General features: G+C 30.9%; 48 protein-coding genes, 1 tRNA gene, 1 rRNA gene, 2 pseudogenes and 1 riboswitch (1 of these 53 running past the window's edge). Of the genes and pseudogenes, 16 read left to right on the top strand and 36 right to left on the bottom strand.

Features of this window, described 5'->3' with window-relative positions; all coding sequences use genetic code 11:
* The 5 genes and pseudogenes from ACREVU_RS14755 to ACREVU_RS14735 form a co-directional block, all read right to left on the bottom strand.
* Positions 1 to 195, bottom strand: the 5' portion of a protein-coding gene (locus tag ACREVU_RS14755) for a metal-sensing transcriptional repressor (protein WP_431552366.1). It extends 75 nt beyond the left edge of the window; the window shows 195 of its 270 coding nt (coding positions 1-195); its start codon is at positions 193 to 195; its stop codon lies off the left edge, out of view.
* 311 nt (positions 196 to 506) lie between these two features.
* Positions 507 to 2,248 (bottom strand): annotated as a pseudogene (locus ACREVU_RS14750) (ABC-F family ATP-binding cassette domain-containing protein).
* Between the two features lie 177 nt (positions 2,249 to 2,425).
* Positions 2,426 to 3,007 (bottom strand): DJ-1 family glyoxalase III, encoded by a 582-nt coding sequence (locus tag ACREVU_RS14745; protein WP_431552365.1) that lies wholly within the window; start codon positions 3,005 to 3,007, stop codon positions 2,426 to 2,428.
* A 78-nt stretch (positions 3,008 to 3,085) separates the two neighbouring features.
* Positions 3,086 to 3,685 carry a P-loop nucleotide/nucleoside kinase family protein gene (locus tag ACREVU_RS14740; protein ID WP_431552364.1) on the bottom strand — a complete coding sequence of 200 codons (600 nt, stop codon included), beginning with the start codon at positions 3,683 to 3,685 and terminating at the stop codon, positions 3,086 to 3,088.
* Positions 3,686 to 3,979: 294 nt separating this feature from the next.
* Positions 3,980 to 4,300: a hypothetical protein gene (locus ACREVU_RS14735; RefSeq protein WP_431552363.1), complete on the bottom strand. Its 321-nt coding sequence runs from the start codon at positions 4,298 to 4,300 to the stop codon at positions 3,980 to 3,982.
* A 406-nt stretch (positions 4,301 to 4,706) separates the two neighbouring features.
* On the opposite strand from ACREVU_RS14735, the gene ACREVU_RS14730 reads away from it, so the two are divergent.
* The 3 genes from ACREVU_RS14730 to ACREVU_RS14720 all read left to right on the top strand — a co-directional run bounded on the left by ACREVU_RS14730 (position 4,707) and on the right by ACREVU_RS14720 (position 7,163).
* A complete protein-coding gene (locus ACREVU_RS14730; RefSeq protein ID WP_431552362.1) occupies positions 4,707 to 5,879 on the top strand; it encodes a cation:proton antiporter in 1,173 nt (390 codons plus the stop codon).
* Between the two features lie 17 nt (positions 5,880 to 5,896).
* Entirely contained in the window at positions 5,897 to 6,247 is a 351-nt protein-coding gene (locus tag ACREVU_RS14725) for a P-II family nitrogen regulator (RefSeq protein WP_431552361.1), read from the top strand.
* 319 nt (positions 6,248 to 6,566) lie between these two features.
* Positions 6,567 to 7,163 (top strand): oleate hydratase, encoded by a 597-nt coding sequence (locus ACREVU_RS14720; protein WP_431552391.1) that lies wholly within the window; start codon positions 6,567 to 6,569, stop codon positions 7,161 to 7,163.
* Positions 7,164 to 7,232: 69 nt separating this feature from the next.
* On the opposite strand, the gene ACREVU_RS14715 is transcribed toward ACREVU_RS14720, so the two are convergent.
* The 6 genes from ACREVU_RS14715 to ACREVU_RS14690 all read right to left on the bottom strand — a co-directional run bounded on the left by ACREVU_RS14715 (position 7,233) and on the right by ACREVU_RS14690 (position 14,381).
* Positions 7,233 to 7,793, bottom strand: coding sequence for a TetR/AcrR family transcriptional regulator (locus tag ACREVU_RS14715; RefSeq protein ID WP_431552360.1), 561 nt, complete (start codon positions 7,791 to 7,793; stop codon positions 7,233 to 7,235).
* Positions 7,794 to 7,900: 107 nt separating this feature from the next.
* Entirely contained in the window at positions 7,901 to 9,259 is a 1,359-nt protein-coding gene (locus ACREVU_RS14710; protein WP_431552359.1) for a HAMP domain-containing sensor histidine kinase, read from the bottom strand.
* The gene (locus ACREVU_RS14705) at positions 9,243 to 9,935 is read right to left on the bottom strand and encodes a response regulator transcription factor (protein WP_431552358.1); all 693 of its coding nucleotides are present in this window, start codon (positions 9,933 to 9,935) and stop codon (positions 9,243 to 9,245) included. Before ACREVU_RS14705 ends, ACREVU_RS14710 begins: the two co-directional genes overlap by 17 nt.
* A gap of 31 nt (positions 9,936 to 9,966) precedes the next feature.
* Entirely contained in the window at positions 9,967 to 10,809 is an 843-nt protein-coding gene (locus ACREVU_RS14700; protein WP_431552357.1) for a CPBP family intramembrane glutamic endopeptidase, read from the bottom strand.
* A gap of 367 nt (positions 10,810 to 11,176) precedes the next feature.
* A complete protein-coding gene (locus ACREVU_RS14695) occupies positions 11,177 to 12,916 on the bottom strand; it encodes an ABC-F family ATP-binding cassette domain-containing protein (protein WP_431552356.1) in 1,740 nt (579 codons plus the stop codon).
* 232 nt (positions 12,917 to 13,148) lie between these two features.
* On the bottom strand, positions 13,149 to 14,381 hold the full coding sequence (locus ACREVU_RS14690; protein WP_431552355.1) for a lysozyme inhibitor LprI family protein: 1,233 nt from the start codon (positions 14,379 to 14,381) through the stop codon (positions 13,149 to 13,151).
* 463 nt (positions 14,382 to 14,844) lie between these two features.
* Between ACREVU_RS14690 and ACREVU_RS14685 the strand changes: the two genes are divergently transcribed.
* Both ACREVU_RS14685 and ACREVU_RS14680 read left to right on the top strand, forming a co-directional pair.
* Complete coding sequence (locus ACREVU_RS14685) at positions 14,845 to 16,167, top strand: YjiH family protein (protein ID WP_431552354.1); 1,323 nt, start codon at positions 14,845 to 14,847, stop codon at positions 16,165 to 16,167.
* A gap of 329 nt (positions 16,168 to 16,496) precedes the next feature.
* On the top strand, positions 16,497 to 17,102 hold the full coding sequence (locus ACREVU_RS14680) for a lactate utilization protein (protein WP_431552353.1): 606 nt from the start codon (positions 16,497 to 16,499) through the stop codon (positions 17,100 to 17,102).
* Positions 17,103 to 17,107: 5 nt separating this feature from the next.
* Here ACREVU_RS14680 and ACREVU_RS14675 read toward each other — a convergent pair whose 3' ends face one another.
* The 4 genes from ACREVU_RS14675 to ACREVU_RS14660 form a co-directional block, all read right to left on the bottom strand.
* Complete coding sequence (locus ACREVU_RS14675; protein ID WP_431552352.1) at positions 17,108 to 18,040, bottom strand: Rossmann-fold NAD(P)-binding domain-containing protein; 933 nt, start codon at positions 18,038 to 18,040, stop codon at positions 17,108 to 17,110.
* A 38-nt stretch (positions 18,041 to 18,078) separates the two neighbouring features.
* Positions 18,079 to 18,528 (bottom strand): MarR family winged helix-turn-helix transcriptional regulator, encoded by a 450-nt coding sequence (locus ACREVU_RS14670; protein WP_431552351.1) that lies wholly within the window; start codon positions 18,526 to 18,528, stop codon positions 18,079 to 18,081.
* A 309-nt stretch (positions 18,529 to 18,837) separates the two neighbouring features.
* Complete coding sequence (locus ACREVU_RS14665) at positions 18,838 to 20,235, bottom strand: MATE family efflux transporter (protein ID WP_431552350.1); 1,398 nt, start codon at positions 20,233 to 20,235, stop codon at positions 18,838 to 18,840.
* Between the two features lie 2 nt (positions 20,236 to 20,237).
* On the bottom strand, positions 20,238 to 20,666 hold the full coding sequence (locus ACREVU_RS14660; protein WP_431552349.1) for a MarR family winged helix-turn-helix transcriptional regulator: 429 nt from the start codon (positions 20,664 to 20,666) through the stop codon (positions 20,238 to 20,240).
* 286 nt (positions 20,667 to 20,952) lie between these two features.
* Here ACREVU_RS14660 and ACREVU_RS14655 point away from each other — a divergent pair, with 286 nt between their 5' ends.
* From ACREVU_RS14655 to ACREVU_RS14640, 4 genes are all read left to right on the top strand, one after another.
* Positions 20,953 to 21,645, top strand: a complete 693-nt coding sequence (locus tag ACREVU_RS14655) for a DUF975 family protein (RefSeq protein ID WP_431552348.1) — start codon at positions 20,953 to 20,955, stop codon at positions 21,643 to 21,645.
* Between the two features lie 192 nt (positions 21,646 to 21,837).
* A complete protein-coding gene (locus tag ACREVU_RS14650) occupies positions 21,838 to 22,773 on the top strand; it encodes a PfkB family carbohydrate kinase (RefSeq protein WP_431552347.1) in 936 nt (311 codons plus the stop codon).
* Between the two features lie 13 nt (positions 22,774 to 22,786).
* Complete coding sequence (locus ACREVU_RS14645) at positions 22,787 to 23,479, top strand: phosphoribosylanthranilate isomerase (protein ID WP_431552346.1); 693 nt, start codon at positions 22,787 to 22,789, stop codon at positions 23,477 to 23,479.
* 106 nt (positions 23,480 to 23,585) lie between these two features.
* Positions 23,586 to 24,752: an iron-containing alcohol dehydrogenase gene (locus tag ACREVU_RS14640; RefSeq protein WP_431552345.1), complete on the top strand. Its 1,167-nt coding sequence runs from the start codon at positions 23,586 to 23,588 to the stop codon at positions 24,750 to 24,752.
* Positions 24,753 to 25,028: 276 nt separating this feature from the next.
* Here the strand turns inward: ACREVU_RS14640 and ACREVU_RS14635 are convergent, their stop codons facing one another.
* Together ACREVU_RS14635 and ACREVU_RS14630 are read right to left on the bottom strand one after the other, a co-directional pair.
* On the bottom strand, positions 25,029 to 25,223 hold the full coding sequence (locus tag ACREVU_RS14635) for a hypothetical protein (RefSeq protein WP_431552344.1): 195 nt from the start codon (positions 25,221 to 25,223) through the stop codon (positions 25,029 to 25,031).
* Positions 25,224 to 25,750: 527 nt separating this feature from the next.
* Positions 25,751 to 26,866, bottom strand: coding sequence for a PfkB family carbohydrate kinase (locus ACREVU_RS14630; protein WP_431552343.1), 1,116 nt, complete (start codon positions 26,864 to 26,866; stop codon positions 25,751 to 25,753).
* 335 nt (positions 26,867 to 27,201) lie between these two features.
* On the opposite strand from ACREVU_RS14630, the gene ACREVU_RS14625 reads away from it, so the two are divergent.
* Both ACREVU_RS14625 and ACREVU_RS14620 read left to right on the top strand, forming a co-directional pair.
* A complete protein-coding gene (locus ACREVU_RS14625; RefSeq protein ID WP_431552342.1) occupies positions 27,202 to 29,850 on the top strand; it encodes a YfhO family protein in 2,649 nt (882 codons plus the stop codon).
* 2 nt (positions 29,851 to 29,852) lie between these two features.
* Entirely contained in the window at positions 29,853 to 30,803 is a 951-nt protein-coding gene (locus ACREVU_RS14620) for a glycosyltransferase family 2 protein (RefSeq protein WP_431552341.1), read from the top strand.
* A 121-nt stretch (positions 30,804 to 30,924) separates the two neighbouring features.
* Here ACREVU_RS14620 and ACREVU_RS14615 read toward each other — a convergent pair whose 3' ends face one another.
* Positions 30,925 to 31,341, bottom strand: coding sequence for a GtrA family protein (locus tag ACREVU_RS14615; protein WP_431552340.1), 417 nt, complete (start codon positions 31,339 to 31,341; stop codon positions 30,925 to 30,927).
* Between the two features lie 337 nt (positions 31,342 to 31,678).
* On the opposite strand from ACREVU_RS14615, the gene ACREVU_RS14610 reads away from it, so the two are divergent.
* Positions 31,679 to 32,476 (top strand): nitroreductase family protein, encoded by a 798-nt coding sequence (locus tag ACREVU_RS14610; RefSeq protein WP_431552339.1) that lies wholly within the window; start codon positions 31,679 to 31,681, stop codon positions 32,474 to 32,476.
* Positions 32,477 to 32,642: 166 nt separating this feature from the next.
* Here the strand turns inward: ACREVU_RS14610 and ACREVU_RS14605 are convergent.
* The 4 genes and pseudogenes from ACREVU_RS14605 to ACREVU_RS14590 form a co-directional block, all read right to left on the bottom strand.
* Positions 32,643 to 33,158: pseudogene (locus ACREVU_RS14605) on the bottom strand (oxidoreductase); the annotation flags it as partial.
* Positions 33,159 to 33,648: 490 nt separating this feature from the next.
* Positions 33,649 to 34,311, bottom strand: a complete 663-nt coding sequence (locus tag ACREVU_RS14600) for a hypothetical protein (RefSeq protein WP_431552338.1) — start codon at positions 34,309 to 34,311, stop codon at positions 33,649 to 33,651.
* Positions 34,312 to 34,467: 156 nt separating this feature from the next.
* Complete coding sequence (locus ACREVU_RS14595) at positions 34,468 to 35,181, bottom strand: anaerobic ribonucleoside-triphosphate reductase activating protein (protein ID WP_431552337.1); 714 nt, start codon at positions 35,179 to 35,181, stop codon at positions 34,468 to 34,470.
* A gap of 37 nt (positions 35,182 to 35,218) precedes the next feature.
* Positions 35,219 to 37,588, bottom strand: a complete 2,370-nt coding sequence (locus ACREVU_RS14590; protein ID WP_431552336.1) for a ribonucleoside triphosphate reductase — start codon at positions 37,586 to 37,588, stop codon at positions 35,219 to 35,221.
* A gap of 253 nt (positions 37,589 to 37,841) precedes the next feature.
* Positions 37,842 to 38,023, bottom strand: a riboswitch (cobalamin riboswitch).
* Positions 38,024 to 38,380: 357 nt separating this feature from the next.
* On the opposite strand from ACREVU_RS14590, the gene ACREVU_RS14585 reads away from it, so the two are divergent.
* Complete coding sequence (locus ACREVU_RS14585) at positions 38,381 to 40,747, top strand: hypothetical protein (protein WP_431552335.1); 2,367 nt, start codon at positions 38,381 to 38,383, stop codon at positions 40,745 to 40,747.
* 136 nt (positions 40,748 to 40,883) lie between these two features.
* Here the strand turns inward: ACREVU_RS14585 and ACREVU_RS14580 are convergent, their stop codons facing one another.
* The 3 genes from ACREVU_RS14580 to ACREVU_RS14570 form a co-directional block, all read right to left on the bottom strand.
* Complete coding sequence (locus tag ACREVU_RS14580; protein ID WP_431552334.1) at positions 40,884 to 41,825, bottom strand: tRNA dihydrouridine synthase; 942 nt, start codon at positions 41,823 to 41,825, stop codon at positions 40,884 to 40,886.
* A complete protein-coding gene (locus ACREVU_RS14575) occupies positions 41,825 to 41,995 on the bottom strand; it encodes a hypothetical protein (protein WP_431552333.1) in 171 nt (56 codons plus the stop codon). The genes ACREVU_RS14580 and ACREVU_RS14575 overlap by 1 nt, the downstream gene beginning before the upstream one ends.
* A 290-nt stretch (positions 41,996 to 42,285) precedes the next feature.
* Positions 42,286 to 43,362, bottom strand: a complete 1,077-nt coding sequence (locus ACREVU_RS14570; protein WP_431552332.1) for a C40 family peptidase — start codon at positions 43,360 to 43,362, stop codon at positions 42,286 to 42,288.
* 277 nt (positions 43,363 to 43,639) lie between these two features.
* Between ACREVU_RS14570 and ACREVU_RS14565 the strand changes: the two genes are divergently transcribed.
* Positions 43,640 to 43,768, top strand: coding sequence for a CPC_1213 family protein (locus ACREVU_RS14565; RefSeq protein WP_431552331.1), 129 nt, complete (start codon positions 43,640 to 43,642; stop codon positions 43,766 to 43,768).
* Between the two features lie 84 nt (positions 43,769 to 43,852).
* Positions 43,853 to 44,050 (top strand): cold shock domain-containing protein, encoded by a 198-nt coding sequence (locus ACREVU_RS14560; RefSeq protein WP_431552330.1) that lies wholly within the window; start codon positions 43,853 to 43,855, stop codon positions 44,048 to 44,050.
* A 42-nt stretch (positions 44,051 to 44,092) separates the two neighbouring features.
* Here the strand turns inward: ACREVU_RS14560 and ACREVU_RS14555 are convergent, their stop codons facing one another.
* The 7 genes from ACREVU_RS14555 to ACREVU_RS14525 form a co-directional block, all read right to left on the bottom strand.
* Positions 44,093 to 45,145, bottom strand: coding sequence for an AI-2E family transporter (locus ACREVU_RS14555; RefSeq protein ID WP_431552329.1), 1,053 nt, complete (start codon positions 45,143 to 45,145; stop codon positions 44,093 to 44,095).
* Positions 45,146 to 45,271: 126 nt separating this feature from the next.
* Positions 45,272 to 45,655 carry a DUF1523 family protein gene (locus ACREVU_RS14550; protein ID WP_431552328.1) on the bottom strand — a complete coding sequence of 128 codons (384 nt, stop codon included), beginning with the start codon at positions 45,653 to 45,655 and terminating at the stop codon, positions 45,272 to 45,274.
* Between the two features lie 161 nt (positions 45,656 to 45,816).
* Positions 45,817 to 47,592 (bottom strand): InlB B-repeat-containing protein, encoded by a 1,776-nt coding sequence (locus ACREVU_RS14545; protein ID WP_431552327.1) that lies wholly within the window; start codon positions 47,590 to 47,592, stop codon positions 45,817 to 45,819.
* 332 nt (positions 47,593 to 47,924) lie between these two features.
* Positions 47,925 to 49,277, bottom strand: a complete 1,353-nt coding sequence (locus ACREVU_RS14540) for a peptide MFS transporter (RefSeq protein WP_431552390.1) — start codon at positions 49,275 to 49,277, stop codon at positions 47,925 to 47,927.
* A 42-nt stretch (positions 49,278 to 49,319) separates the two neighbouring features.
* Positions 49,320 to 51,119 (bottom strand): aminopeptidase P family protein, encoded by a 1,800-nt coding sequence (locus tag ACREVU_RS14535; RefSeq protein ID WP_431552326.1) that lies wholly within the window; start codon positions 51,117 to 51,119, stop codon positions 49,320 to 49,322.
* A 42-nt stretch (positions 51,120 to 51,161) separates the two neighbouring features.
* Positions 51,162 to 51,326: a hypothetical protein gene (locus ACREVU_RS14530; protein ID WP_431552325.1), complete on the bottom strand. Its 165-nt coding sequence runs from the start codon at positions 51,324 to 51,326 to the stop codon at positions 51,162 to 51,164.
* 277 nt (positions 51,327 to 51,603) lie between these two features.
* Entirely contained in the window at positions 51,604 to 52,335 is a 732-nt protein-coding gene (locus ACREVU_RS14525; RefSeq protein WP_431552324.1) for an SIMPL domain-containing protein, read from the bottom strand.
* 320 nt (positions 52,336 to 52,655) lie between these two features.
* On the opposite strand from ACREVU_RS14525, the gene ACREVU_RS14520 reads away from it, so the two are divergent.
* The gene (locus ACREVU_RS14520) at positions 52,656 to 53,948 is read left to right on the top strand and encodes a sensor histidine kinase (protein WP_431552323.1); all 1,293 of its coding nucleotides are present in this window, start codon (positions 52,656 to 52,658) and stop codon (positions 53,946 to 53,948) included.
* 189 nt (positions 53,949 to 54,137) lie between these two features.
* Here the strand turns inward: ACREVU_RS14520 and ACREVU_RS14515 are convergent, their stop codons facing one another.
* The 4 genes from ACREVU_RS14515 to ACREVU_RS14500 form a co-directional block, all read right to left on the bottom strand.
* On the bottom strand, positions 54,138 to 55,445 hold the full coding sequence (locus ACREVU_RS14515) for an LlaJI family restriction endonuclease (RefSeq protein ID WP_431552322.1): 1,308 nt from the start codon (positions 55,443 to 55,445) through the stop codon (positions 54,138 to 54,140).
* A gap of 2 nt (positions 55,446 to 55,447) precedes the next feature.
* The gene (locus ACREVU_RS14510) at positions 55,448 to 57,241 is read right to left on the bottom strand and encodes an AAA family ATPase (protein WP_431552321.1); all 1,794 of its coding nucleotides are present in this window, start codon (positions 57,239 to 57,241) and stop codon (positions 55,448 to 55,450) included.
* A 146-nt stretch (positions 57,242 to 57,387) separates the two neighbouring features.
* Positions 57,388 to 57,504 (bottom strand): 5S ribosomal RNA (gene rrf / locus ACREVU_RS14505).
* A 40-nt stretch (positions 57,505 to 57,544) separates the two neighbouring features.
* Positions 57,545 to 57,619: transfer RNA gene (locus tag ACREVU_RS14500), tRNA-Asn, on the bottom strand.
* Positions 57,620 to 57,671: the final 52 nt, after the last annotated feature.

Raw genomic sequence — 57,671 nt, 5'->3', positions numbered from 1 at the left:
TGCGTCTTTTACGCAATGATTAAGATGCTGTTTTAAAATTAACATATTTGCTTTTTTAAGTAGAGATTGCACCGCAATTATTTGATTTGATACATCTATACAATACCGACCTTCGTCTATCATCTTTATTATCCCCTCAATTTGTCCTTTTGATGTTTTAAGGGATTGAATCGCTAGCTCTTGCTCTTTATTCAATTAAATTGCTCCTTTCTACATATCTCACAAAGAGAAATGTTTTAATCTAATTTTAGCCCACCCCCTATGGGGGGTGTTTAGCTTTCTTTAATTATATAATACCATATTTTTGTGATTAATATTCATCTAATTGTAAATAGCCGATATTTTTAAGATTAAAAAAACTTGGGGAATATTATTACCAAATAATTTAAATAAAATTAGAGAAAGCCTATCCCATAGATTTCTCTATGAAATAAGCTTTTTCTTAATTGCTGCTGCTACCAACCTTATATCTTACATTAATATATCCGGTATCTCATCCTATAATTTTAAAGTAACTTAATCAACTCTTCTAACTCCTGGGATAGATCTTTTGCAAGTGTTAAATCAGTATCTTTTAATGCCAATTCTATTTTTGTTTCAACTAATTTTTTCTTTTGTTCAATTTCTAAATAGTCTTTGTCAAAATGACTAGCATAAATCATCTTTCTAAATTTTCGCATACTCATTTTTCGAATTGTCTTATCCTCAATCATTAAAACAAAATCCATACAATTTACTATAGAGTAAAAATCATGAGAAATCATTAAAATTGCACCTTTATAGTTCTCTATGGCCTTTTCTAGTGCTATTTGTGAATAGGTGTCTAGGTGACTTGTGGGTTCATCAAGAAGCAGCATGTTTGCTTTACTAGCAGAAACTTTAGCCAATTGAAGTATGTTTTTTTCTCCACCAGACAAAGAACCTATCTTTTGATTAATATATTCTTCTTCAAACCCATAACCAGAAATATATTCTATAACCTCTTGATTAGTTTTAAACCCAGCATCTAAAAATTCTTCAAGTATGGTATTAGCCTCATTTAATGTTTTGCCTTGAAGTTGAGATAAATAAGCCACTTCAACATCTTTATTTATTTCAATAGAATCATTATTATTTTTAAAGATTTCTTGAAGTATTGTGGTTTTGCCAGTACCATTTGGGCCAACAATGGCCACTTTATCAGTAGATTTAATCTCAAAGTTAACATTTTCCAGTAGTGTATCATCAAAGCTAACACTGTAATCACTAACTTTTAAAACAATAGTTTCCACCATTTCATTCTCTGCAACTAGACTGATATCTGGCTGTTTAATGTCTACCAATGGCGTTTTAATTCTACTTTTTTCTAATCTTTCTTGAATTTTAACTCTAGCATTTAGAGATTTTCCTTTAGAAGATTGACCATATTCAGTTGCGAGAAATCTTAGTTTTTTTATTAATTTCTCGTTTCTCTCAAGTTCTACATTATCATCAATAGCTAGTTCTTGCAGCTCAATTTTAGTTTGAAGCAGTGAAAAGTTATAATCAATATAGTTTCCATCAAACTCTTGGATCTCCATGTTTTCAAGATGCAGGATTTTATTAAAACAATGATTCAATATATATCTGTTGTGCGTAATAATTAACATTGTTCCACTGAACGAATTAATTAGATTTTTAAGGGCATTAAGGTTTTCAAAGTCTAAAAACACATCTGGTTCATCCATAATCATTAAGTCTGGACTATTTAGCATTTCTTTAATTACTTGAATAAGCTTAAATTCGCCACCACTAAGTTCAGATATCATTAAATCTTTATACCTTATTAAGTCTGCAAGATTTAGGCTTTTATTAATACGGTTTTCGAAATAATCCCCATTAATCGCATTAAATGCGTCTAAAGCTTGTTGATATTTTTCTAGCAAAGCATCAATATCAGAAGATGTTTCCATTTCGCTGCAAATAGCTGTTATTTCATTTTGTAACTTAATAAATTTTTCCCCTATATATATTCGAAAACTGTAATTTCTTTTGTTTCGCCTTGTTGTGAAAATTGGCTTACATACCCAATTCTACAATTTGGCTCTATCTCAAGCTTACCATCAAACATATATTTTTCTGGATCCATAATTATATCTATTAATGTACTTTTTCCACTACCATTTGTTCCTATAAAAGCACAATGCTTACCATCTTCCAATGTAAATGAAATGTTATTATATAAATTCTTTTGCGGAAATGAGTAGGACAAGTTATCAACCTTAAACATATTATTACCTCTGTTTATCACTAAAAAAGAGCCTATAAAAATAAGCTCTTCAATATATTCTCTTGTAATTGTAATTTTAAACTTGATTTTTATGTAGTGATGACATTCTACTTAGTTTACCATATATAGCATAACACTTTTTACTACTAAGTTCAATCATTTCATATTAAAATTTTATCAGTATTTTATCTGCTCGAATTTGCTTTCTCTTACCATATCATAAAGCATCCCTTGCTTTAACAAACTACTATTTCCACCTAATGCATCTACTAACGTATATGCAAATGCTAGGGTTGAAGCTGGACCTCTGCTGGTAATCAAGTGATCATCTACCGCAACGACATCTTCTACATAATTTGCATCTTTAAGCAATGTGGTATATTCCACTCCAGGATATGATGTTATTTTGCGTCCCTTTATAATTCCTGCTTTTTCTAAAATAATAGGTGCTGCACAAATAGCTGCAACAAATTTTTCCGGTGCTTTATCAAAATATTTTACTAATTCAATGACCCTTTCATCATCTCTTAAATTTGTTGCACCAGGTAATCCACCAGGTAAAACAATCATATCGTATTCTTTTATTTCATCACTTATAATTTTATCCGCCTTTACCACAATACCATGCGAACCTTTTACCATTTCTTCATTGATACTTATAGAATCGCATTGAAATCCTGCCCTTCTTAAAATATCAACTACAAATAAGGCTTCACCCTCTTCAAATCCTTCTGCTAAAAAAACTGCAACTCTTCTCAATTTAACCCTTCCCTTCTTTTATCAATATAACCTCGATTTGGTTTATTTTTTTCTCTATCATCCCCTAATTTAGGAGATTTATTTTCTGCCAGAAGATTCTTCCAGTATATCAATTGTTTTTGTTAATGAATCCGCGAATTCTTCATCAGAAGAGTTTTTGAAGATAAGCAAATCATCTTTTACATAAGGATCATCTAAGGCAATAGGAATGTCAAAATTAATTCCTTCAATATATTCATTCCAATTCGCAAGTTTCCACGTATCCCTATCAGAATTCCTTTCAACCATTCTTTTTTGTGTTACATCTATTGAAGTTTCTACCCAGATAACCACCAAAGATGCGTTCTTATCTTTTAATACTGCTTTTAGCTTTTTGATATAGTTCAAATCTCTTATTTCTTTTGTAAATGGTGCATTGATTAGCACAATATCATCATAATTCAAAGCTTCCAGTGCAATTGCTACTATTGTTTCATATTCATAATCACGTATATTTTCATTGAAAAAATCTGAGCTTCTATTATATTCTTCTCCTGCCGCAACAAAAATCTGTTTAGATAATTTTATGAGTGTATCTTTATCGAGATACACAACATGACTTAATTCCTCGGCAAGTTTTTTTGCTATATAAGTTTTTCCACTTGCTGGTGGTGATGTCACTAAAATTAGTTTTTTCATAATAATCCTCCCTATCATATATTTTAAGTTTCCGCAAAAATAATCTACTTAAATCATATCCCAATTGCACTAATATTTCAAATAATATCTCAATTCAATCTCATAAAAACCCCCAGAAGACAGTGAGGTATAGCTGGATATTGTCCATCTTTATACTTTTCTAAGTATTTTATATACACTAGGTGGAATAAATTCAAAAAAAGTTTCATAAAATATGAAACTTTTTTTAACAAAGCACTATTCAATATATAAGAGAAGGACATTAGTACAGATTCGCCTCATAAAATATAAAAATCAAATTCTATCTATTCCTATTAGTTTTAAAGCAACTCTTAATTGTGCTTTTAAATCCTCATTGATATTATTATTTTTCTTAACCTCTATATAGATTTTTCTTATCTTATCACTTTGTGCTTGATTAAAAGTAATTTTAGGTAGTTTGTTAATATTTGAAATATAGTTATGGACCCCTTCATCCGTTAAGTTTTTTATAAGATTACTATTATATTTATCTATTAACTTATAATAATTTTTTTTGACCATATAAAACTTTGTCTTTAAATAAGTAAATATAGCTGTAAATGGCACCAATAATCTAATTATTATTTTCCACATATTATATATCCCCTTTTTATAAATAAAATTAAAACTCTTACTCAATTACCTAACTAACAAAGTTATGAACTATATCATTATCATTGGCTATTTCTATCAATAATTGTTACATTAATTTCATTTCATCTCAGGGTACAATTATGAAACAATCACAAGTTAATTATACCATTATGTACCATAGATTACTATTTTTTAGAGTGAGTGAATTATAAATAAGTATACATCTCTACTTGCGGTTGAAAATTTTATTGAAATAGTTAGCATTATTGCCTATGAATGGAATAAAATCATCTCATCTAAAATTATAGGGACAGGTCCTCATATTTCAGAATATATAGAGATTTACAATTCTATTAAAAAGTTATACAATTATGGGTATGCGTTATTACAAAAGAGGTGTATTAATATGAATGCTTTTATAAGTTTAGGTATAGCATTAATTGTTGGTATAATATTTGGAAAATTAATGAATAAATTCAAAATACCATCTGTTGCTGGATATATAATCGCAGGGTTAATTCTTGGAGTTTCGGGATTTAATATTGTTAACCCTGATATAATAAATAAGCTATCATTTATTAGTGATTTTGCATTGGCAATTATTGCTTTTAAAATCGGAAGTGAACTTGAAGTATCAGTTATTAAAAAACTAGGTAAGTCTATTTTCATAATAGCAACATGTGAAGCTCTAGGGGCTTTTTTCTTAGTTGCAATTGCAATGTATTTTTTAACACACAGTATACCAATTGCCTTAATACTTGGTGCAGTAGCATCTGCAACTGCTCCAGCTGCCACGGTAATGGTTTTAAAGGAATGTAAAGCTAAGGGGCCATTAACTAGCACACTACTTGGAGTAGTGGCCGTGGATGATGCAATTTGTCTTATGATATACTCTATCGCATCTTCCATAGCAAAGGTCTTTATAAAACATCAGCAAATCACAATTTTTAAGGTTCTTGTACATCCAATAGCAGAAATTCTATTATCACTTGGGTTAGGTTGTGTTTTAGGAATAGCTTTATGTTATTTACTTGCTAACTGTCGCAATAAAGAAGAGGATCTTGGCTTCGTAGTAGGAACATTATTATTATTAATCGGCATCTGCACAATATTTAATCTATCTTCCCTACTTGCCGCGATGACATTGGGTACAATAGTAGCTAATGTATCATCTTATAGCAGAAAAGCATTCTTTAATATAGATACATTTTCGCCACCTATTATTGCTGCTTTCTTTATATTAGCAGGTTGTAGATTAGATATTTCATTATTACCACATATAGGTGTAATCGGTGTTGCTTATTTCATTTTTAGGATGATTGGCAAAATCTCCGGTGCGTCGCTTGGTGCCTCATTATCAAAAGCACCTGAAACGGTTAAGAAATATCTAGGTTTTGGATTGCTTTCACAAGTGGGTGTTGCAATAGGTCTCGCTATCACAGTTAGTAAAGAATTTAGTGGTACTCCACTTGGTTCTACTGTAATAACAATACTTTTGGCTACCACAATTGTTACAGAGTTAGTTGGACCAATATTAACTAAAAATGCTATAATAAAAGCTAAGGAATCTAATATTTAATTAAGGAGAGATAACATATGTATGCAGTGTTTATTATATTAAGTGACATTGATAAATTAGATGATATTTCTAAGGTATTTTATGAGAATGGTTGTGGTGCTACAACTATAGATAGTCAAGGACTAGGCAGTGTGCTACTTGAAAGCAGCCTAGATATTCCAATTTTTGCAGGTATAAGAAGACTTGTTGAAGGAACTAAGCCTTTTAATAAAACCATAGTAAGCGTAATAGAAGGAGAACCCAAATTAAGAGGTGTTGTAGATACAATAAGCAAAGAATTTACAGATAAACCTGGAACTGGTGTTATGTTTGTAATGCCTATTTTAGAATGTTACGGAATTGAAAATGTAGAATATGAAAAGCATTAGAAAGTAACTAAACTACACAAAAATATCCGAAAACTAACAGAGATAATGTTTACAATGAAAATAGTGCCTGAGAAGGCACTATTTTTTTGACTTTCCACGGAGGTATCTATTTTATGTCTTAGTGTGAGTTCCCTTTGAAGATTAACTTTCACAAATCAAAGGCTATGTTGCAAATTTGCACAACCCACCATTTTTGATGATTTACTCTCTTTCATAAAAATTATATCATTATTATTATTATAGACAATCCAATACAAAATTCCTGTATTTTAAATAAAAAGACTTAGTACAGGATTTTCTATTAAACAAAAAAAATTAAATTAGCGGAATAATAACAGTTAAAGATTCAAGCTGGTTATTAAGTGTTACTGTTAATAGGCAACCTCAATTTATTAATCAACCTGATGATGTTATAGTTATATGGGCATATGCACTATTCCCTAACAATGAAGGTGATTTCATTAAAAAGAAAATGAGCGAATGTAATGGTAGAGAATTATTACAAGAGCTTTTATATCATTTAGGAATTAACGAAAAAGATATGCATGAATACATTGAAACATGTATTGTAATTCCTTCTATCATGCCTTATATCACAAGTCAATTTATGCCTCGTGTTAAAGGAGATAGACCACAAGTTGTACCTGCAGGTAGTACAAACCTTGCATTTTTAGGTCAATTTGCAGAAGTTAAAAATGATTGTGTGTTTACAGTTGAATATTCAGTTCGTTCTGCTATTATGGCTGTATATACTTTACTCCGACTTGAAAAAAATCCACCTGAAATATACCCTAGCCAATATGATGTACGTATTGTTGCTAAAGCAGCTAAAGCACTGTATAGTGGAAGATCATTACCTGCTGAAGGAATTATCAAAAAATTATTGAGCAATACAAGTTTAGAAGGCTTAATTTAAGTCTAATGAATAAAAAGCTATGAAATTTGAGTTTAAAAACTTAATTCATAGCTTTTATATCTATAAAAGCTATTGTGGTATTTCAAATTCTAATAGTGCTTTATGAGTATCTCCAATTATTATTTTATTAAGATTATCAACAATTTGCTCTGGATTTTCTTTCATATTTTTTCTTATCCATTCAAGCAATAAACCAACAAGCGCAACCTTATAAAAATTTACTACAAATTCCTTTTCTTTTGCAGACACTTCTTTTCCTAAGGTAATTTCATCTACAACATTTAAAACGAGGTTGTACACTGCACTATATAAGTGAGCTTCTAATTGTTCTCGACCAATAGAATTATAAGTATTTAAAACCATTTTTCGGTTTTCACTCAAATAATTGAATATTCTCAAAAACCCCTCTTGCCATGTCTTATAGGTTTTATTTTCTGCCATTACATTTGCAACTTCATTTTTAAAAATCCATTCTAAAAGTGCATAAATATCTTGAAAGTGATAATAAAATGTACGACGGTTTACTTTGCACACTTTAACAATATCATTAACAGTAATTTTAGCTAAAGGAGCAGTATTCATTTTACTTTTTAATGATTGCGCTAAAGCTTGTTTCGTTATATCTGACATACTTTTCACCCCCTATTTTGTTAAATATATAAATATTATATTTTGAATATAATATTTAGTCAACTTAGCATCGCGGCATTTTAAAATACAAAGCACTGTAGATGTCCTTATGCCTTTATAAATAATTTAAATATTAGCTCTTCCTTTTCCTTGTAACCTTTTATAGTTCCGCCATGAAGCTTTACAATATCCTTCACAATAGACAGACCTAGACCGCTACCCTCATCACTTCTGGATTGATCCCTTTTGTATAATCTTTCAAAAAAACTATCTACTTCTGCTTCAGAAATTGACTCTTTAGGAACATTACTCAAAGAAAAAGCTCCATAGTTTACATTATTAAGTTTTTCTCTAGAAATTTTAATTTTAACTATAGTATTCGCTTTAGAATACTTTAAAGAATTACTTAGAAGATTATTTACTGCCCTCGCAAGCAGATCGGAATCGCCATAAATGTAAACAGGTTCATTTGACAACTCCAATTCTAGTTTTAATGACTTTTCCTCAAATCCACTTTCTTCATCCTCAAATAGCTGTCTTGCTAATTCATTTAATTCTAAGTTTTCATTGTTTAGAACTATATCCTTTGAAGTAAGTTTTGAATATTGAAAAAAATCCTCCATCATAGTTGCAAGAAACAAACCTTTACGCTCTATGATGTTGATATATTTATTCATTTCTTCCTTAGAATCATATTTTTCTTTCTTAATCATATCAATATATCCAAGAATGGTTGTAAGCGGAGTTCGTATGTCATGAGAAATATTGGTGAGAAATTCGCTTCTTTTCTGATCTTCTTTATCTAATTCAGAGGCCATATAATTAATGTCTTCTGCAAGATCTCTTAATTCGTTTCTATATTTAATGGGGGCTCTGTGAGTCAAATCACCCTCTGTAATAATTGCCACAGAGGCTTTTATTTTAGAAATATATGATATTCTTCCCCCTATAAGCAGGAAGAAGCATATTAGAAACCCTATTAAGGCATAAACTAGCATACCAGTGTCATCTTGTCCATATCTTAGATAAACATAATATAAAAAGTATCCATCTTTCAAATAGTCACAACCAGAAATTTTAAAAACATTATTATCAGTTTTTGAATTAGAATATTCTTTTTTACCATCTATAATCTCATTCTTATCAATAACGAGTAAGCCTTTATTACTTCCGGCTACAACCGTACCTGTAGCATCCACTACATAAAAGCTGTAACCAAACTTAAAGCTATATTTTCTATCTAAAAGCTGCTGTAATTCAGGATGATTATTAAGGTTACTACTGTTAAGATCTTTCTCTACACCAGTAATACTTTCAGAATAGATATTATTTATTCTGTAGGTAGAATTTTCACTATATAAACCTATCCCTTGATTTTTAATCATTATAGCAGCAGTCAAGGAAATTACTAAAGAGATTAATGAAATTATAACCAATTCACCCTTAAGCTTAATAATCCTTCTCAACTTTATACCCCGCTCCCCAAATAGTTTTTATATATTTAGCTTCTTTAACTTTATCACCTAATTTTTCTCTTAAATTACGCATATGAACAATTACACTGTTATCATTTTCTAAAAAGGTTTCTTTCCATATCAATTGATACAGCACTTTAGTTGAATATACTCGTCCCTTATTTGATGCTAAGGTGCTCAGAATCTCAAATTCCTTTGGAGTTAATATAATTTCTTCTCCGCATATTTGTACTGTATGCTCTAAAAGATTGATTTCTAAATCCTTTACTTTTAATATGCTATTAACATCAGGGACATTAATAATAGCAGTCCTTTTTAATATTGCAAGAACTCTTAGAGATAATTCTGCAAAGTCAAAAGGCTTAACTACATAATCATCACACCCCTTGGTAAATCCCTTTATTTTGTCTATTTGCTCACTTTTAGCAGTTAAAAGAATTACAGGGGTATCACAAAACTCTCTTAGCTTGGCAAGCATTACATAACCATCCATTTGGGGCATCATAATATCTAATAATATCAATGAAAAGGGTTTATTTTTAGTAATTTCTAGGCCTTCTTCACCATCACAGGCATAATCAACTTCATAACCTTCTCTAGAAAAATAATTTCCAAGCATTTCTCTTATGTCTGAATCATCATCCACAATCAATATTTTATTCTGCATGCTAACACCTATCCCTAAGTTTTTTTCTTAATTATACCATTTTAAATTTCTCTTCACTATAAATAGATAAATCAGATGGTTTTACTTTTCTAAGTATAAAAAGTCCATAAATTAATATAGGTAACATTACTATAATAGATGCTATAGAATTAGGTATTGATATAGTAAAATAAGCTTTGTTAATACCTCCACCAACAGCAATTTCTCTAAGACTACCCAAAATATCAAATATAGCATGAAGAATAATTGCTGGATATATACTTTTATTTCTTAAAACACATGCTGCAAAAAACACTCCAATAAACGTAGCATAGGTAATTTGCGTAAGACTAGCAAGCAATGAAAAATGATGTAATATAAAATGAACTATATGAGTTGAACCAAATAATACACTTGATAAAATTACTGAAAGGTAACAGCCTTTTTTTGTACTTCCCCACTTGTGGAGCATTACACCTAAAACTACACCACGGCACAGTATCTCTTCAAACAATCCTGTAGATAAATAGGTTAATATAAAAAGTATAATTATAGTCGGTTTTGATTTATCTATAACAATACTGCCATCTATTAATCCTGCTCCATTAAGAAAAGAAAATATTATCATAGGCCATACAATCCATAAAGACTTACATTCTTTAAACCGTGTAAATCCTACACTAGTAAATAAATCAAATTGTTTCAAAATCATTATTAAAAATAGACTAGCGATTACTTGTTCAAGTATACCAGTTACATATTCACCAGCTTGAAATCCTAGAAAAGGTGAAAAAATTGGTCCGAGTGGTATAAATGTAAATGCTACAGAAGCAATAATTAGAATAGCTGAAAAAATCACGGGTTTCTCAAAGGCATAGATTTTTAGTTTGTTCATGTAGGTTTCTCCTTTTTGAATATTTTATTTGCAGATTTTAAGTGAATCATCTAAGTGACCTCCTATTTTAAAAATTGAATCTGCTATATCTATAATTATAAAATATAAAAAGTACGAAATTTATGTTTTAAAAATAAGTAAATTATAAAGATTACAATCTACCAACTCATGAATTTTTGCTTAGATTCGAACTGACTACTTAAAAGCTTATGCAATCTTTCTTTATCTTCTTTTAGATTTCACTTGAAAAAAATAGGCAATCCACAAAGGATTGCCCATCTTTTTAATAGTCATTGCTAGCAATTTAAGGTTCTATTGACTAAATAAAACCTAGTAGAAAGCTCTTGCTGCTTACTACTCACTAAATTTATAGTAACTTAATCAGCTCTTCTAACTCCTGCGATAAAACTTTTGCAAGCTCAATATCAGTATCTTTTAAAGCCAATTCTATTTTTGTTTCAACTAATTTTTTCTTTTGCTCAATTTCTAAATAGTCTCTGTCAAAATAACTAGCATAAATCATCTTTCTAAATTTTCGCATACTCATTTTTCTAATTGTCTTATCTTCAATGATTAATACAAAATCCATACAGTTTACTATAGAATAGAAATCATGAGAAATCATGAGAATCGCACCTTTATAGTTTTCTATGGCTTTTTCCAGTGCTATTTGTGAATATGTATCTAAATGACTTGTGGGTTCATCAAGAAGCAGCATGTTTGCTTTACTAGCAGAAACTTTAGCTAGTTGAAGTATATTTTTTTCTCCACCAGATAAAGACCCTATCTTTTGATTAATGTATTCTTCTTCAAAACCATAGCCAGAAATATATTCTCTAACCTCTTGATTAGTTTTAAAACCAGCATCTAAGAACTCTTCAAGTATAGTATTGGATTCATTTAGTGTTTTACCTTGAATTTGAGATAAATAAGCCACTTCAACATCTTCATTTATCTCAATGGAATCATTATTATTTTCAAAGATTTCTTGAAGTATTGTGGTTTTCCCGGTACCATTCAAACCCACAATGGCTACTTTATCAGTAGATTTAATTTCAAAGTTAACATTTTCTAGAAGCACATCATCAAAGGCAACACTGTAATCACTAACTTTTAAAGCAATGGTTTCCACAATTTCATTATCTGTAACTAAACTAATATTAGGCTCTATAATATCTACAAATGGCGCTTTAATTCTACTTTTTTCTAATCTTTCTTGAATTTTAACTCTAGCATTTAGAGATTTTCCTTTAGAAGGTTGATCAAGCTCAGTTGCTAGATATCTGAGTTTTTTTATTAACTTCTCGTTTCTCTCAAGTTCTTCATTATCAGTAATAGCTAGTTCTTGCAGTTCAATTTTAGTTTGGAGTAATAAAAAGTTATAATCAATATAGCTTCCATCAAACTCTTGGATCGACCTGTTTTCAAGGTGCAGAATTTTGTTAAAACAATGATTTAATAGATATCTGTTGTGCGTAATAATTAACATTGTTCCTTTGTGCGAATTAATTAAATCTTTGAGAGAATTAAGGTTTCCAAAGTCTAAAAACACATCAGGTTCATCCATAATCATTAAGTCTGGAGTATTTAGCATTTCCTTAATTACTTGAATAAGCTTGAATTCCCCACCACTAAGTTCAGATATCATTAGATCTTTATACTTGATTAAATCTGCAAGATTTAGGTTTTTATTAATATTGTTTTCAAAATCATCCCCATTAATTGCATCAAATGCGTCTAAAGTTTGTTGGTACTTTTCTAATAAAGATTCAATATCCGAAGATGTTTCCATTTCGCTGCAAATGGATGTTATTTCATTTTGTAGTTTAATAAATTTTTCCCCTATATATTCGAAAACTGTAATTTCTTTTAATTCTCCAAGTTGTGAGAATTGACTTACATACCCAATTCTACAATTTGAGTCCATGGCGAGCTTTCCATCGAACATATATTTTTCTGGATCCATAATTATGTCTATCAATGTACTTTTTCCGCTGCCATTTGTTCCTATAAAAGCACAATGCTCTCCATCTTCCAATGTAAATGAAATGTTATTATATAGATCCTTTTGCGGAAATGAGTAGGACAAGTTATCAACTTTTATCATATTATTACCTCTCTTTATCACTAAAAAAGAGCCTATAAAAATAAGCTCTTCAATATATTCTGTTATAAATTGCAATTTTATACTTGATTTTTATATAGTAAAAACATTCTACTGAGTTTACCATAGATATCATAACACTTTTTACGACTAAGTTCAATCATTTCATATTAAAGCTTCTCATGTCGCTACCCTATTTTATGTCCGTTCAGTCTGTTTTTAATCTACAATTTTATTACTTCATATATTTTTCTACTAATTCATAACATCTATTCTTTGTTGTATCTTGTAATGAGCTAGTATATATTAATGGTTCCATTGTTCCGCCTTTCACTTCTAATGATTCCTTTTTAGCTTTAGCATCTCTATTTGATATCCACTGAGTTTCTTCACTCTGCAGTTTCTTCATATCAGCAGATGATAGCTGTCCTTTTAATACATTATAGATTTCGTTAAGCGCTGCATCCCATTGTGTAAGCCTTTCACTTGCAGCCTCTCTCATATCTAATGTTGTACCAGCATCTTTCTCTTTTAAAGATTCTAGTGCTATTTCAATATTGTCTAGTTTAGTTTTATATTCCTGTTTCTTGCTTTCTTCCTTAACCTTTACTTTATCTTCTGTTTTAGTATTATTAATAAAATCTTTCCAAACTTCATTTTCTGGTTTTATATTATCCTTTATGTCACCATACTTTATTTTAAGTTCTGCATAGTCACCAGCAGCATGATTAATTGCTATACCAATGCCAAAATAATCTTTCGTAAAGTAACCACAATAGTTAAACGCATCTGAATTAAAATAGTTAATTAAATCTTTATTTGTAGACCAACTCAACTCCTCTCCAATCAGACTAATAGCTGTCTTGTCGTCTATTCCATCCAATGGCTCAGGTGTCCATACTCTAGATTTAACATTTTTAAGTTTTTCAGCAAAGTTATTGTCTAAATTAATAAGGTCTTTAAATTTAAGTATAGCTCCATTTTCAATATTTATGTTTGTTGCATAAATATTGTTATCAGGATGCATTGACGTCTTAATGTTGCTATAACCTTTGTATACTATACTTAGAAGCCTTGAGCTTTTCCACTTTATTTCATAGTTTGCATCTATAGTTAAATCTTCTCTTTCTACATTAAAGTACGTTAATATATCATTTTTTATTAAGTCATTAATTTGTTTTTGCTTATTAACATCACTTAAATTAGTTATTTGAGGATAATTTATTTTAACTTTCTTATTTTCATAGGTTTTAGTTATTATTTCAAAATTTAAAGCATTCGTTTTATCTGAATTATTTGCCGATTGTGAAACTTCTGCATTTTGATTTGTTATTTCTTGACTAGCCTGTTGCCCCTTATTACTTGCACCCTTTGACGTACTTGTATTATTAATCATTGTTTTTGAGTTACACCCACCAATAAAAATGCTCAAAGATATTAATGAGATTAATATTATTTTCTTATTCATTTAAGTGTCCTTCCTTTCCGCACTTTATAGTATTAATTATCTACACCTAATAGTTTAATACTTATTGGGTTATTAATATTTACAATTTAGTTACATATTATCACAAAATAGTTGCAGTAATTCTTTCTTATAATATAATTCTATCCAAAATATAATATTTTTTAATATTTCACATTCTTGAAAAATAGACGTTTAATTGACAATTTAGTATTAAGCTATAATTATATTAATTTACAGTGGATTGAAGGTAAATTTTTTTTTAGCTATTTTGTAAACGTTTATATGTGTATATTAGCAAAGTTTCAAGGAACTATTTTATAATAAAAACAAATTTTAGCTATTTTCAAAATAATTTGTTTGAAATTCTGGGGGTAAGAACGAAAATATTCCTCTGGAACTGAGATACATGGGTGCCTAAGAGTTCCCGAATTGACTATATATTTATAGAGGAGGAATAAAAATTATGAATAATACACATCCTGTAAAAGTACCCAACACCAACCTCAATGCTACATTTAAATTTTTATTTTATAGTATAATTGGAATATTCATGTTTTTTATTACAATAACAATAAATGGGAAAACGACTATCCCAATAGACCATTTAGTTACGGCACTAAAAGGATTATCTGCTAAAGGTGCTGGAATTTATGGGCTAATAGTTATTATTTTAGGTGGATTATATCCTTTCTACAAAAAAACATGGAACAAAGATAAGGTAACATTAGTATTTTCTTTACTTAAATTATCAGGTATCGCAATAGGATTCATGGCATTCTTTAACTTTGGGCCACGCTTTCTATTTGAAAAAGACATGATTCCATTCTTATTTAATTCGTTAGTTATCCCAGTAGGCTTAATTGTTCCTTTAGGTTCAGTATTTTTAGCATTTTTAGTTGGTTATGGACTTATGGAATTTATAGGTGTCTTAATGAAACCAATTATGAGCCCAGTATGGAAAACTCCCGGACGTTCTGCTGTTGATGCAGTTGCTTCTTTTGTGGGAAGTTATTCTATTGCATTGTTAATTACTAACAGGGTTTATAAAGAGGGAAAATATACAACAAAAGAAGCTGCAATTATTGCTACAGGATTTTCTACCGTATCTGCAACTTTTATGATTATAGTTGCAAAAACATTAGGAATAATGAATTTGTGGACTAAATATTTTTGGGTAACATTAATAATTACTTTTATCGTTACAGCCATTACTGTAAGACTAAGACCTTTAAGTCATAAATCTGATGAATACTATAATAATCAAAAGGGTAATCCTGAAATATCTAAGGGTGGAAATATATTTAAAAATGCATGGGAAGCAGGAATAGATGCTTCCAAAAATTCAGTATCAATAGGAAAAAATATTGTTGATAATCTAAAAGATGGATTTATTATGGCTATGGGAATATTACCATCAATAATGTCTGTAGGATTATTAGGATTAGTTCTTGCAAAATACACACCTGTGTTTAATATAATAGGATATGTTTTTTACCCAATAACTTTGCTGTTTAAATTACCACAACCATTGCTCGCATCAAAAGCATGTGCAGTAGGAATAGCTGAAATGTTTTTACCTGCATTGTTAGTTGTTGGTGCTCCTCTTGTAACAAAATTTGTAGTTGCGGTAGTATCAGTTTCAGGAATATTGTTTTTCTCTGCATCAATACCATGCATATTGTCAACTGATATACCAGTAAGTATACCTGAGATAATTATAATATGGTTTGAAAGGGTAGTACTTACATTAATAATAACTATACCTATTGCATATATAATATTATAAGTGAGTTACACTGACAATTTATCTAAAAAAAACAACCAAAAGTAAATATAAAAATAATAAAATATCATGAATGTATGCCACCTTACATTCATGATTTTTTATTATATTTATCCACTACATCATATCAACTCTCCCGGTGAAAGCATCTTCGAATATACCTACAACTATGAAGGTATGTTTACAAAATCGAAACAAAAATATAGTATAATACATATATAGCTAAAAGTTGAGTTTATTATTTTAAAAAAGAATCTTTAACAAAAATTATTATAAAGTAAAACATAAAAAGGATTTTAAATGAAAAATAGATTGGAGGATATAACAAAACTATGAATATTGAAAAAACAATTACCGCACTTAAGAAAAATAATTATGAGGTAAGCTTCTTTAAAACCGCCGAAGATGCGGCACTGTATTTAGACAGCAGTCTTAATGACACTTATATTGGATTTGGTGATTCTGATACTATGCTACATATGAACTTGTTTGATAGACTTGCCACGCATAACAAGGTTGTTGACCCTAAGCATTTGGTGGCAGGGAAAACATTCGGCGATACTGCAATAGAATGCCTGACTACAGATATTTTTCTGACGTCAGTCAATGCCCTATCAGAATCAGGAGAGTTTGTTAATATTGATGACACGGGTAATCGTGTAGCTGGATCACTGTTCGGTCATAAGAAGGTATATTTTGTTGTCGGCACAAATAAAATCTCGCAGTCACTTGAGGATGCCATTTGGCGTGCACGTAACATTGCTGCTCCTCATAATGCTATGAGATTAGGACTTAGAACCCCATGTGCAATAAAAGGAGATCATTGTTATAATTGTTCCAGTCCAGATCGTATCTGCAATGGCCTTGTAATTTACTATAAAAAGATGTATAACATGGATATGGAAGTCGTATTGATAGATGAAGAGCTTGGATTCTAATAAATTTATTCAACCAAGTCTTTAAATATATTGACATCTCTTTGGTAAACATTTTTACTGAAACTTTCACTTATTTTAAGACTTGCTTGTTTATAGAAAATAGATGGTGCATTACTTACTACATAATAATACACGTCTTCTTTATTATAGATGGGATTATTTAAAGTAGAAAAGATTGTACCTTCAATAGCTTTACCAGCATTTGCAGCAGCATCAATTATTAAGCAGTTTTTCTTTAAACCCTTTTGCTGCTCTAAAGATAGTATGTGCAGTCCAGTTTGATCTACCTCAATACCATTTATTATAATATCAAAGCTTTCGCGTTCTTCAATAAACTCATGCATAGTTTTTCTATAAAACATTCTTACATTATTATTAAATTTTGAAACAGCACAAAATGCTCCTTGAGAAACGTTCCCACAGCCTAGTACTGCTATATTTGTGCTATGATCTGGTATCATACCAAAGTTTAACAAAGCATGTAAAACAGAAGAATATCCAGCAATGAAGCTATTATCTTTGATAAAATTCGGTTTAATCCAATCGATTAATTTTATCTTATCTTTGTAATAAACTTGAGGATGAACATTGTCCAAATCTACAATTGTTAGATTTTTTAAATTAAATTGTGATTCCATAAAACCTTTGCCAGACCCGTTAGGATGAGTCCAACCAATAATCATTTGGTTTGGTCTAATATTTTTATAGTCATCTTCTTGAATACATTTAATTGAGAAAATTGCAGGACAATCAGAAAAAATTTCAGCACGCGTGGCTATTTTACACCCAACTTTTTCATATTCATAATCTTTTATATTTAGATTAAGTCCAAAGTTATGTTCAATCACAATGTCATTCTCAAAATCCTTTACATGCGTAGGTAATAATGCAACTCTTTTTTCATCAGGATAATTGGGGATAATAAAACCTAATTTCATACGTTAGCCCTCCTCGTATAATGTTCCAAAAACATATACTATTCTTCGATTTTTTCTACAATGATTTTCATATTGTTAAGTGTTTCTTTTAACAATGCCAGATCGTCTATATTAAATTTCTGCATGCTTTTATTAAAAGATATTTTCATAGCCTCTGTATGTTTTTCTAAACAAGTATGCCCTATTTCCGTTAGTTCTATATAGATTATCCGCCTGTCATTTTGATCTAATATCCTTTTCACCATATTAAATTCCACAAGTTTATTAACTAATACAGTTATATTCGGTTTTGACACATAAAGCATTTTACCTAAATCTGTCATGGTACAAGCACCTTCGGTTTTCAAGAAACGCATTAGATTTACGTGTGCCCTTGCTATTCCCTTATTTGTAATTGTATTGTCATTTATTACAAAAATTTTTTTTGTAAACATCGGAAAAACCGATATTAATTCATCAAAAATTTCATCAATATATTCATTCCCCATTCAATTCTCCATTCATTTAAATATATTTTTAATTTAGTTTGACTACAAAGTGAAATTATATAATAGTTACTCATTTAACTGTTATATAACATAACTATTATATAATATAACTATAAACACTATTTGTCAACTGCACTTAAATTATTATTACTTCAATAACTCTTGTACATGCAAAATCAAGGAAATGATTTCTGCCAAAAGCCACAAGGTCAAATGAGATAACTAATCATTTTCAATGTTAATATTAACTTAAAAGCAAGTAACCCCATATCAAATTGCTATAGGGTTACTTGTGTCAACATATAATAATTATATTTCCTCTAGCAAATCGTAGCTACTACCATCTTGTATTTCGTCCCCTAAATCTCGAATTTTTTCTCGATATACTCTGATTGCAAAGTACCCAGAAATTATTAGCGAAACTGTTTCTGATATTGGGAATGCCATCCATATTCCGGTTAATCCAATTAATTTACTTAGAAAAAATGCCAATGGTAATAAAATAATAATCTGTCTTGCAAAAGATATAACAAGGCTTACTTCTGCTTTACCAAGCGCTTGGAAAACCACGGAAAGAACTATTGCTACCCCAGAAAACATAAAACCTATACTGATAATTCTCAAACACTCAATCCCAATTGCCTCCATCTGTGATGTACTGCTAAATAGCATAAGCAGCTGCCTCGGAAATATTACAAATACAGTAGTACCAACCAGCATTATTGCACACGCAAATATGCAACCATACTTAACAGTTTCAAGTACCCTTTGCTTATTTTTTGCTCCATAATTATAGCCAATTATAGGCATAAGTCCTTGTGTCAATCCGAATACAGGCATATATATAAAAGATTGTAATTTAAAATATGCTCCAAATACTGCAACAGCAGTTCCAGAAAATCCTGCTAAAATCAAATTTATACCAGATACCATTACGGATCCCACCATTTGCATAAACATAGCAGGGATTCCAACTTTGAGTATTTCACCTGTGATATTTCTACTATAATGAAATTTCTTTAAATTTAGTTTTAGTCCATTTTTGTTTCTAAGTACAAGTTTAAGTGCATATAACATAGAACATATTTGACCAATAACCGTTGCTATTGCTGCCCCTCGCACATCCAATTTAGGAAAAAACAATAATCCGTAAATAAGAATTGGGTCTAAAACAATGTTGGTTATCGCACCTAATAACTGTATTCTCATAGAACTTAACATGTCACCTGTGGATCTTAAAATATTCATACACACTTCTGATATAATGCTCCCAAATGAGAACAGCATAATAATCCTAGTATACTGTGTTGCATATTTAATAACAACAGGGTCGTTAGTAAATAGCTTAGAAAACATTTGAGGTACAAATGTTGAACAAATCGCAAGCATAATCCACAATATAATACCTATTGCAAATCCGTGTTCCGCCGTATTTGTCGCAACATCTTTATTCTCCTCACCCAGTTTTCTTGACATAAATGAGTTAACCCCCACACCAAGTCCCACAAATATTGATACTATTATTAATTGTATTGGAAAAACTATGGATAAAGCTGTAAGTGCCTTCACTGATATTTTTGCTACAAACATACTGTCTACAACATTATATAGTGCTTGTACAATCATAGACAGCATTGCTGGCAACGACATCTTTATAATCAGCTTCTTTATATCCATATTACCTAGTTTATACATACTTTCTTTCATTGTTAATTCTCCTTTAATCTCGTTATATTATCTACCATTTTGGCTAGCATACTTCTTATTTTTTCTATATCATCATTTGAAATATTAGCAATGAGAATATCCTCCCATTCTTTTAGTATTTCTGTAATACTAGAAAATATATTTTTTGCTTTATCAGTTAAATATATGCCCTTTTCTCGTCTATCACTCTCGCAAACTACTCTATTAACATAATTATATTTTTCAAGATGGGTTATTATTTTTGTTATAGTAGCCTTATTAAATAAAAACAATTCATTTATTTGTGTTAGGTTAGCGCCATTGTCCTCCCATAAAAATAACAATACTTCCGCTTGAACTTTATTGAGATTGTATTTTTTTAGCTTAGCATCTACAAAATTTTTTTCATGTCTATATAATATTGAAATATTTTTTCCTATTATTTTACGCATATTTTCATCCTCCCATAATAGTTGCCCAAGAAACTATTATACATCACAATAGTTTCTTAGGCAACTATTAAGCAACAAATATTGCAAATATACAATATAATAGTTCCGTTTATGTGTTATTAATGCTTTTTTATGCTTCTAAACTTGTTTTATAGAACTTTATGGGCTAATATCTTGAATAAGAGATACATTTTTCTAAAATTCAAAAGTAATATACAAATAGAGTGATTGCTAATATTATTAGCTAATTATAAGCACTAAATGAAACAGAAGGAGGCATAAAAACATGGAGGTCGAAACACAATTAAATGGTCAACCAGATTACAGAAAACAAGCAAGAGAGCAACTAAAAGATAATAGAGGCAAGACTATATTATTTACACTGTCATACGGGATTATAGAAGCTATACTTTATGCAATAATACACTTTATATTTAAAGTTAACATGGATAATACTTTTAATATAATTTTAGTATTAACATCACCATTAGCACTAAGTTCAGCAATATTCTATGTTAAATTTAGTAAAAGCGAAAAAGTAAGATTGATGGATATACTTACCGGATTCAATAGACTTTTAGCAGCCTTAATAATTTATATAGTATTAAATATTCCAAGTATAATTCAGCAATTAATTTCATTTGTGGCGCCCAATACAGGAGCCAATAGTGGTGTAATTATTTCAATAGTTGTAGTTACTGTTTCAATTTTTATAGAATTAATCTATACAATGTCATATTATATTATAGCGGATGAGAAAAATATTGGAATAAAAGAAGCATTAATTAGAAGTAGAAAAATAATGTATGGCCATAAAATGGAATTTTTTCTTTTACAATTAAGTTTTATAGGATGGGGCTTTGTAGCATTACTTACAGTAGGTATTGGTTTATTATGGATAGTACCTTATATGGAGTTAACATATGCTAATTTCTTTTTAGATATTAAACAAAATTATAGTGAACAAACTTTAATATAAAGTATTTACATATTATTGTAGTTAATTTAGCGTTCGGTGTAAAAAGAATAGGCTATTAATAGTCTATTCTTTTTATGCTCCATAGTAATATAGGATACTTTATCATATAAACAAATGTTTATGCTGTAAATATTTGTTGTCTTTATAAAAAGATGATGCTATAATTCAAATACAAAGCAAGGTGGTGTCGAAATGGAAACGAAAGATTATGTAGTAGTGATAGGAGGTTTAAATCTTGATTTAGCAGGCCTCAGTGGAGATATATATAGAGAAAAAGATTCAAATATTGGAGATATTCAGATGACCGTTGGTGGAGTTGGACAAAACATTGCTCAAAATCTTACAAAGTTAGATGTACCTACCTATCTAGTTGGAGTATATGGTGATGATTATTTTGGTAAAATCCTTTCTGATGATTGTAAAAAGCATAATATCCAACTTGATTATGCAGAATGTGTTCCAAACACAAAAAGTTCAATTTATTTGTATGTGACTGATAATCAAGGAGATATGGTCACTGCTGTTAATGATATGAAGATTACAGAATATATGACACCCGATTTTTTTGAAAAACGCATGGATTTTATTAATGGAGCATCTATTTGTGTAATTGATGGAAATGTTCCAAAAGAATCTATTGAATGGCTACTAATTCATTGCAGTGTGCCTGTATTTGTAGATCCTGTTTCCGTTACAAAAGTTAACAGGTTTGAAAATGTATTAAACAAAATTGATACATTTAAACCAAATGAATTAGAAGCTGGCTTTCTGACGGGTGTTGATATTGTGGATGAGAAAACTGCCATGAAAGCTGCTAAGATTTTGAATCAAAAAGGTGTGAAAAATGTTTTTATCTCTATGGGATCAAAAGGAATCTTATGTTCAAGAGAGGGTGATGTTGACTCTGTTGCCATTTTACCTACTCACATTGTCAGTGTAAATGGAGCTGGTGATTGTAGCATGGCTACAATTATATGGGCACGTTTTAAGTATCTGGACAAACTAACACTTACTAAGATTGGACAACTAGCACAGGCAGCAGCAAGTTTAACCGTAGAAGTAGCACAGTCAGTTTCTCCATATTTTAATATCAAAAACTTAGAAGAACGAGCAAAAAAATATTTATAAGAGGTGCAAAGTGATGATAAAACAAATTTATTCTTTAGTGAATTATAATGAAAGTATAGCAACCATGGATGCGGGTGCAGATCATATCGGTTTGGTACCTATGCAAAGTGGTGGTGTTCCAGCACACCGTGTACCATTTGATGTTGTAGATCGTATATTTGATGAAGCTAAAAAAAGAGGAGTAAAATGTGTTGCCATTATGCTGAATAAAGATCCAGATGAAATGATTTTTATTTCAAAACGTGTAAAGCCAGATATTATGCATATTGCAGGAATGGATTTCACGGCAGATGTAGCATTTGCTAATAGGCTACATAAAGAATGCCCTGGAGTAGAGCTTATGCAGGCTGTTTTAGTAGATGGACCAGCAGCTGTAGGTAGAGCCCGTGAGTATGCAAAATTTTGCGACTACATTTTAACTGATTCAGGACTCGCTGCTGATACCGGTATTGGAGCAAGTGGACTTACTCATGATTGGAATATAGATGCTGAAATTATAAAATCCGTGAATATTCCTGTCATTATGGCTGGTGGACTTGGACCTGACAACGTAGAAGAATGTATTCGACAAGTAAGACCTTACGGAGTGGATTCCTTAACAAAAACCAGTTACAAATATGAGGATGGTATAATGGAAAAAGATATTTCAAAAGTAAAAGAATTCTGTGAAAAAGCAGATCAAGTATCAAGAGAATTAGGGCTATAAAACTGAAACACATTAGTATAAATTATATATCATGTTCTTATTTGTTCAGTAGCTTAATATAAGAAACTTTTATATCATAAATGTTAGAACCAAGGAGAGTAATATTATGGATTTTAAATTAGAACAAAAGGTAAAAGTTATTTTTTCTCGAGAACTTGGAAATACGATTGTAGAAATCTTAAAATTAGAAGAATATAAAAAACCTATGATAGCAATTGATGGATTCTTAGTCACTACACCCCCTATAAAAAACATTTTAGAAATTCTAAAAACTAATGGTTTTGAGTATTATATTTACGATAAAATTGTTTCAGATCCACCAACAGTTGTAATTGATCAGGGTGCAGAGCTATTTGCTAAAAATCAGTGTGACTGTGTTATTGGAATTGGAGGAGGCAGCTCAATCGATTCCGCAAGAGGTATCAATATTGTTCGTACTCTAGGCGGGAAAATCAGTGATTACGCATTAGGAAAAGAAATCACTGAGCTTTGTAAAGGATTGATTTCTGTACCTACTACTTCAGGAACTGGAAGTGAATTATCCAATGCATTAATAGTTACTGATCCAGACACACATGAAAAATTAGCCGTACTATCAAATAAAGCGGTAAGTGAATATGCTATCTTAGATCCTGAACTAACTATAACACTCCCTAAAAACATGACCGCCGCAACTGGTTTAGATACATTTTCTCATGCTGCAGAAGGTTATACCTCTAGGTTGTCCTCACCAATTACAGATGCAATTTGTGAAAAGATCATGTACTTAATTGTGAAATATCTTCCTAGTGCTGTAAAAAACGGTGATGACATAGAAGCAAGAGAGCGCATGATGGTTGCAGCCGCTTTAGGCGGATGGATGTTAAATAATGCAGGAACACATATTGGACATTCACAGGCTCATATCATTGGCTCACTTTATGGAATTCCACATGGAATGGCATGTGCTTATGCACTACCAGGAACACTTATGTATACAGCGCAAGCCAATTCGAAAAAAATCAAGGAAATTGGTTTGATTATGGGAGCAGAATTTTCTAAAGATCTTACTGATTTAGAAATAGGTAAAATTACTGCAGAAAGATTTAAATGGTTCAGAGATACAGTAGTCGTTATGGAACCTTTGACAAAATTTAATCTTTCAAAAGAAGATATTCTATCCAACGCACAAAAGGTAGTAGAAGAACGTTTTGCTAATAATTCACCCATGGAAATTAATCTTGATTTAGCAAAAAAGCTACTAGATATTTTTGGACAAGAATATAGTGGCTAGTCTTAATAATTTAACTTATACTCCGCACAATATATTACAAAAACCCTACATTTAATTTTAGGGTTTTTTTACTTGATTTTCATTAAAAACAGTATCTTTTAATATTTTTTAAATATATTTGTAGAAAATTCTTTAAGTTCTTCTGTTTCATAAGTTCCCACATTACTTTTGAAGTCGTGTCATAATTTATGTTTGTTACCTCTATTCCATAATTGACAAATGCTTGGGAACTTAGCTCACCAAATATTTTTCTTGGGCCAGCTTCATGAAATGCATCTAAAAATTTACCAAACCTATCATCATTTCAGCCATTATTCCATAAGAAATATCCGTCTTCCTTCCTAAACTTTTTTCTAAATTTAAGTTGAACACTTCTGGCAATTTGAGCTGTTCACAAAGCCCTACCATAAAATTCATTTTGCAATCATAGTACATTTCCATGTCAATTGATAATATATCATTCATATCCATAAGTTTACTCACCTTCAGAAAGTATTTTATGAATATATTCGACATAAATATTAAAATTCCTTGAATTTCATATATACACTTGAAAATTTGGAGATTGGTTTTAAAGTATAGAATATATTTGCATTACTTAGCAAATAGTACATAGCTCCAAAGTATATCGTCTTTAACAAAGCAGTGCTAAAAGTAACCTTGCCAGTCCAATACATATTTTGGACCGTAAGCAAAAATCAAACATAACTATAAAGATTTCTAAAAATAACACGAGATATGTATTAACATCCTATTACAATTCTTTTGTTGATACTACTGGGAAGACAACTCCACGAAGCATTGATAGATGATAATATGACAACTTATGGAGATCATATATTGGTAGTGAATTTAAAATGTTTATCTTGAATTTCTGGGGAGAGATTTAACGATGAAAATTGATATTACGCATACGCAGATTTTATACGTTAAGATATTTGTTACGAATAGCAAAACAAATTGTATTTACAATTTGTTCACGTCTGCCGGGGGGTCTTCTAATTTTTGAAAAAAAGTTGCTTTTTTTCAAAAAGGAATTCTTGTGATAATTTTGGGTTTACAGTTTCTTGCGTTTCCATGGTACTGATGGCAGCAGCATAGGCATATTTTAAAGCTTCTTCCCATTTCATATTATTCTGTAATCCCCAAATCAAAGCTCCAGTCAATGTTGCACTAGCACCGTTAGTATTTACAACAAATGAGTGATTAACTTTAAGGTGGTATTTATTGTTATAGTTTTTAAAAAACAGACCACTATTTATGGAAAAGACAATGATATTTTTTACACCTTTACTTAACATAAAATCAACAGACTGGTTAAAACTAGTATATTCTTCATTCAATTGTGATAACAATTGTGCCAATTCATTTTTGGTCGTTATTAAAATTTCAATCTTCTTTAAATTGTGAATAAGTCGATTATTTTTGTTTAATGATACAGTTTTGACTACTAATGGGGATGTAACCTTTTTACAAATATAATTAATCGTATCTTCTGGGAGGTTAGTATCGATAATACAATATTCAGAATTATTGATTCTGTCTAGATTTTTTTCAATAAAAGCAGGTGTCATATTATTATATATATTCATATCATCAATTCCAGTTATCCTTCTTCCATCAGCATCATTAATATATAAAAATGAGGAGGTTGCTTCTCCTTTAATTATTTCACAGTATTGAACATCCATATTATTTTCTTTTGCATCGTCTAAAAATTTTTTTCCATTTAAATCATCACCAAAAACAGAGATGAAATAATTTGGAATCTCCAGTTTTGTTAATGTGAGAGAAATATTGCGACCTGCTCCGCCCATCAGATGGACTATTTTTCCAGGATTGGAGTTATTACGTACTAATTCATCCTTCGGACTACCTGAAATATCAATATTGACTCCCCCTACTATCGTTACAAAACGTGATTCGCTTAAAACATATCCTTTTCCTTTAATATAACCTTTTTTTGTTAAATTATGAATGTGAGCGGCTACTCCAGAACGAGTAATACCAAGCATATCGGCAAGTTCATATTGTGAAATCATTGGCTGGTGCTTAATTATTTTTAGAATCTCCAATTCTCGGTCTGTCATATTATCCTCAATCCCTCCTTTCATTAGAATGCTACATTCATAAAACATGCTGTGTATCTTTGGTTGAACTATCCCTTATCTTACAGTATTAATTAAAAATATTATATCATAAAAACCATTCCTCTAACAAACACTTTTATGTTTACTTTTCCCCTTCTCAATCAAGTGAAATTTTGGTATAATAACCATAGTTTGTTTTATATTGTTATATCCATAAGTTAGACTTATTAGAATTACATTATTTGAGTTTCTTATTTATTAATTGACAATCTCTTATTTATTTTATATGAAATTATATAAAAACTAAATGTTCACATATACCATTTAATTTATATAGCTTAATAAAGGTGGGATCAATCTTGAAAAACAACATTAACATTATAAGAAAATTTAGTATATATATTAAAAGGCATTATGTAATCTTACTGGCATTTTTTCTGCCTGCCTTTATCCTGGAAATCGCCTATATAGCTGTTAGAATTTTTCCCTTTGGAAATTGGAGTTTATTAATATCAGACTTGTACCATCAATATGCTCCCTTTATCGCAATTTTGCATGACAAGCTTAGATCATCTGCAAGCCTTCTTTACTCCTGGTCAGGCGGCCTTGGGGTGAATTTCTTGCCGTTATTTGCCTATTATCTTGCCAGCCCAATAAATCTTATAACTATTTTATTCCCACCAGAGTATTTGACTGAAGTTGTACTTGTTTTGACACTTATAAAGGTAGGTCTTGCAGGGTCCTGTTTTGCATTTTACCTGAAGGCTGTTCATGGTGAACAAAATCTGATTACTGTAGGTTTCTCATTACTTTATGCGCTCTCCGGTTTTGTACTTGCCTTTTGCTGGAATATTATGTGGATGGATGCGATTTATCTTCTACCCCTCATTATGATTGGCCTAATAAACTTGATACGTCAGGGTAAAGGTATTTTTTTCTGCATTACTCTTACCATTGCTCTTTTGTCCAATTTTTATATGGCCTTTTTTATTTGCTTTTTCACCTTGCTCTATTACCCCGTTTGTCTCTTTAAATATCATGATTTTAAAAAAACATCTTTGCTAATAAAAAGGACATGTCAATTTGCAGGATTTTCGCTGCTGTCCGCTGGGTTATCAGCCATACTTCTGCTACCAACATTTTTTCAATTAAAATCCACCTCAGCAGCAGGTGATATATTCCCAAAGACACTGACGAACTATTTCGATTTATTTGATTTTATAACCAGACATTTTACAGCTGCATCTCCTTCTATTCGCGAAGGTGCACCCAATATGTATTGTGGAATTGTTGTTTTAATACTCATTCCAATCTATTTTTTAAGCAAAAGCATTCCGCTGAAGGAAAAATTATGGAATCTTGCTCTTCTTCTGGTTTTAACCCTAAGTTTCAATATTAATATATTGAATTTTATTTGGCATGGCTTTCATTACCCTAACCAGCTTCCATATCGATTTTCCTTTGTTTACATCTTTCTCGTATTATCCATGAGCTATGAAGCTTTTAGAAAACTAAAGGAATTTAATGGAAAACAAATAGGCAATATATGTTTATCTATTTTGGGTGTTATTCTTATCTCACAGAAATTTGATAATTTATCAATTGGATTTCACACCATATATATCAGTGCAACTTTTATTATTTTATATGCAGTGGCCCTTACCATTGATCGCTCGTGCAATATCAGACCATCCCTTAAAACTCTAATTATATTTCTTATACTTACTGCCGAGATAACCACTAATACCATTGCGACAATTATTAAAATTGATTCAACTGAAGGCTACTCAACTCGAAATAGCTATGCAAGCGGAACGGAAGTTTCCCAAATTCGTGATCAGCTTTCTGCTATTTCGCAGAAGGATAAAGACTTTTATCGTTTGGAGATACTGCCATCCCAAACCACCAATGATCCTGCTCTGTATAATTATCGAGGCCTATCGATTTTTTCTTCCACTATCTCCGCAAAACCTGTAAAAATGCTTGAGAATCTCGGGTACTCTAGCAACGGTATTAACAGTTACGACTACGAGGGCTCCACTGCAATACTGGATTCTCTTCTCGGCATTAAATATCTGATTTATCGAAACATGGCTATTGATGAAAAATTGTACAAACAGACTGCAACCACCGACAAATTAAAGATTTTTACAAACCCTTATGTTTTGCCGCTGGGCTTTCAGTCTACCATTGGGCTAAAAAACTTTGACAGTAGCTCAGGGCCTAATCCACTTGAAACTCAAAATCTTCTTATAGAAGCTATTTGTGGTGTACCTGATGTTCTAATCCCTATTGACCAAACGCAGGGAATTCAAAATAACCTTGAATATAGCGGCAATAGTTCACCCTATTATAGCTTTAAGCGAATTAATAAGGATAGTGATTCTAAAGCAAGTATTGATTTTGCAATAAATAAAGCCCAGCAAGTCTACCTATACTATAAGACACCCTCTAATATGAAAGGCAGTGGATTTGTTTCGACCAATGGCAAAAAAGTTGAATTTAATCCAAGACATTCCTCTATACTTAATCTTGGATTTTGCAAGCCTGGGTCTTCTGCAGAGCTTAAAATTAATTTTGATAAGTCAAGTGCTGAAACCGGACAATTTAAAGTATATGCCTACACTTTGAATATACCCGCATTTAAAAAGGCGATATCACTTATCCGCAAAAAATCAATGACAATTGAAAACTTTACTGATACCAGCATCTCCGGTCACGTGGATGCAATAAGTGACGGACTGATGGTAATGTCCATACCTTTTGATAAGGGGTGGCATGTCAAAGTGGATAACCAGGAGGTTAAAACACAGGCTGTGGATGATTGTTTATTGAGCTTTGATCTGCTAAAAGGCTCCCATAAGATTGAATTGTGGTTTTTTCCAGAAAAACTTTTCATGGGGCTTATGATTACCTTGGTATCCGTTCTAATACTACTCTTTGTTTTCATAAAAAAGTCAGACATCATGGTTCCCACTATTAAACATCTCAGAAAGGGGGTTAAATAACAATGGAAAAGTCATTTATCACAGTTGTCATTCCGGTATACAACGAAGAAAGCCAGATTTGTGAAAATATCAGTGTTATTAGGACGTATTTAGAAGAAACAGGTATGCAGTTTATGATTTTGCTTGTTGATGATGGCTCCACTGACGGCACATGGTCCAGACTTAAAATGCTTTCTGAGAAAACTCCATGTATTAAAGCATTGAGACTTAGCAGGAATTTTGGCAAAGAAGCAGCACTTTGTGCAGGACTAGAAGCTGCTGAGGGCGATTGCTGTATAATCATGGATGCTGACCTGCAGCACCCACCTACATTAATACCTGAGATGATAAGGTTATGGAAGTATGAGGGATATGATGTTGTGGAAGGTGTTAAGGCCTTACGTGGAAATGAGAGCATGATTAAAAAAGTAGGAGCTAATTTATTTTATCGTATACAAAGCAAGCTTTCCGGATTTAATATGCAGCAGGCTTCAGATTTCAAGCTATTGGATAAAAAAGTTATACTAGCATGGCATAGCATGAACGAAAGAGGTACCTTCTTTAGGGGAATGTCAGCTTGGGTTGGGTATAATCGAATAAGCATCCCCTTTAATGTAGGAATCAGGACAAAAGGAGTTTCAAAGTGGTCTGTTTTTAATCTGTGCGCACTTGCAGTTAAAGCCATTACCTCTTTTTCATCATTTCCACTTTATATAGTTACTTTTACGGGGGTGCTTTTTCTTATTGGCGCGTTGGTACTTGGAATCCAGACACTGTACATGAAGCTTATGGGTATGGCCTTGAGTGGCTTCACAACAGTTATTCTGCTACTCCTCATTATTGGAAGCTGCTTAATGATAAGTCTTGGAATTATAGGAACCTATATTGCCAGAATATATGAAGAAGTTAAATACAGGCCAAGATATATTGTTGCAGACGAAATTAAGAATAATGAGGATCTCCTAGTGAAGTAAAACCCATAGGATTCCGTAACAATGAGAACGCAAACTTGCATATAGAATAACCAAAGCAGAAGTTTAAATTTTATAAAAATGACACAAAAAAAAGGTTGTCCATTCAATAGGCAGCCTTAAATTATTTTTCTTTGAATGCAAAAAACCTCTGCCCTACATAGTTAAGCGAAGCGAACAGAACCATCCCAAAAACCATAGAAAACTGTTCAACTATACTCTTTGATAGTGAAATATTCGAAAGTATCCTTGTTACAATTGGTTTTGAGATACTATATGCCATTAAATAACAAACAGCAATATTCACGGTAAATCTTAGTGCTGTTTTTACATTAGATTCTCTATTTCTAAAAGTAAAATTTTTATTAAGAAAAAAGCTTAGTATACTTGCTAATATATATGATACGGCAGAAGACCCCCAATAACCAAAGCTAGATAAATTATACAGCAAAAACATTATTCCGGTCCCAAATATAGTATTTATTACTCCTACTAATAAGAATTTCAAAAACTTTATATCAAGCAATCCTTTTTTTCCCATAATCAAACTCCATCTTCTACATTATTTGAATAAAACATACACAGATACAAACAATCACATATAAGTTACAAATTGTTCACTGAAATTTTAATTGTATCACATATATTTGTGGACTTCCAATAATAGTCTTGTACAAGCTTACTTATGATACGGTAAATATTTTAGAAATAATATATTAATATGAATTCGGCTGTATAAGAAAAAGCTAATGGTGTTATTTTTGTTACTATGTGATAAAAAAGTGCGTACTTACAATTTAAATACACTGTGTTAAAATAACATATAGACACCAATAAGAAAGTTAGGAATAATAAATTTAAGCAAGGGGATTAAAAAAATGGATCTTATAACTGTAAATGAAGAAAAATGTATTAAATGCAAACAATGTATTAATGAATGTCCATCATTTGTTCTAAAAATGGGAAAAACGGTTCCAGAAGAAGTAGCAAATACCACTTGCATTGCCTGTGGGCATTGCGTTGCTATATGCCCTACTGGAGCTATAGATAATAAAAAAACACCGCTTTCAAATCAAGTAGCTGGAAAAGAGTTTCCTAAATTAAATGTAGATCAGGCAGAGCATTTCTTAAGGTCACGTCGTTCTATAAGAACTTATCAAGACAAGTCTGTATCAAGAGATAAGCTAACAAAATTAGTTGATATTGCAAGGCTAGCACCTACTGGAAGTAATAGTCAAGGTATATCATTTGTTGTAGTTGAGGACAAGCAATTAGTTAAAAATGCTGTTGAACTTATAATTGAAATGTTGGAAAAATCACCATTAAATGACGCATACAAAGGATTAATTAATGTTTACAGAGAAACTGGAGCTGACCCAATTTTGCGAGGTGCCCCAAACTTAATTATGACTACTGCAGACAAAGACTTTCCAATCGGAAGAGGTAATTCTATTTCTTCTTTGACTTATCTAGAATTATTTGCACCTTCGCTAGGGCTTGGAACTTGTTGGGCTGGATATTTTGAGTATTGTGCATCCCTTAAGGATTCACCACTGCTTAAATTATTTAATATTCCAGAAGGAAAAACCATAACAGCTGCTGTTATGGTTGGATATCCTAAGTATAACTATAAGAGGTTAGTCGATAGAAATCCATTAGAGGTCACTTATCTATAATATTATATATCTAACAGACAGTTTAAAATAACTGTCTATTAGATATTTTTTATGTTTTTTTACTAGAAAGTATAAACTCCCAGTTTTCACTATGACCTCAGACATCATAAGAAAAACTGGGAGTTTATGTTCAACTTTTCTAATTAAATACTTGTACTTATTAATACTATTTTTGTTTATTATCTCTCTCAAATATAACTTTTCCTGCACAAACCTTAGACTGATTAAACCACATGCATTTTGCACAGTTTAAGCATTTTCCAGTATCTTTGCCCTCTTTGGCATCATTTGCCCAATTAGGATTTATAAGAAATCCTTTAGCAATATCCACAATGTCTACATTTGTTTCATTTAATATATCTTCTGCAATTTCCGCGGAATTAATTCCGTTAACTGCAAATACTGGAATTGAAACTTCTTCTTTAATTTTTTGCGCTGCATAAACAGCATTGGAGTATTTATAATCTTCATTTACATGCATTTCCTGTTCGCTCATAAATCCATAAGAAATATCGAGGAAATCTACTCCATTTTTTTCTAATACTTTAGCATAATGTATTCCATCTTCTATTGTTGGTTCAAATCCTCCCAAACGGATTCCAACAATAAATTCTTTTGGTGTTACTTTTCTAATTCCAGCTATTATTTCTACAACAAATTTTTCGGGATTTTTACCATATTCATCAGTTCTTTTCTTTCAGACCATCTGGATATTCTACTGGAATTAAGCCAAAAGAGTCATTATTGTTTACTGACCAACAGTATTATTTTAAGTGCAATGTAGGATTAATACAAGTACGCACTTTTTTTATTATTAGTTTCATAAATAATACTATTGGAATTTGCAGTATTAAAATTAGAAATGAATTGGATTAATTAAACACAAAACAAAATTAGGGTTATTTTTAATAATAATTAATTTTATATTATTATTTTGGCCAGCAATTCTTTGGTATATGGGAACTCTGATTTGTGGAGTATAGAAATTCATAAATAAGTATTAGCCTGAATCAAATTGTTTGATTCAGGCTAATGCTATATTACTTTTCGTTTTTTCTTATTAGCTGTACATGGAAATTTAAAGATGCTAAATACTTTAAAATATTGACCTTATCTATAGTCTTTAAAATGGGGCTAATGGCAAGCAAATACTTCATATAAAATTTTCCGTATTATTTCCTACCTTTTTTGTACCATACTTTTAAACCTATAAGCAATCCAGCCCCAATTGTAGATGCAATGCCTGTATATATTGCAACTTTTCCTTTGACCGTTTTATTTTTTGGTGTTTTATTTTTGGTTACTTTAATTGTCTTATGATAATCTTCCATCAAGTTTTCATACTGTTTCTTGTTTATATTCCCCACACCTATACCCATAACCTTACAATTCATGCCTGCAAAATAATTGATTTTTTCTGATATGTAACAATTAAATGTATGTATTTTCTGTGGTGTTGAACTTCCATCATTCCATAATTCAACTCCAAATAATTCTTCATATATAAATTGATGTTGAAAAACAACTAAAGAATAATTACCTGGTTTTGAGTGATATATATTAATATACCCATCTTTTGCAATAAGATTATCAATATGCCCCTGGTATAAAACTAAAATGTTCTTAGATGAATTCTCATTCTTAATCTTATCAAATAATTCTCTACCATCAAATGAATAAAATAATTCAACTGTAGTTATATTATTCTTCACTAAAGCTAGCTTGATCATATCTATATATGAGTCAATGTATTGTATATCTTCTGGAAATTTGTTTTTGTAATCATTTATTGACTTTTGAGTTTTTTTATTAAACATACCATTGATAAATTCCATTTTTATACACCTCTCTTCTTCCCTGTAAGATTTGTTAATCTTATTAGTTTATCATATGTTTCCCTCTTTGTTTGCTTAACATAACATATATTTTTAATTTTTATTTCAACAAACATAAGTTGTCCATTAAATTCCCAACTTATTTGTTTTTGAGTGTTACTTGTTTCTAATTATTACATTTGATAAATATCCACCTAAAATATTCTTGATTTTATTTAATTCAGATTCATTAAACCCAGTCAAAACATCCTTTTTGTTATTTCTTTTGTATAAAATATCACCAGAATCTAAATAGTTTTGGATATAATACTTACTCTCTCCTTTTAACATTTTTCCAATGTTCTCAAAATTTCTTAAAGTGTGAATTCCTTTTACAACAGTAGTTCTAAATTCATAATCAACTTTATTTTCTTTAAGAAGATCAATAGATTTTTTTATATTATCTAATAACTCATGGTCTTTTACGCCACAAGCATCAAGATAATTTTCTATATCTGATTTTATATCCATGGCTACATAATCTATGAGTCTCTCATTTATCAATTCTTTTATAAGTTTTGGATTAGTTCCATTTGTATCAATCTTTACTTTTAAACTAGTAGAAGCTTTAATCTTTATTATAAAATCTTTCAAATCTTCGTATATGGTAGGTTCTCCTCCACTAATGCATACCCCTTCTAATATATTCACTCTTTTGTTTAAAAAGTTCAATATATCTTGCTGGAAGTAAACCTCTGTAGACTCATTTAATACTAATGAAGAATTGTGGCAATACGGACATCTAAAATTACATCCACTAACAAATAACATACAAGCTAAATGGTTTGGATAATCTAATAACGTGGTTTTATTTATTCCCGAAAAATTCATGTTTGCCTCCTACATATAACACTACAAATCACTAATATTATTGTTCTAAATATTTTATAATATTTGATGCATTAACATACTTTGAATAACCGTTTTCTGTTGGAATCATCAATGTTGGAGCTGACATTATTCTATTTTTTTTACAGAATTCTATATTTTCATCTGCATATATTTCATTGTATTTAATATTCAGTTCTTGCATAAGTTGTGTAACAGCCTTGCAATTTGGACAAGTTTTGGTGGTTAACAAAATTATAGTAGACTTTGATTCTTGTTTTTCTTCTGTGTTTTCAACTATTGCTTGTTTTTCTTTATCACAAGCTACTTCTTTTTTAGTATCATAAAGAACGTAAGTTTTTCTATTTTTATATTCCTGAGATTTTCCAACATTCCAATTTTTAATTGGACGATAATAACCAGTAATTCTACTATAAACTTCTGTTTCTTTTCCACAATGAGGACAAATAAATTGTTCTCCTAGTAAATAACCATGTTCTGCACATACAGAATAAGTTGGAGAAATTGTATAGTAAGGCAATTTATAATTTTCAGCAATTGCTTTTACAAGTTTAGCTGTTGATTTCCAATCTGGCAACTTTTCTCCAAGAAAAGCATGAAACACTGTTCCAGATGTATATAGCGGTTGAAATTTATCTTGGATGTCTAATGCATCAAATAAATCTTCCGTGTACTCTACAGGTAAATGTGATGAATTAGTATAGAAAGGATCATCTCCTTCTTCACCTGCAGTTTTGATATCTGGGAATCTGTCTTTATCATGTTTAGCAAATCTATAGGTAGTACCTTCAGCAGGTGTAGCTTCAAGATTATACAAATCACCATATTTTTCTTGATAATCTGACAATTTAACTCTCATGTAATTTAACACATCTTGTGTAAATTTTTGAGTTTTATCATCTGTTAAGTCTTTACCTAACCATGATGCATTTAGTCCAACCTCGTTCATACCAATTAATCCTATTGTTGAAAAATGGCTATCAAAATTACCAAGGTACCTTGCTGTGTATGGATACAACCCATCCTTTAACATCTTTGTTATAAATCTTCTCTTAATTTTAAGTGAACGAGCGGCTACATCCATTAAATGTTCTAATCTTTCATAAAATTCTTCAGGATTTTTTGACAGGTAAGATATTCTAGGCATATTGATTGTTACTACACCAACAGAACCAGTACTTTCTCCCGAGCCGAAGAATCCGCCAGACTTTTTACGTAGTTCTCTAAGGTCTAATCTCAAACGACAACACATTGACCTAACATCACTTGGCTCTATATCACTATTTACATAGTTCGAGAAATATGGTGTTCCATATTTTGCAGTCATTTCGAATAATAATATATTGTTTTCTGTATCTGACCAATCAAAATCCTTAGTAACTGAATATGTTGGAATTGGATATTGAAATCCACGTCCATTTGCATCTCCTTCAATCATAATTTGAATGAATGCTTTATTGAGCATATCCATTTCTTTTTTACAATCCTTGTATTTAAATGTTTGTTCTTTTCCACCAACAATGCAAGGTAATTCTGCTAAATCATTAGGGATTGTCCAATCAAGAGTAATATTAGAAAACGGAGCTTGAGTTCCCCATCTGCTAGGTGTATTTACCCCATAGATAAAGGATTGGATACATTGCTTAACTTCTTTATATGATAACCCGTCCTTTTTTACAAAAGGGGCTAAATACGTATCAAATGAAGAAAAGGCTTGTGCTCCTGCCCATTCATTTTGCATGATACCGAGAAAGTTTACCATTTGATTACAAAGTGTTGAAAGATGACTAGCTGGTGCAGAAGTAATTTTACCAGGAACACCGCCTAATCCTTCTTGTAATAATTGTTTAAGAGACCAACCTGCACAATAACCAGTTAACATTGATAAGTCATGAATATGCATGTCTCCCTCTTTATGAGCTTTGCCAATTTCTTCATCATAAACTTCTGATAACCAATAATTAGCAGTAATTGCACCTGAATTATTAAGTATAAGCCCTCCTACTGAATATGTTACAGTAGAATTTTCTTTGACTCTCCAGTCTTCTATATTAACATACTTATTAACTATACTCTTATAATCAATATTTGTTTTTCCGATATTCCTTGCCTTTTCTCTTTCTTTTCTATATAATATATATGCTTTTGCTACATCTGTATATCCGGAATCAATAAGGACTGCCTCTATGTAATCTTGAATTGTTTCAACTGATATTTCATCATCTTGTATATCTACACTAAACTTAGCAGTTGTTCTAAGTGCTAACTTTTCAAGAATATTTTCATCTGAATATTTATCGGTTGCTTTGAATGCCTTTAAAATAGCATTCTGTATTTTTTCCAAATTGAATTCCACTTTCTTCCCACTTCTTTTTGAAACTTTTAACATATTTTTTTGTCCCCTCTCAAATCTGTAGTTTTTACTATTAATGTATTATATATGGTTTTATATTCTAATATTTCATCTACATATTGTAATTAACATTTAAAACTGAAACGATTATATTATTACAACTAAATCTTTTAAAACAAAAAAGCCTTCTAACTAAAGCATTAAAAGGTAACAATCGAAAACGTATGTTAATCATATAAGATCAACAAATAAATTCCCATTATAATGGCCTCCCTATTACTCGTAGAGTTTTTAGCGCAAAATATAGGCAGGTCTTCTGACTCAAGAATCATTATTTAAATACGCCTTCCCCGTTTCCAAGTGGCATAATGTATCTAAATTCATCTATTACAGCTACGAGATAGTTCAGGATTTTAACCTGATTCCCTTTTAATTAATTGTATTAATTAAACCTATATTTTATTATTTGATTTTTTTACTCATATGTCTATTGTATAATACAGACAATATTATACCACAAGATTAATACTGTAGCTAGGATAACTTAGCCCCAAATACAAGCTTTTGCTTCTTTCCCAATTAGGCACGGCATACTAAATTCTTTATTGTATAGTCTTTTATTTCGCCTATATCCAATTTACGGTAATAATAGTATAGTTAAATAAATACATGCTTTATAAAATCGTGTTTTGGCATTAGTAGTATAAAGTATAACTAGAATTAATCGATAATCTATATATATATAGTTTTGAAGAAAAATTCATTAAAATGTTTTGAAACAAAGCATATGATAGTTAAATTAATAAAAGAGTGAGGGAGATAGGATTAATGAAGAAGTTATCATCAAAAGCACTAAGTATAATAATAGTATTATCAATGATTTTACCATCAACAAATACAGTTTTTGCAAAGGGGTTAATTATCAATAGGATAACTCCTGTTAACAATGCGGCAGGTACATCTGACACAGTAACAATATCAAGTTTAGCGGTAGGAGATATAGTTAAAGTATATGCTGATGCAACCAGTGAAGCAGCCATAGGGTCAGTAACAGCAACATCGATAACAAGGTCAATAGTAGTGTCAGGAAAAAGAATATCGGGAACAGAAACATCAGCAACCGTAAGTATTCCACAACTTGGGGTAGACGCAGGAAATATATATGTGTCAGTAACAAGCAAGGGCCTAATTGAAAGTGATAGAGTTAAAGTGTCATATGATGCAGAAGCGCCAACTATAATATCACCAATTATGAAGGGAACTACTGTAAATAATTCAGTTGGAACACCAGATACAGTAACAGTTAAAGGTTTAGCATTAGGAGATATAATTAAAGTATACCAATCGGCAACAGCAGATGGAGCATCAGGGATAGGCTCATCCATAGGAACAGCAACAGCTGTAGCAGACAAAGTAAATGGTATAAGAGCAATAGCAACTATTCCACAACTTGGGGCCGCAGGAGGGAATATATATGTATCTGTTACAAGTAAGGGTTTGCTTGAAAGTGATAAATTAATAAAAGTACAATATTTCGCAGAACAAAGGTCAAGTACACCATTCGTATCTAATATAACAACAAATAATAATGCAATGGGGACATCAGATACAGTAACAGTTACAAATTTAATAGTAGGAGATATAGTTAAATTATACTCAGATGCAACATCAAATGGAAAATACTCAGTAGGAGAAGCCATAGGAACGGCAACAGCAACTGCGGGAACAGCAACAGTAAGTATTCCACAACTTGGGGTAGGAGCAGGAAATATATATGTGTCAGTAACAAGCAAAGGTTTGATTGAAAGTACTATAACAACAGCAATAGCATATTTGGCAGAGCCTAAATCAATTGCACCATTTGCAGCTGATATACAGACTGTTAACAATGCATTAGGCACCCCAGATATAGTAACAATAAGAGTTACCGCTTTAGTATCAGAAGATATAGTTAACGCATACCAACCGGTAATAGATTTAGTAGCAGGAGATATAGTTAAGGTATATCAATCGCCAACAGGTGGAATAGCCATAGGAACAGCAACAGTAACATCAAAAATAATAACATTAGGATCACAACAAATACGAATAACAGAAGTCAAAGCAATAGCAAATGTTCCACAACTTGGATCAGTAGCAGGGAATGTATATGTAGCAGTAACAAGCAAGGGTTTGCTTGAAAGTGATAGAACAAAAGTTGCATATGCAGCAGAAAAAGCAACTGTGATTTCACCACGTACAGCAGGAACTACTTTAAACAATGCAGTAGGAACACCAGATACAGTAACAATTACAGGCTTAGAAGTAGGGGATATAGTCAAAGTATACTTAGCGCCAATAATAGAGGGAATACCTTTAGCCGCAGCAACGGCAACGGCAGACAAAGGGAGTAATGGTGCAATAGCAACGGCTAGTATTCCACAATTTGGCACAGGAGCAGGAAATGTATATGTAACAGTAACAAGTAAGAATTTTCTTGAAAGTGATAAGTTAATAAAAGTACCTTATTTTGGAGAGAAAAGATCAAATACGCCATTCGTATCTAATATAACAACAAAAAACAATGCAGTAGGCACAACAGATACAGTAACAGTTACAAATTTGCAAGTAGGAGATATAGTTAAAGTATACTCAACATCAACAGGAGATGGAAAATCAACTATAGGAGAAGCCATGGGAACAGCAACAGCAACAGCAGACAAATCCTCCACGGCAATAGCAAAAGTAAGTATTTCACAACTTGGAACAGGCGGAGGACATATTTATGTTTCGGTAATAAGCAAGGGTCTCCTTGAAAGTGATATAACAGAACCAATAGTATATTTGGCAGAAATAAAATCATCTACACCATTTGTATATAACATAACAACAGAAAACAATGCATATGGAACATCAGATACAGTAATCGTTAAAGGGCTATCAGTAGGAGATGTAGTTAATGTTTACTCTAGATCAACAATTGATGGAACAAGAGGTCTAGGAAAATCCATAGGAACAGCTACAGGAGTAGCAAATACAGTAACCACAGGCATGGTAGCAACTTCAACTGCAACAGTAATTATTCCACAAATTGGAGTAGCGAAAGGAAATATCTATATATCAGTAACAAGTAAGGGTTGTCTTGAAAGTAATATAACAAAAGCAGTAGAGTATGATGCAGAAGTAAAAACAGAAGCACCTATTGTAGTCCACTAGAAAATAAACGAATTAAGTTTGTGACAAGTAGTGGTGCATTTTGTTACTTAACCGTAATATTTTTAACAGGTATATAAAACAAAGATAAAATAGCCTTCATCTTAACTAAGATGAAGGCTATTTATTATCTTCATTACTAATTTTCTAAAATATGCTGCTCTCTGAATAAGCATGAAACAGCATCATCGTAATCGCATAATTTTTCTGATTTTTTAATTTTTTTTGCATATTTTGCGTTATCAGAAAACATAGGAATCATATAAAACCATAACTCTTTCATTTTGTACAACACATTCCTATCTCCAAAAAGTATTCCTTTATAATCTTCATAAATTTTATCATGAAAATCTCTAAGCAATTTTTTTTCGAGTTTAATATTATTTGTAATATCACTAATCATTCCAGGATTTCTTAATAACCCCCTGCCAAACATTATAGTATCTACACTAGGGAACTCAGTGAAAAAATTCTTGTAATCACTGATTGTAAAAATATCACCATTATAGCAAACCGGATTTTTGCTTAGTGTCAATGCTTCTTTAAAAATTTTCAAATTAGGTGTATTTTTATAAAAATCCTTTTGAGTCCTTGGATGAATAATAAGCTCTTCTATAGGATATTTGTTAAATATTTCTATTAAATCATAAAATTCTTCTGGCTTATCTTTTCCTATTCTGGTTTTTAATGATATTTTTGTTATGGACTCAGAAAATATTTTGTCCAAAAAAACATCAAGTTCATCTCTTTTTGAAAGAAATCCGGACCCTCTATTTTTTGAAACTACAGTTCCAGAAGGACACCCCAAATTTAAATTGATCTCATTATATCCCATTAGCTTTATTTTCTTTGAAGTATGAATAAAGTCTTCTGCATTGTTGGTTAGTAATTGTGGAATCAAAAGAAGTCCTTGGTTGTTTTCAGGCAAAATATCATTTAATTCTCTTGTTTTAAAACTTTTGCTTTGATTTGCGGGAATGAAAGGTGAAAAGTATTTATCTATATTATTGAATAAAGCATTGTGGGCATTTCTATAAATGTACCCCGTCAAACCTTCCATAGGTGCAAAATAAAAATTCATTATTGACCCCTGTTATTTTTACCAACTAAGCCTCCACCATTACCTGATGATGCACTTTGTGTTCCATAAATGGCTGCTCGCTTATCATTTTTTTGAGAAGATGACTTTGCTTTTTTTTCTTCAATAATTTTTTTCATCATTTCCATGTTTTTATTTATATCATTTTTCATATTTTTACCCTCTTTTTTTTTATTTTTTTACTATCTTTAAGTACCTTATAAATTATGCCTTCTAAATTAATACTCACAATAAATTTTTTAAAGATATATCTTGTTATTTTACTAATTCATTATACCCCACAAACGTGCCTTTGAGTAGCACCTACAAAAAATATAATTTTTACGTAAAAATACAAAAGTAGAGTAGCTATGATGCAGACTTAGGAAGCCGCATCATAGCTACTCTACTTGAAAATTACCTAATATAACTATGTTTTTAATTCTAAGAATATATGTATTTTTTACTTTACTCGTCTACCTGTTATAAAATCTGATCTTGTCATATCTGAAACTTTAATTACATCCCCTGTACTAGGAGCATGTATATATGTATTATTGCCTATGTAAATACCTACATGGTGAGGATTACCAACACTTCCAAATAACACTAAATCTCCCGTTTGTAGGTTACTTCTAGACACTTGTTGACCATCATTTATTTGATTAAAGGTTGTCCTACCTATAGATATTCCAAAATGTGCATATACATATTGAGTGAATCCTGAGCAATCAAAGCCAGATGGTGTTGTCCCACCCCATAAATATGGTGTACCAAGAAATTCAGACGCATAGGCTATTACTGCATTGCTTGATAAATTTGATGTTCCTCTTGAAGGTGTATATTTAGCTTCTGATTGATTTATTTGATTTATTTTTGTCAAACTTTCAGTAACTGATTGTGAATTGCTTGTCCCAGCTGGCAACATATTAACCTTGCCATTTAACTCTGCTATTAATTTGGTCTGTACTCCTTTTGTGGCAATTATCTTGTCCAACTTTTGTTTATCTTCTACATTCAAAGCCAGTAATAAAGCTTTTCTCTTATTTAAACTTATCTGCTTATCATCTAATTCTTTTTTTGTAGCTTTAAACTCATCCACTACTTTTTTATCAAACTGAATAATAGTTCTTATATTTTCTACTCTTGATATAAAATCTCCAACACTCTCTGACTCAAGTATAATATTGGTGTAACTATCAAATCCATTTATGTACAAAACTCTCATCCTACTATTAAATAATTCTTGTTCCTTTTGTGCTTTCTTTTCGACTTGCACAATCTCCGTTGAAGATTTTTCTATTGCCTTTTGGGTTTCAGATATTTTAACTTTATTCTCTTGCGTTTTAGCCATACTTTTTTGAATTTCGTTATCGGATTTTTCTATTTTTATTTGGATTTCTTCTCTTTGTGCTTGAATTTTAGTTAGTGAATCGCTCTGCTGATTTAGTTTCTCATTTGTTGGAGCCGCTAAGGCAGTTCCATTTAAAGTGAAAATTAACGTTATTACAATAGCCATACTTCTTAGGGAATTCTTCATTAGTATATCTCCTTCATTTGTTTATAATTTTTAACTCATAGACTAAATATAACAAACATTTATGTATTTTTTATGAATAACATCTGTTTTGGAAAACATTACATGAACAATAGTTTGTAATAGCAGTATAAATTGTCTGTTTCATTAGCAATTTTCAAATTGACAAAAGGATAAATAATTATGTATATTTTCAAAGAAAATGCTAAAAATAATATATATCTGTTTAAACTATGCTCAGTGTTTAACAGGTAAAATACTGAAGATAGGAGAGTTGCCTATGGATAGCAAAATGAAATCAACCAAAAATAATAAAAAAGAAGATAATAGCTTTAAAAAGAAAAATATTAAGCATGGTCATGAAGAAAGTGCAAAATTAGTTTTTGACCATATGGAAAAAAAGGATTAGAATAAATAAAATAAAGTTTTCAAAAAATTATTTTACCCATAATTAAGTTGTTAAGAAAATTAAATTTTAGGAGGTATATATTATATGAATGGAACAGTTAAATGGTTTAATGGAGAAAAAGGGTTTGGTTTTATTACAGGAGATGACGGAATAGATGTTTTTGCACATTTTTCACAAATAAATTCAGATGGCTACAAATCACTTGATGAAGGTCAAAAGGTTTCTTTTGACGTAGTTGAAGGACCAAAAGGACCTCAAGCAGAAAATATTACTATTATATAACCACAAATATTTTAACCATTAAATAGGGTAACTATTTAATGGTTATTTTTTATTTATATGGCAATCATACAAGTTAAATGCTATTACTTTAACAGTAGCATAAATAGGTACAATAACAAATGCCGCCAAAGGCCCTCCCACTGCAACCGCACCTATTACTAAGAATATGTCAGTTAAAGGATGAATTTTCATTGCCTTAGACATAATTATAGGCACAACTACTCTTCCCTTTAATGTCTGCACACTGAGGAACACAATTGCAAGTTTACCCATCATTACAAATCCCATACTCAAAGCAATAATAGCGGGAATAACCATGGAAATAAAAAAACCTATAAAAGGAATAAAAGCCAAAATAAAAGTTATGGAGGCAAAAAATATTGCATTGGGAATCCCTATGATTTTGTATCCAATAAATATCATAATGGATAAACAAAGCGCTACTTTTGCTTGGCCTGTAACATAAGCCCCCAAAACAGTATCACTCTCAGAAAAAGTTTTCAATACAAATTTTTTATATTTTTCAGGGATTGCACACATAATTCTTTCTTCAAATTTAGAACCATCTTTAAGCAAATAAAATAATATTATTAGCACAAGGAATAGCATTGAAAAAGTGTGTATTGTATATTTTACTGCAAACATAAGTTTATGACCCATGTTATGCATATAACTATTAGCTATATTAGTGAAGGTTTTATAAACATCAATAGCAGGTAGATAATTATTAATCTTATTAATTATCTGATTAATAGATTCTTTGTTTTTCACTATATTAGTTAGCTCTTCTATTGTTTCATCAAACTGAATTACAATATAATTACTAAAGAAAGTTATAACACCTATTGCAATGGATAGTCCCATTATTAGAGTTAATAGAGCTGAAAATCTCGGCTTTAGTCCCTTTTTTATGAAAATTGTATTAAATGGTTTTATAATATAAAACAAGAACACAGAAAATATAAGTGGAGTTAAAAATGATTTGAAAAGTATCCCTATAAGCCTATGAATAAAGAACATCTTACCAAAAAGAAGTATACTCAAAAAAACTAAATTTATAATCAGCAAATCTTTTAGTATATTGCTTTTAGACATAACCATACACTCCTTTGCTTTTGTACATATAATATAGTTTAAGCATGAATATAGGTCCTTATTCATTATGGTCAATATAATTTCTTTTCAGATTTGCTTAAGATCTTAGTGTGAGTTATTCAATTATCAATCTACACCTCTAACTCTTACAATATTTTGATAATATGATAATAAGGGTATATTCAGGCCATATGCTTTAATCTCATATTTTCTATTAATTCTCAAACCCCAATACACATCCTCTGAATTAATTTTAAATTCTAGTAAACTATTAGTATTATCAAATATCTTTATATTACCATCTTCCTTTTGTGTATAAATTAAATAAGTTTCAATATTACCACGTGTTATCACTCTTTTATTTGCAACAGTTACTATATAAGTATTTCTAAAAAAATGTGGGAATATCATAATTAAGCCTATTAATACAATAAAGCTAATTACTAATTTCACAATCTTAGAACTTGAAAATTTTCTTGTTCTAAATTGATAATAAGTATTTTTCATCATAAAATCTCCTTTATTTAAATAAATCTACTTACTTTAATTGTTACTCTATTTTCTACACATTAGAATATAATATGAATAAATATTTTCTAAAGCTGACCCTTGGGGGTTATGAAACTTTAACAAAAACATCGAAGACCGTTCTTCACGACCCCCGATGTTTTTTAATTAATCCATATTAATGAATCTCTTGGTATTTTTTCATAATACCATTTTGCCATATCTAATGGCATCCGAATACATCCATGAGAAAGCCTTGTCCCAACAGTTGCATCAAAGGTGTTTCCTGAAGCCGTTAGAAGTGTTGAATGTAGCAGGTAATTACCACTAAATCTTGTCCAATACTTCACTAGCAGTCCTGAATCCGTAGAAAAAGAATATCCCTTATCTTGCACTGTGAAAAATCCTCTTTTTGAAGGGGTTATATTATTACCCGATGCACATGAATATGCTTTAAGTAAAACCCATTGTCCTGCACCACCAGTAAAAACATTAACTCTCTGCCTATTTAAATCCACCCAAGTAAAATATTTTGTTTTACTGATAAAATTACTTGTTACATTTACATAAGTTTCTAGTTGTTTTTTGTCCAAGTATTTCGTATTAGTAGCTGGGTTTGTAGCTATAGAGACATCACTTGAGAAAACCCAAATTTTAGTGCCATTAGCTCTTTTTATTAAAAGTTTATTATTGCTTTGATCTAGGATTTCTATTTTCAAACCTGCATACTTTCCATATACACCATTGGGCTGTACTAAATTATTAAAAACTATATATGTTATTGTTTTATTTGTTGCTACAACCAAATTACCATATACTATTGTTTTTCCAACAATTCTGTATGCTCTTATTTTATAATAATAAGTTTTCCCTGTTATTAAATTTGAATTTGTATAATCTAAATGTACCGTTTTTGTTAATAAACTATAAGTTCCTGTACTAGTGGTAGCTCTATATATTTCATAGGCATTTGCTCCGGCTACTGCACTCCAGCTAATTTTAATACCTTTAGAATTAATTCTAGTAGCTAAAACATTTATAGGTAACCCTATTATTGGTTTTGAGCTCACAAAAGCTGAGTAGTCGCTGTACACTTTAAAATTAGAAACCATCTTATATGTTCTAACTTTATAGTAATAATTACTGCTAGTTTTAAGTCCAGTATTGTTATAACTTGGTTTTGTAGTTGTTGATATTAAAGTGTAGTCTCCTGTATTAGATGTTGATGAATAGACTTCATAGCCATCTGCTCCGATTACTGCACCCCAATTAACATTAATGCTATTATATGATGATGATGCTGCTTTTAAATTTGTTGGAATCCCAAGAGGAACAATTGTCCATTTTGAATATAGTGTTATATTTTCAATCACTTTATCAGTTGTAAAATCCCATACATTTAAACATTCAGCTTCTTTGTACCAACCACCAAATACATAGCCTGTCCTTGTTGGTGTAGCAGGAGCTATTATTACGGCATTATAATCTGCAATATTGCTTGTTACTATACTTCCACCTTGGCTATCAAATGTAACTGTGGGCTCTACTGTAAATGTAATATTAGAATAATTATAAGTACTATTTCCTGCATTATCTTGTAACACAACTTTTTCTATATGCCATTCTCCCATTGATATATCTGAAGGAATTGTATATTCTACTTCGTATTTCTTTGTATTTTTATTATAACTAGGATGTAAGGATATAGTTTGATTTTCATCCACTATGCTCCTAATTAATATTACATTATCATTACTATTAGGTGTACCTGGCAATGTATTATTCGCCTCTAGTTCAATTTTTATTATATCCCCCATTTTTACTTTTGTTTGTGATAGTGTTATGATTGGTTGTCCTATATCAGATACTGCGCTTACATTTATAGGAATATTTAAAAATAGCAACATTAAAGATACCGCAATGATTAAAAATTTTTTCAATAATATCCCCCTCAAAATATATTTTCTAAATTATTTATTATTGCTTGTCCACCTTTACCTATGTTATATAAATTTTAACAAATAACCCGTAATATTACTTTACTATATTAAAACGTTATTAACAATATATATTCTTGTACAAATATATTGTTTTATTAAATATTTTTACCAATCTTAAATATTTTTACCAATCTTAAATATTTTTACCAATCTTAAATTACAAATTAACTTTCTTCATCATAACTCTCTTGAGTATTTGAACAAAACCGCAGAAAAAAGATGACTCCTGTACAATACAGAAGCCATCTTTTTTACTTTAGAAAATAAATTTGTTATACTACATTGACCTTTTTCGCTGGTTCTTCATCTTCCAATAATTTAATAAGCTTTTTGTCAAAAACAAACAGCAATATTGCAAATACGAATAAAATTAATGGAATGGCCACATAGGCCTGTATGATTGGGAATTTTGAAGCAAAAGCATATAAGTAACCATAAGATTTACCAGCAATGAACGAAGCACAAATCCAAACGCCCATAAGTACCGAGTAAATCTTGTTAGGAGCATACTTAGTAACAAAGGAGTTACCAAGTGGAGAGAACAACATTTCTCCCATACTGAGGAGCACACCAAATGCTACGATCCAAATAATGCTTGCTTTTCCTGTGCCTCTTGACATTTCTGCACCTACAAGCATTAAAAAGGACATTCCAAGTAAACTAAGACCCAGACCCAATTTTTTAAACAAGCTCAGATCCCCTTTAGGCCTCTTGGATAGCTTGAACCACAATACACCCAAAACTGGTCCCATAGCAATACATACAAAAGCATTCAATGAATCGAACCATGAAAGTGGCACTATGAAGCTGCCTATGTTCAGGTTGACGAACTTAGCACCGTAATCATAAACAGCAACATAAGTCAGATACCAAAACACCCAAAACACAATAGAGAATATTGATATCAAGACAATAGCAAAGACCTTTCTTTTTTCCACCCTTGTTAAAGGTTTATTGTCAGTTGCAACTTTCTTTTCTGTGTGCTTACCCTCTTTAAACGGTCTTTTTCCTACTTCTCCAAGGAATCTAATACCAAACAGAAACCACACAGCATCAATCACACAAATGATACCACAAAGTATGAATGCAGCTCTAAATCCCTGAATAGCACCTTTAGCAAAAGTACTAGCTATAAGAACACCCACAGCCGTTGTTCCTATAAACGATCCAATATTTACGAAGGAGTACTGAACTGAAAATGCTGAATCCAGCTGCTCTTTGTCTTCAAACAAAGCTCCACTGATTGCAGAATTGTTACCTTTAAAAAGTCCTGTACCAATGGCTACAAGTGTCACCATTATATTCATAGTAAAGATATTCGTTGCATATCCACCTACTATATACCCTGCCGCCATCAAAACTAACCCAACTGGAATACAGTATCTGGCGCCAATATACTTATCGGAAAGATATCCACCAATAAGAGGTGCAAAATAGGTAAACGCAACAAGATTTGATTGAATAATTGCAGCCTCAACCACTGTTAGACCCAATCCTCCTGTTATAATTGTAGCCGAAACGAAAAAGAAGATCAGATACTTAGCAGAATAATACGCCATACGCTCGAACATAAATGCGATACAACAAACGTAGAAACCAAAAGGCCTCTTGTTTTTCACTACCATTTCACTCATAATTTACCCCCTAAACTAATTTTTTTCTCTTGTTTAAACTTCTCTTGTATACGACTTTAACCATACTCGCTCTTCATCACTCAGGTACTCTGCTAATTTCTCGTATACAAGTTTATGATAATTGTTTAAATACAGTTTTTCATCACGGTTAAGGTCTTCTGTAGCTATGGCATCCAGATCAATTGGAGCATAAGTAACAGCATCAAAGTGCATGAATTGACCAGATTCGTTTTCAACACCATTTCTGATGATGAGCTCATTCTCTATCCTGATGCCATGGGATCCATCAATATAAATTCCAGGTTCATCAGTTATTACCATACCTGCTTCCAATGTTTGAGTTTCATGCTTTGATGGTACTATGTACCATCTGAAACCGCTGGGTCCTTCATGAATATTCAGCAAATAACCGACACCATGACCGGTTCCGCATTTATAATCCAAGTCAAGACTCCACATGGGTTCTCTAGCCAATATATCCAGGTTGTATCCTTTGCATCCATATAGAAATTTAGCACGAGCCAAATTCATCATACCTCTAGCCACGGCAGTGAAGTGCTTTTTAAGTTCTTCGCTGACTTCGCCAAGTGCGAATGTTCTGGTAATATCCGTTGTACCTTCAAAGTAGTTTCCGCCAGTATCCATTAACAGTAAGTGCCCCTCTGCAAGTTCCACATCCGTTTCAGGTGTAGCCGAGTAATGCATCATGGCTGCATGCTCCTTGAAGGCGGAGATTGGTGCAAAGCTTTGCCACAAATAACCATCCTGCTGTTTTCTAAACTCATCTAATTTTTCAGAAGCGCTTATTTCTGTGATTCTAGTTTTTGCGACATTTGTTTTCAACCAAAACATGAATTTTGCAATGGCAACGCCATCTTTAATATGCGCTTTTTCAATATTGGCAAGCTCCACAGGATTTTTAATAGCCTTAAACAAAATAGTAGGATTGTCTGCTTCGATTTTCTTAATCTTAGCCGGGATATTCTTATACAAGGCATAATTAATCCGCTCTGGGTCAATTAGCACAACATCCTCAGCCTTAAAGCCCTTAACAAATTCATAAATATCATTGTAATACCTGAACACCACACCATCCTTGGCTAAAGCTTCCTTGACACTTATATCAAGCCTACTTTCTTCAATAAACAATTCTACCTTTTCCATGGTAACAACAGCATAACAAAGTACCAGCGGTGAATACATGACATCATTTCCTCGAATATTGAGAAGCCATGCGATGTCATCCAAAGTTGTTATGACATGATAGTTTGCTCCCATATCTTTCATGGCGCCTCTTACCCTGGATAGTTTGGATGACCTGCTTTCGCCGGAATACTTTTCCTCAAGAAGAAAAACAGGCTCATTAGCTAGCTTGGGACGCCCTTCCCATACCTTATCCACAATATCATAGGCATACTCAACAGTGGCATTCTTACTAGCAAGTCCCGAAACAAAATCTTCCCCTTCTTTCATGGCCATGAGTCGTCCATCAAATCCGAGTTTTCCATTACTGGGCATTATAGCTTCTATGTATTCCAATACAGTAGGGACACCTGAATTACCCATCTTAAAAAGCTTAATCCCACTACCTTCAAGCTGATGCTCAGCCTGAAGGAAATACCTTCCATCAGTCCAAAGACCCGCTTCATCTTTTGTAATAACCGCTGTTCCAGCAGAACCCGTAAACCCGGTTACATAGGCTCTTGATTTAAAAAATTCTCCTACATACTCGCTTTGATGATTGTCTGCTGACGGGAAAATATAAGCATACATCCCTTCTTCTTCCATAAATGCTCTGAGTTTTGAAATTCTTTCTTTTATCCTTTCACTCATTTTTTTACATCCCCTTTATAAGATTTACATTTCTCCAATATTCTATTCTAAAATAATTAAGTCTTTTGTGTAATGAGTTAATATTTTACAACCATCTTTAATCACCATTACCAAATCTTCTATAAGAGCTCCTACGTATCCTGGCTTTACTGTTAATTTGTCCATTACATGATATGTGTCTACTGCATTTGCTGTACGATTAAACATCCCTCCTAATATTTCGTTTATAATCTTCTAAAAATTATAATATCAATATTTAAATTTTATCATATTAATTTAATCATGTATACGATTTTTTAAGTAAAAGTGTAATTAGTTAAATGTAACAGTATTTATTTTATCTACATCATACTAATTCTAATATAGTAACATGTTAAAAAATCTTAAACCTGCTGAATGAAACCAGGTGTATATTTGTCGCTTTAATAAGAAAAAGCCGATAAATCCCTAAGGCTTATCGACTCTAATATTACAGATATGATTATCAATATGTGTAAACTAACCCTACAGATGCTCTTATTTCCAATTCCCCTGAAGATATACTTGTCTTTGATGCTTCTGATTTTACACTGTCCATAGCAGAATATATTATTGGTGGATTAGACCCGCCACTAGTTTCATTAATCTGTGATGGTAGACCTATCTTAATTTCAAACTGTTTTGCTAATGTATCAGCTTTCGCTTTTGCTTTAACAGTTGCATTTTGAAGGGCCTGTAGATAATATTTATCCGGATCAGCTACTGTAAAACGGATATCAGAAACTGTGTTTGCTTCATTTGCAGAAACTGCATCAATAACTGCTCCAACTTTTGATATATCTCTTATTGTAATTTCCAGTGTATTAATTACTCTATAGCCTGTCACAGTAGAAACCTTATCCTTCTCAGAATATGTCTCATTAGGATAGATTGTATACTGTGAAGTCTTAATATCTAAATCTACAATTTTGTTTTCTTTTAGAACTTGCATAACCTTATTCATTTTTGTTGAGTTTTCTTGTTGAGCCACTTTTGAGCTTTTATTTTCTGTTTGAACACCAACATTAATATATGCCATATCTGGTTTCACCTTTACAATACCTTCTGAATTAACTGAAATTATTTTCTGTGGTAATTTGGTCTCATCAGCATTAGCAGTTGGTGAAAACCCACTTGCTATTGCACCAACCATAAATGTAAATACTAAAGCACATATTAACATAATTTTTTTACTCATTTTAAACCCTCCTAACTTATTTAATTATCTTACTCTTATTACGTAAGATATAAACAATAAGTTACAGTAGCCGAAAGAAAATTATTATTTATCAGCTAGATGGTTAAATTTATTGTCATATATCGGTAATAATTATTACAATATATGTTTTTACGACATAATCTAACTATTTAATAAAAATTTTATGATATAATATTGTTAGATTAGGCCACACTTTAGGGCTTCAATAAAGTTTTAAATGATAAGATGTCAAAACTTACATTCAAATAAATAGAGAATATATATATTAAATTGAATTTACTCTGAAAAGGAGATATAGAATGATAGATATTCTACCATATGCTTCAGCTTATTTTATTGAATTAATTATTTTTATGTTATTATGGTCAAATTTTTCTTTAAAAGATGAAAATAATTGGTTTAAAAATTTTTTAATAATACTATTAGAATTAATTATACAAATAGTAATTATTAATGTAAACAATAACATAGATACACTTCTTCGTTATATAAGCATGATAGTTATAGTGAAATTTATGTATAAAAGGCCGTTTATTAATACAACATGCGAATTTATTATTATCCTAGGTATACATAAAATCTTACAAATACTACTAATTGGTCTTGCAAATTTAGTTGGATTTCCATATGCAGATAAATTCATATGGGATATTACTTTTCTTATAATTGAATTGATTTTTATAATCATAATATTAAGATGTAATTTTAGTGAGAAAACAAAGAGACTCCTTAAATTAGATTCTAAGGTATTCTATTACTTTGTAATTAATTTGGGTTTGTACATTTTATTTTGTGAATTTGTATGGGGGTACAATAAGAACATAATATTAAATAATCTTCTAGTATATATTTTTATTATATTGTTAATGTTATCATTAAATATATTTTTATATAATTATATAGTTAAAATAAGTGAGGATAAAAAAGTTTTAGAAATTCAAAATATGTATAAGCCAATATTATTTGATATAGTAGAAGAGACAAGAAGGAAACAACATGATTTTAAAAACCATTTAAATACCATAGACGCAATAGTAGAAATAACCAGCGAAAAAGAACTTAAAAATGAATTGAACAAATATATAATATCATTAAAACATTCAAATGATATTATAGAAGATATTATATACATAGACAATATTATAATTAAAGCTATAATATACAACAAACTGTGTGAAGCAAATAGATTAAATATAAAATTCACATTTAATGTGACAAATAATTCATTGGAAAAGACTTTAAATGATTATGAAATTTCAAATATACTAAATAATCTATTGGATAATGCTTTTCAAGCTGTTATAAATGGTACAAAGGATAAGATTGTTATATTAAATATATGTGAAGAAGAAAATGCTAACATTATAGAGGTTAAGAATAGCGGAACCACAATCAAACCAGATGATATAGAAAACATATTTGAAAAAGGATTTTCTACTAAAGAAGGTGATAATAGAGGCTATGGACTTTATAATATAAAAGAAATAGCTAATAAAAACGGTAGTGATGTTCAACTATCATTTGAGGATAATTATACAGTTTTTAAAATGTTATTTAAGCAAACTTTTGTGGGAGCGAAGAGCTTCAATTAAAGATGCCTGTATTTACTCACTCTCCACAATAAATGCTTGAACTTAGCTTAAGGTTTAATCTTTAGATAAATGGCTGTACTATCATCTAATTTTTTGGTTCTTAGGTGTTTTATACATTCACTATCTTTATTTTCATAATCATCAATAATATTATATACATAATTTAATCCCTTTTGTTTGTATTTCTTTTTATCTTATTAGTTCAATTTTCAGATTTAGAAACTTTTCAATATTTAGTTTTTTACTATTTGTATATAAATCAAAAACCTTATGTGCTGGTACTGAAAATAAAGTTATATCTTCAAGACCTAAATCTTTTAAAAATTCAATTGTTACTTTCCCTAATTGTTTCATATCCTTTTCTTCAGAAGGGAAAATGAAAATATTTTTTACTGAAGCAAATTTCTTTGACTTAATATATTTATCAAATGCTAATTGATATAAATATTGCTTTGTCACATCTTCAACTCCAGGTTTTCCACTTAGCATATCATCGGTTAATTTAATTGAATAATACTTAGCATCAGATATAACAAAAGAGTATTTTGTTATGCTAATAATATCTGGGATTAAGGTTGAAGTTTTGTGTATTTTACCACTTAGAGTCGTCCATTTTGGCGATGCAATTAGTTTCTTAACAGCTTCATATTTATTGTTTAGAACATATCCACATGTCTTTTCCCAAATCACATGGAAACTACGAGTTCCATAAAAATCAATTGTAAAATTATCAATTTCCATTTCTTCATTAGATATAAAAGACGACATGGCTTTAAGTAATAGTTGTTTTCTATTTATAAATTGAACATTAAGTTCGTTATTAATTCTATAAATAATGCTCTCAGTGGTTCCTAATCTATCCTCATCAACTTCAAAATATACAGGCTGAAACCCAAGAAATTCAAATAATCCTAAATCATTCAGCTTTTTTGTGCATTTATTTAGAATACATGAATGTAACTGTCTAAAATAATTTTCTTCGTCATTTTGTGTTGAGTTAGTATAATACTCTAAATAAACTGGCTCCCCATCATTTATCAAAGGTTGCAATTCACCTATTGTTTTTAACCAGTTTATTTCATCATCACCATTTAAAATATAAATGCTTTTTTCATTAGAATAAAGCCCATTTTCAAAATAATCATTCAGCAAAAAAATTATTACTGACAACATATTATAAGAATTCTCAGAGTCTATACTCCCAATACTTTCAAGTTCATCTACATCTAGATTCTCCCTTTTACCATATTCTCCAAACAGTTCTAATAGCTGCTTTGCAACTGTTTTTTCATCACTAACTTTTGCATATTTAGGCAAACAAAACAGGACTCTCTCTTTGATAATTAAAATACCTACAAATTCAAAACAGAACATATCTTCTTCGGTTTTAGTTAAAATTCGTTTACCCAATAGTTCTTGAATAGAATTATCGTCTAAAAATAATTTATTCTTTAAGTAACTTTTATTATATTTTTTCAGTTCTCTAGAATAAATCATCCTTATTCATTCTCCGTTGAATATTCTTCTGAATTCCCAGCTATAAGACTAAGTGCACTTTCCTCACTAGGTTCACCTGATAAAGAAAACATAACATCAAAGTCAAATATTTCTTCACCTTTGTTATATGTTTCAATTACTTTTGAAAATGTATCAAGCTTCGATTTAAATAACTTGCCCTTTCTATGTTTAAGAACATCCTCGAATAGGTACATAAGAAGTTTACTCTTAAAAATTTCATCAATTGATGAAGATTTTAATTCCTTTTCACTCAAAAAGAATGGTCCAATAAGTTTATCTTCATTTATACCTGCACTAATCAATCCATTATTTATTTTAGTTCTAAGGATATCCCATTTTATAGTGCCATATGACTTCAAAGTTATTTCACTGTTTTTAATTTTTGCGCTTCCTTCATTAATTCCTATATATTCAAAATTCCATCTCCTCTTGAATGCAGAATCCATAGGTAATACACCTTGGTCGGCACTATTCATTGTTGACCAAATATACATATTCCTTGGAATCTTAATTGTAGAAACCTCATCAGCAGTAAATTCACATTTTTTTATTAAATATTCTCGCATATCTTCTGATGTTGTTATTTCATATTCACTTATCCCTTCATCATTTCTATCAAGCAATTGAAACACATCACCAAAAACTGCTGCAGCATTAGCACGATTAATCTCCTCAACTATTAGCAAATAATTCTCACTATTTCCATTCTTAATACTCTTTTGTGCTTTTGTCCAAGTACGTAAAAATGGACCTGGTACAAATTCATAGGATACATATTCTGTTCCATCTATTCTTAACTTTGGTTTTGGTTTGTAATTACCAACAAATTGAGAATATGAATAGTTAAGATAAAATGTAACACGCTCATAATTTTTACCAAAAACCATTCTCTCCTCTTCAATCTTATAACTTTTACCTGTGCCTGGTGCACCAAAAAGTATTCTATTGTATGGTTTATTTATAATATTTAATACAATATCTTCTGATAAAGTATTAATTAAACTTTCCTCTTGTACTTCCGCCAAGAGTTCATTATTTAATGGTGATAGTTGCTTTATTGTTTTTGCATACTTAGATACAGTAAAATCTGTTAATACTGCACGCTCAGTAAGGTCTTTTAGTATACCTACTTCACGAATCAATTGTATAAATTTCCAATCTCCATATACATTGATAAAATGGGCTTTTTCTTGTTTCTCAAGATTTTGCGGCAAATCCACTTGTATATTGTCTTCACGAGTTTTTTTTATTTCTAAAATTACATCCGAGTAGTCATGTTTTAAATCATGCATACTGTACATTAAATATACGAATTCATTTTTAGTGACATAACCTAACTCATATGAGGCTTTTATCAGTACTTTAGGTGGCTCCACATCTGAATTAGTATCAGAAGTTGCATAATTATTACGTCCAAAGGAATAATTACAAATAGCATCCATAATTGTATCTATTTGTGCTTCCTTATTATCAGACAAACAAGCTTCGTAAAAACGTTTCCCGGGTTCGGTAATTTTGCCTTGTCTTCCAGCTACACCATTTTCACTCTTAAATAGATATTTAATTAGTCCAAAATACCTTGCAGTTCTAGCCTTATGAATTATCATTGCTTCATTTGTATTAGAATCATACTTATTGTCAAGTAATAAAAACTTTACTTTAAATTCATCGTTAGAAAGCCAGTCATTTGCCTCATAATATATTTTTAGTGCACAAACGGCAATATCAAGTCTCCCATCACCTTTTGGCATAACCAACTTTTCTATAATTGCCACATATATCACTCCTGTTTTTTTAGTTATTCTTTACTATTATTGTATACTAAAAAAACAGCCCTTATCGGACTGTCTTTTATGAAGATAAAAAAAATAGAATCTTGACCACCTGCGTGAAACGCAAATGAGCTTAAAATCCATATATTACCTGGCAATGACCTACTCTCCCACAAAGTTACCCCTGCAGTACCATTAGCGCATTGAAGCTTAACCTACCTGTTCGGTATGGGAAGGGGTGTTACCTTCATGCCATAATCACCAGATCTATTATTGTTAACCAGTATGTTAATATTTTTAAAAAAATGGCTCCTCGAAAAGGATTTGAACCTTCAACCTATCGGTTAACAGCCGAGCGCTCCACCGTTGAGCTATCGAGGAACATTACCTAGCGATGACCTACTCTCCCACAAAGTTACCCCTGCAGTACCAT

The organism is Clostridium sp. (assembly GCF_050717535.1).
Classification (GTDB): domain Bacteria; phylum Bacillota; class Clostridia; order Clostridiales; family Clostridiaceae; genus Clostridium_AD.
The sequence above is the reverse complement of the archived record's forward strand: the minus strand, read 5'-3'. Positions and strand labels throughout refer to the sequence as shown.

Excerpts from the sequence above, each read along its gene's own strand:
- ACREVU_RS14695 (WP_431552356.1), bottom strand. The coding sequence starts at position 12,916 with ATGATAAAAGTTGATAACTTGTCCTACTCATTTCCGCAAAAGGATCTA.
- ACREVU_RS14705 (WP_431552358.1), bottom strand. The coding sequence starts at position 9,935 with ATGCAGAATAAAATATTGATTGTGGATGATGATTCAGACATAAGAGAA.
- ACREVU_RS14730 (WP_431552362.1), top strand. The coding sequence starts at position 4,707 with ATGAATGCTTTTATAAGTTTAGGTATAGCATTAATTGTTGGTATAATA.
- ACREVU_RS14680 (WP_431552353.1), top strand. The coding sequence starts at position 16,497 with ATGAATATTGAAAAAACAATTACCGCACTTAAGAAAAATAATTATGAG.
- ACREVU_RS14655 (WP_431552348.1), top strand. The coding sequence starts at position 20,953 with ATGGAGGTCGAAACACAATTAAATGGTCAACCAGATTACAGAAAACAA.
- ACREVU_RS14560 (WP_431552330.1), top strand. The coding sequence starts at position 43,853 with ATGAATGGAACAGTTAAATGGTTTAATGGAGAAAAAGGGTTTGGTTTT.
- ACREVU_RS14670 (WP_431552351.1), bottom strand. The coding sequence starts at position 18,528 with ATGGGGAATGAATATATTGATGAAATTTTTGATGAATTAATATCGGTT.
- ACREVU_RS14515 (WP_431552322.1), bottom strand. The coding sequence starts at position 55,445 with ATGATTTATTCTAGAGAACTGAAAAAATATAATAAAAGTTACTTAAAG.
- ACREVU_RS14635 (WP_431552344.1), bottom strand. The coding sequence starts at position 25,223 with ATGGATATGAATGATATATTATCAATTGACATGGAAATGTACTATGAT.
- ACREVU_RS14525 (WP_431552324.1), bottom strand. The coding sequence starts at position 52,335 with ATGAGTAAAAAAATTATGTTAATATGTGCTTTAGTATTTACATTTATG.
- ACREVU_RS14660 (WP_431552349.1), bottom strand. The coding sequence starts at position 20,666 with ATGCGTAAAATAATAGGAAAAAATATTTCAATATTATATAGACATGAA.
- ACREVU_RS14610 (WP_431552339.1), top strand. The coding sequence starts at position 31,679 with ATGGATCTTATAACTGTAAATGAAGAAAAATGTATTAAATGCAAACAA.
- ACREVU_RS14715 (WP_431552360.1), bottom strand. The coding sequence starts at position 7,793 with ATGTCAGATATAACGAAACAAGCTTTAGCGCAATCATTAAAAAGTAAA.
- ACREVU_RS14580 (WP_431552334.1), bottom strand. The coding sequence starts at position 41,825 with ATGAATTTTTATTTTGCACCTATGGAAGGTTTGACGGGGTACATTTAT.
- ACREVU_RS14665 (WP_431552350.1), bottom strand. The coding sequence starts at position 20,235 with ATGAAAGAAAGTATGTATAAACTAGGTAATATGGATATAAAGAAGCTG.
- ACREVU_RS14585 (WP_431552335.1), top strand. The coding sequence starts at position 38,381 with ATGAAGAAGTTATCATCAAAAGCACTAAGTATAATAATAGTATTATCA.
- ACREVU_RS14555 (WP_431552329.1), bottom strand. The coding sequence starts at position 45,145 with ATGTCTAAAAGCAATATACTAAAAGATTTGCTGATTATAAATTTAGTT.
- ACREVU_RS14565 (WP_431552331.1), top strand. The coding sequence starts at position 43,640 with ATGGATAGCAAAATGAAATCAACCAAAAATAATAAAAAAGAAGATAAT.
- ACREVU_RS14570 (WP_431552332.1), bottom strand. The coding sequence starts at position 43,362 with ATGAAGAATTCCCTAAGAAGTATGGCTATTGTAATAACGTTAATTTTC.
- ACREVU_RS14640 (WP_431552345.1), top strand. The coding sequence starts at position 23,586 with ATGGATTTTAAATTAGAACAAAAGGTAAAAGTTATTTTTTCTCGAGAA.
- ACREVU_RS14600 (WP_431552338.1), bottom strand. The coding sequence starts at position 34,311 with ATGGAATTTATCAATGGTATGTTTAATAAAAAAACTCAAAAGTCAATA.
- ACREVU_RS14615 (WP_431552340.1), bottom strand. The coding sequence starts at position 31,341 with ATGGGAAAAAAAGGATTGCTTGATATAAAGTTTTTGAAATTCTTATTA.
- ACREVU_RS14630 (WP_431552343.1), bottom strand. The coding sequence starts at position 26,866 with ATGAAAGGAGGGATTGAGGATAATATGACAGACCGAGAATTGGAGATT.
- ACREVU_RS14530 (WP_431552325.1), bottom strand. The coding sequence starts at position 51,326 with ATGTTTAATCGTACAGCAAATGCAGTAGACACATATCATGTAATGGAC.
- ACREVU_RS14740 (WP_431552364.1), bottom strand. The coding sequence starts at position 3,685 with ATGAAAAAACTAATTTTAGTGACATCACCACCAGCAAGTGGAAAAACT.
- ACREVU_RS14520 (WP_431552323.1), top strand. The coding sequence starts at position 52,656 with ATGATAGATATTCTACCATATGCTTCAGCTTATTTTATTGAATTAATT.
- ACREVU_RS14690 (WP_431552355.1), bottom strand. The coding sequence starts at position 14,381 with ATGAATAAGAAAATAATATTAATCTCATTAATATCTTTGAGCATTTTT.
- ACREVU_RS14595 (WP_431552337.1), bottom strand. The coding sequence starts at position 35,181 with ATGAATTTTTCGGGAATAAATAAAACCACGTTATTAGATTATCCAAAC.
- ACREVU_RS14735 (WP_431552363.1), bottom strand. The coding sequence starts at position 4,300 with ATGTGGAAAATAATAATTAGATTATTGGTGCCATTTACAGCTATATTT.
- ACREVU_RS14685 (WP_431552354.1), top strand. The coding sequence starts at position 14,845 with ATGAATAATACACATCCTGTAAAAGTACCCAACACCAACCTCAATGCT.
- ACREVU_RS14650 (WP_431552347.1), top strand. The coding sequence starts at position 21,838 with ATGGAAACGAAAGATTATGTAGTAGTGATAGGAGGTTTAAATCTTGAT.
- ACREVU_RS14675 (WP_431552352.1), bottom strand. The coding sequence starts at position 18,040 with ATGAAATTAGGTTTTATTATCCCCAATTATCCTGATGAAAAAAGAGTT.
- ACREVU_RS14575 (WP_431552333.1), bottom strand. The coding sequence starts at position 41,995 with ATGAAAAATGATATAAATAAAAACATGGAAATGATGAAAAAAATTATT.
- ACREVU_RS14700 (WP_431552357.1), bottom strand. The coding sequence starts at position 10,809 with ATGAACAAACTAAAAATCTATGCCTTTGAGAAACCCGTGATTTTTTCA.
- ACREVU_RS14540 (WP_431552390.1), bottom strand. The coding sequence starts at position 49,277 with ATGGTAGTGAAAAACAAGAGGCCTTTTGGTTTCTACGTTTGTTGTATC.
- ACREVU_RS14550 (WP_431552328.1), bottom strand. The coding sequence starts at position 45,655 with ATGATGAAAAATACTTATTATCAATTTAGAACAAGAAAATTTTCAAGT.
- ACREVU_RS14535 (WP_431552326.1), bottom strand. The coding sequence starts at position 51,119 with ATGAGTGAAAGGATAAAAGAAAGAATTTCAAAACTCAGAGCATTTATG.
- ACREVU_RS14590 (WP_431552336.1), bottom strand. The coding sequence starts at position 37,588 with ATGTTAAAAGTTTCAAAAAGAAGTGGGAAGAAAGTGGAATTCAATTTG.
- ACREVU_RS14725 (WP_431552361.1), top strand. The coding sequence starts at position 5,897 with ATGTATGCAGTGTTTATTATATTAAGTGACATTGATAAATTAGATGAT.
- ACREVU_RS14620 (WP_431552341.1), top strand. The coding sequence starts at position 29,853 with ATGGAAAAGTCATTTATCACAGTTGTCATTCCGGTATACAACGAAGAA.
- ACREVU_RS14645 (WP_431552346.1), top strand. The coding sequence starts at position 22,787 with ATGATAAAACAAATTTATTCTTTAGTGAATTATAATGAAAGTATAGCA.